The sequence below is a fragment of the Floridaenema evergladense BLCC-F167 genome, from assembly GCF_041929205.2.
Classification (GTDB): Bacteria; Cyanobacteriota; Cyanobacteriia; order Cyanobacteriales; family Aerosakkonemataceae; genus Floridanema; species Floridanema evergladense.
The window spans coordinates 4,873,756-4,931,426 of record NZ_CM171625.1 but is presented as its reverse complement, the minus strand read 5'-3'; the positions used below and the strand labels follow the sequence as shown (position 1 = coordinate 4,931,426).

Below are 57,671 nucleotides of genomic sequence, written 5' to 3'. Positions count from 1 at the left end.
TGTAGATAAACGAGAATTTTCTCTGTGCTATCTGTGGTTAATTGTTGAACTTTTTGTAGTTAGACGACATCTTTTTTGATTGTTGAATAATAATGATTCATTCTCGAAGCAAAACTATTATTATGCAAATTTTAAGGATTAAATCTACCAATTGGTAGATGTGTAATTAGCAGCAGAATTTTAGATTTTAAAAAGCGTTTTCAAAAAAATTGATTTTCACAGTAGAATATGAGTTAATTAACAAATAGGTGGTATTAGCCATACTATTGTCAAATTTCAGCTAAAATACTGAGGATGCCGGGATGAGCAGACGCACAGATTATAGCTTTCCAGATCGTGTATTGGTGGCAAGCTCGTCGGCTTCCCCTAGACCAGCATTAGCATTTACGGATGCGATCGCTCTTATTGTAGGTATTGTTATAGGTGCCGGAATCTTTGAAACTCCAGCAATAGTTGCGGCTAATGCCGGAAGTTCATCTTTCCTAATGTTGTTGTGGTTAATTGGCGGCGCAGTATCTTTTATTGGTGCTTTGTGCTGGGCGGAATTAGCCACAACTTATCCTCATGCTGGAGGCAATTACTATTACTTACGTCGAGCTTTTGGTAAGAATGTTGCTTTTCTATTTGCTTGGGCAAGAATGACGGTAGTTCAAACTGGTTCCATTACTTTGTTAGCATTTATTTTTGGTGATTATGCTACTCAGTTATGGAAATTAGGCGATTATTCGTCATCAATTTATGCTGGCATAGTCATTGTGGCTTTGACAGCTTTAAATGTAATCGGAGTTCAGCAGGGAAAATGGACGCAAAACTTGTTAACTTTGGCTAAAGTTTTGGGTTTGTTATTGGTAGTAATTTGCGGTTTGTTTCTGACTATTCGTACAGAAGAGGTAGCAACTTTGAGTCAAAAAACCTCTGGTTCTTGGGGGTTATCGATGATTTTCGTGCTGTTGACTTATGGCGGGTGGAATGAAGCAGCTTATATTTCAGCTGAATTGCGAAATGTACGGCAAAACATGGTGCGATCGCTATTAGTTAGCATTAGCATTATCACCGTAATTTATTTGTTAATTAATGTCGCCTATCTGCAAGGTTTAGGAATCGCTGGTATGGCGAATTCCCAAGCAGTAGCAGCTGAATTAATGGGACGGGCAATTGGTAAATCTGGGGCAATATTTCTCAGCTTTTTAATCGCTATTTCTTGCTTGGGGGCAATTAACGCCACGATTTTTACAGGTGCGAGAACTAACTATGCTTTAGGGCAAGATTTCTCTGTGTTTAGTTTTCTGGGCAAATGGCAAAGTAACAATAGTACTCCAGTCAATGCTTTAATTGTGCAAAGTGCGATCGCTCTCCTCCTAGTTTTGTTAGGCACAATCACACGCAAAGGCTTTCAAACTATGGTAGATTATACCGCCCCAGTCTTTTGGTTTTTCTTCCTCCTCACCACAGTTTCGCTATTTATTTTACGCTGGCGAGAACCAGAAACTCCCCGACCATTTAAAGTGCCTTTATATCCAATTACGCCCATACTTTTTTGCTTAGTTTGTGGTTATTTACTCTACTCTAGTCTGGCTTACACCGGAGTCGGAGCATTAGTAGGAGTAGCAATGGTAATAGTTGGCGCACCAATATTAATTTGGCATAATCGTCAACGAGTGTGAACGCAGTTTAGTTCATAAATTAGGAGAGAAAAATGAAGTGGCAACCAATTAAACTTTTACTGATTGGTAGTGTAAGTATTGGTAGTTTAGGATTCACCGGATGCACTCAACTGAGTCAAAAAAGTGACCAAGCAAAAGCAGAAGTTACTCAGCAAAAACCCGATGTTAATCCCCAATTAATCGCTTTGGAAAAAGATGTACCTTTTGTACCTACACCAGAAGTAGTTGTAGCAGAAATGCTCAAACAAGCAAAAGTTACTAAGCAAGATGTACTCTATGATTTGGGTAGTGGTGATGGCAGAATTGTGATTACAGCTGCTCAAAAATTCGGCGCGAGAGGTGTGGGAATAGATATCGATCCTGATTTGGTGAAAAAAAGTCAAGAAAATGCTCAAAAAGCTGGTGTATCTAACCGAGTAAAATTCTTGCAACAAGACTTGTTTAACACCGATCTCAGCGAAGCAACTGTAGTTACACTTTACTTGCTTCCTGATATAAATTTAAAACTTCGACCTAAGTTACTTTCAGAACTAAAACCTGGCACAAGAGTTGTTTCTCACAACTATGATATGGGTGATTGGAAACCCGTAAATGTGGTAAAAGTGAAAGGCCCAGCTTACGAACATACAGTCTATTCTTGGGTAGTTCCGAAAGAAATTCCCGCAAATTTGCGCCCCAGAACTGAAACTACTCCTTCAGCAGTTCCTACTACTAATTGACATACTCTCTGCACCAGAAATCCAACTTTAGTCGGGTGTCAATACTGCTCGGTTAAGCAAATTTGCTTAACCGAGCAGTATTGACTTGGACATTTATTGCTTCTGCTAGTGCTTAGATTCTCTCTCTAAGGTAGATGTAACAAAGTGTAACGATGTTTGAGAATCGTAGTTAATAAGATGAGAACAAGTAAGATTTATGAGTCCAAGTATTGAAGCTGAAACAACGAGTCAATTAGTATCTAGAGACTACGATCGCGCCGAGCAACAATTTATTCAACTGCTGGAAACAGAAGATTTAGACAAAAAACTGGCAGCAGAGTTAGTTAACGCCAGTGAATTTGAAAGCGTGTTGGAGCGAGCAATCAAAGCTGTTTACTCAGAAGCATCTGAGGATGATGTTGCACACCGCTTTTTGCAACGGATACTGTATCGGATTAATCGGTTAAAACTCTTTTGGTATGATGATTTGCGGCATTATACCAACGAACGATCGCTCTTTTTGCGAAAGGTACGCGATCGAATAGAGGAAGCTTGGCAACAATGGGAAGACGCAAAACTAGATGTGAAAGCATATCGAAGCATTGATGATATTAAGCAAGCATTGCGCGATCGCTTTGCGGCTGATATCGATCCGGCTCCCGCTGCTGATGGTTTATTTTATCGCGATCGCATCACTGAAAAAGGTTATCGTCGTTTAGTGGCGATCGCTTCCTTGGATGGATTAGTCGAAGCAAGTCAGCTTTCCCGCACGCTTGGTGGAGTTGGTAATGAAATCCATGCCGTACTAACGCGGTTGTTGATCGAAGAATATGGCGGAGGTCGCTTTCCCCGGAAACATTCTTCTCACTTTACCACCATGCTTGAGGAACTGGGAATGCAAACCGAACCAGAGGCGTATTTTGATTTAGTTCCTTGGCAACTTCTAGCAGTTATCAACTATAGCTTTCTGCTGACAGAACGCAAACGCTATTTCCTGCGCTACATTGGCGGATTGCTTTACGGCGAACTTTCCGTCCCTGCTACTTTCCGCAACTATCAAGCGGCTGGTGAGCGACTAGGATTATCAACCCAAGCCATGAGTTATTGGAGTTTGCACATTAAAGTAGACGAACTGCACGGACGTTGGATGTTGGATGATGTGGCGCTACCACTTGTAGCCCAATATCCTGCTGATGCTTGGGAGTTAGTTTTTGGTTACGATCGACAGCGGCTGTTGAGCGATCGGGCTGGTGCTGCTGTAGCCCAAGCTGTAAGAGAAGCCGAGCAATTGTAAATACGTAGGTTGTTCCGCTTCAGCACTCATTGACCTCGTGACCTCGACCTCGTTCCCAGGTTGAATCTGGGAACGAGCATCTGGGAGGTTGAACCTGGGAACGAGCATCTGGGAGGTTGAATCTGGGAACGAGCATCTGGGAGGTTGAATCTGGGAACGAGCATCTGGGAGGTTCCACCTCCAGAAGTGCAAGATCTCAGACTACAAACTAGTCATTAACTTGAGTAATTCAGTTGATAAATCACCTTTAGAAGCAGACTTTTTGCTAAACAAAACACCTGCTAAAAGGTAGATATTTTGTGAATAAAAAGCTCGATTTCCCCTGCGTAGTTCTTGAATTCTTTCTTTAACTTTTGGTTCCGAGCTATAGTAGCCAAATTGGATGGGTAAAATGGTGAAATCGGAAACAAAGTAATCATTTGCTAGTGCATAGTCAACTAACCCTTGTGGATTTGAGTAACTAGAAACTAGAACTAAGACATTTTCGTAATCTAATAACAAAAGCTTTTTAGTAACAGTAATTCCATCTATTCCTCCATGCAATAGAGGTTGATAAATTTTGTTATCTAATGCTGGAAGATAGGGCGGATTTGATACAAGATAAGTAGCATCAAGTCTAGCAGAATCAAATAAGCAACGATTGTGGATGATGTATCGATCGCCCAACCCATACTCTTTAATCTTTGACTTGGCAACTTGGCAAGCTAAACTATTTAATTCAAATCCATGTATGACACCATCAAATTCGGTTCTCAGCAATGATTTAATTACTGGAGTCCCATCTCCCGAACCAAATTCTAAAATACTTTCTGAATTAAAACAATTCTTGAGAACTAATGTTTCTAAGCAGTGTGAATAAAAATTGGATTCTTCGGGACAAAAGAATACATCTTTTAACGGCTGTGAAGAGGTTAGCATTAACTTATTACATAAACAAACTATACAAAACTTAATATATTATTAATCTTCCCAACATCTACCATTGGAATTAAAAGCATATATTCACCTTTAGTTAGATGATAAAAAATGTAATAATTGAGTTGCGATCGCCATCACAAATTTGTGTAAGAAATGGAATTTTAGCGCGATCGTTCTTGGGAATGTTTTAAACTATACCTTTTATTTCCTATTCCCAAAAACGAAAATCTGGACAAGAATTAATGTTCAAAAATGTCTTTATACTGTAATAAATCCAGTTGTACAATTACGGGTAAAGCTTGAAAACATTCTTGAGCTAATGAGTATCTTTCTTCTCTTTTTAGCATGGCGATTAGTTTGTCTTTTGCATTTAGCAAGTAACGCACGTCATTAGCGGCGTAACGTAGTTGTTCGTCAGTTAAATTAGCTGCATTTCCCCAATCGGAACTTTGGGCAGATTTGTCTAATTCTATTTGTTCTAATTCTTGGATTAAGTCTTTTAATCCGTGTTTTTGGGTGTAAGTTCTGGCTAGTTTGCTGGCTATTTTAGTACAAAAAATGGGAGTTACTTGAATTCCTAGATTATGCTGTAATTGCGTTACGTCAAATCGGGCAAAGTGAAATACTTTGGTGATGCTGGGTACTTCCATTAATTGTTTTAAGTTTGGTGCTTCTTGCTGTCCTTTGGCGATGCGAATTACGGTGATAAATCCCGGACAGAATAATTGTACTAAACATAAGCGATCGCGAAATGGCAGCAATCCCATTGTTTCCGTATCTACAGCTACGGCTTCTGCTTGCAGATATTGGGATAATAAATCGTCGGGCAAGTCGCGATCGCAAACTTGAAAGTCTTCCAATTCCATAAATTTTTAACGGCTGCGAATGAAAATCTGAGTGAAATAATATTCGCCTTTGCTATTTTGAGCAACCCCTATGCCCGTTAAATTAAAATTACTGCGAATATTCTTCAAGTGTCCGGGACTTTTTAACCAACCTTGAACTGCTTGGGTAGCCGGGTCTTTAAATCCTTGATTAAAGGCGACATTTTCCCCAGCACTACCATAAGAAAGTGATTTGGCGATCGCATTTACTCGCTGTTCAAATCCTTGGTGACTGAAGGGAACTTTTCCACTTGCCATTGCTTGACTATGCAATCTTGATTGTTGAGTAATTGCCGCATTCAAGGTCAAAGGTGGTAAATTTTGCGATTGACGATATTTATTTATTTGTTCGTGAATCGACCTCTCTATATTAGTAAGTGAATTCGGGTTTTGGGCAACAATTTCCGAATTATTTAGAGGAATTTCTGATTGCATAAAAGAGTCTACTTTGCTAATTACATCACAGCCACTCAGTCCTACAACCAGAAATAAACTTCCGAAGGCAATTTTGCTAATTTTTCTGAACATTATTATTGTGCTGATTCTGAAGAATTCAAGTATTTCGCCACAGTTTGCACGTCCTTATCACCACGTCCAGAACAGTTAATTACAATCCGGGGATTACCACTTAGCTGAGGACAGAGTTTATCTAAAAACGCGATCGCATGAGCAGTTTCTAACGCCGGAATTATTCCTTCCAAACGCGAAAGCCGCCCAAATGCTTCCAACGCTTCCTTATCTGTTACGCTGTAATACTCAGCCCGCCCGGAATCTTTTAAATAACTATGTTCTGGCCCTACTCCAGGGTAATCTAAACCAGCGCTGATTGAGTGGGGTTCAATTACTTGACCTTCCTCGTCTTGCAGCAAATAGCTCATTGCACCATGCAATACACCAACTTGTCCTTTTGTCAAGGTCGCCGCGTGTTTTCCTGTGTCCACACCTTCACCCGCTGCTTCTACCCCAATTAAACGCACACTTGTTTCTTTGACAAAATCGGCAAATAATCCCATTGCATTTGACCCACCACCGACGCAAGCGAGGAGAATATCCGGCAAAACTCCCCATTTTTCCAAAGCTTGGGCGCGAGTTTCCTTGCCAATAATCGCTTGAAAATCTCTGACTAACATCGGGTAAGGATGGGGTCCCGCTACCGAGCCTAAAATGTAATGAGTAGTTTCCACATTCGTCACCCAGTCGCGTATCGCTTCCGAAGTCGCATCTTTGAGCGTTCCCGTTCCTGCGGAGACAGGACGAACTTCCGCACCCATTAACCGCATCCGAAACACATTTAATGCTTGACGTTCCATGTCGTGAACGCCCATATAAATGATGCAGTTTAAGCCAAATCTAGCGCAAACGGTTGCTGTTGCTACACCATGTTGACCTGCGCCAGTTTCGGCAATGATTCTTTGTTTGCCCATGCGTTTTGCCAGCAACACTTGAGCTAGGGCATTATTAATTTTATGGGCTCCGGTGTGGTTCAAGTCTTCCCGTTTTAAATAAATTTGTGCGCCGCTGCCATCGGGTCGGGCATAATGGGTGGTGAGGCGATCGGCAAAATATAAAGGTGTAGGACGACCAACATAGTCTTTTAGTAGTTGCTGAAGCTCATTCTGGAAGTCTGCGTCAGCGCAATATTTCTGAAACGCCGCTTCTAACTCGCTTAAAGCAGGCATTAATGTTTCCGGCACATATTTGCCGCCAAAACGTCCAAAACGTCCTAATGCGTCAGGTACTTGTGTCGCGTCGTTACTTTGTTGGGGATTAATAGGGGTGAGTGTCACAGTGATTGTGTTGGAATTACGCCAGAAATTTCATTATAATTTTTTTTGAACCGCGAAGACGCGAAGGACACTAAGAAAGAGGAGAAGAAGTTTCTACACTTGATTTAGGATTGCTATATAACTCAAGTTGCTAGTTACAAGTCTGGCTCTTTCTTAGCCCCCCTTAATAAGGGGGGTTGGGGGGATCAAAACCTAGTAATCACAGCCTTAGATCCCCCCTAACCCCCCTTACTAAAGGGGGGAACTCCGAAAGAATTGATAACTAGCAACTTGCGTTATATAATTAATAAAATCTCTGGCAAAAGACCAATAATATCTAAAATTCATCTGCGTTTATCTGCGTTCATCTGCGGTTAAAAATTAAAGATTGCGCTATTTGCCAGAAATCTAATTCTTCATTATCTCTCAGGTAGTATTTTTATGTCAGCTGCTAAACGTAAAAATTCCGATTCTCAACCCACTGAAAATCGCGTTGTTTATTCTGAATTTGGCAACCAAACTAATTCTGCTGCTTTTGAAAGGGCAATTCAAGAATTACCACCAAATCAACAAGATTTACGAGTGCAAGCTTCCAGTAAAGGACGTAAAGGAAAAACTGTGACAGTAATTACTGGTTTTCAAGCGAAACCGGAAACTTTGGCAGATTTACTTAAAACATTAAAAACTCAATGTGGTGCAGGGGGAACGGTTAAGGAAAATTCGATCGAAATTCAAGGCGAACACAAACAAAAACTTCTGGAAATCCTCAAAAGCATGGGTTACAAAGTCAAAATTAGTGGTGGCTAAAATTGTTCGTCATTTTTGAATTTGTCAGCGTGACTTTGCGATCGATCTAAAGTATCTTTGGATAGTTTAATGAATTCCCTAGTAGCTTGAATGTGTTCTATTGTTGCTTGAATGTGTTCTGCGGTTGCTTTAACGTGCTCTTCGGTGGCATCATTTGAATGTGCTACTGATGATTTAGCATGATTGCTGGCTACCTTTCCGTGTTGATAAGCTACTTTGGCTTTTTGCTGAATTAACTTTCCTTTTTGTTCAATAAATTTACCCTGTTCTTGCTCTTCAATGGAACTAGCGTTTTCTTGAATTGATTTTCCTTGCGCTTCCACTGCTTCGCCGTGTTGGAAACTTTGCTCAGCGTGTTTTTCAATTAAATTAGCAATATATTGCTGTTCTTCAGACATAGTTTTAGTTTGGTAAGTAATTGTTTTCGCCCCTCCGACTAAAGTCGGAGCTATACAAACAAAACCTGCGAAGGCAGGTTTAAAGTCCGCGTAGGCGGACTTAGTTTGTGTAGTCGCGATTTTAATCGCCAGAGTCTTTTCAAATATCCTCTTAATTTTTTAATCTGCCTTACTTAATCCTGCCTTTCATCTATCAATAGAATGACTCCTTCAGGTCGATTTTCTACGATTAAAGATGTACAAATTACCCGACAACGGATATTTTTTCCACGACGGTTTACCGCATCGACAACAGTTGTTTGTTCTTCACTATTTCCAGTTTGACAGGCGCGAATTAATCCCCGCAATTGCTCAACTGGTAAACCAATATCTAAGTCAAAAAAGAAACGTTCTACAGTTTCTTCAGCACGTAAACCCCATAATTCTTCGGCTCTCCCGTTCCAAAGTTGTACGCTGAGTCTATTATCTAACACTATCATGCCAACGCGCAAACTAGTCAGTATTGATTCCATAAATATGGTGACTCGGTTGAGTTCTTCGGTACGTTGGCGGAGTTCGTCGTTGGTTGTTTGTAATTCTTCGTTTGCTGATTGGAGTTCTTCGTTCATTGTCTCCAATTCTTCATTAGTACTTTGCAGTTCTTCGTTGGTTGTTTCTAACTCTTCGTTGGTACTTTGTAATTCTTCGTTGGTTGTTTCTAATTCTTCATTTGTACTTTGTAATTCTTCGTAAGCGGTTTCTAATTCTTGGGTGGAACGCTGTAATTCTCGCTCTAATTCGTTGTAGCGAGTGATGTCTTGAAAAACGATCGTTACCCCTAGTGCATCAGCAGAGTTATCTAATAAAGGAACTACTTGAATTTCTAAATATATAACGCTGTCTTCGCTGCGAATTAATTCTACTTCTGGTATGGTAACTGAACGTCGTTCGGTGTATGCTTGTTGAATGCGCGATCGCAATTCCACCGGACGATATGATAACTCTAAATCCTGTAACGGACGACCAAAATCTTGCGTACTTAAATTAAATAATACTCTAGCTTGACGATTAGCTAATACTATATTACCCTGAATATCTACTACTATTTGAGCAATTGGTAAAAATTCAAAAGCTTCGTCTTTTAATCGCATACTTCCTACTAATTGATTGCTGGCTTCGGTGTTACCAGATTCTGCCATAATTAATAATCGATCGCGTAAACTAATCCTTGGTACTCTGGAAAAAATGCGATATTTCAAGTTCCCAGGTTGGAAAAGATTAGCGTGTGTTAATAACATCTCTGCTTTGCCAACAAACAAAAACCCAGTATCATTTAAAGCAAAGTGAAACCTTGCTAAAATTCTGGCTTGAATATCTGCATTAAAGTACATCAAAGTGTTGCGACATACCAATAAATCTAAGCGGGAAATTGGCGCATCATGAACTAAGTCATGGCGACCAAAAATTACACACCGTCTTAAGTCAGTGCGAAAAACATAGTTATTTCCCGAAACTTCAAAGTATTTTTTCCGCAGTTCTTGTGGTACAGCTTCTAAAGCTTTTGCAGTGTAACTTGCTTGACGACCTTGTACTAAAGCTTCTTCATCTAAATCTGTTGCATATATTTTTACCTGATTTCTAAAAGCTTCTGCTCCTAAAGCTTCTGTGAGTAAAATAGCAATGGTATAAGCTTCTTCTCCCGATGCACAACCAGCACTCCAAACTCGAATCGGTTCGTTGTTTGGTTTAGATTCCAGAATTCGGGGAATGATTTCTGTTGCTAAAACTTCCCAAGCACTTGCATCCCGGAAAAAGTTGGTAACGTTAAGCAGTAAGGTATCGAAAAGTATATTTAGTTCTCCTGGATGTACTTGTAAATAATCTAAATAATCATTGAAACTTTCCACCCCTACTCGTTGAATGCGCTTTCGTACTAAACGCATTAAACTAGGGCGTTTATATCCTGTGAAATCAAACCCCCGATTACGTTTTAAATACTGTAATAATGCTTCAAATTCTGGGTCTTGCTCTGGTGTGGTTTTGTTCATTCGATCGCTCCTTTATATACTAAGTTAACGATCGCCTCTGCTATTTTGTCAATTGGCAAAATAAAGTCAACACATCCTGTGGCAATTGCTGCTCTAGGCATCCCAAACACTCCTGATGTTGCTTCATCCTGAGCAATTACTATTCCCCCCATTTTCTTAATTGCTTTCACTCCTTCCGCTCCATCTGTATCTGCACCTGTTAATATTATCGCGATCGACTTTTCTTGATAATTTTCTGCTACTGATTTTAATAATACATCCGCTGAGGGACGCACAAAGTTTTCTTTTTCCGTTTGAGTTAAAGAAATCTCTCTTTCAGCATTAACTAATAAATGATAATTTGGCGGCGCAATATAAACTATAGCATTCTTAATTTTCTCTCCCATTTCTGCTTCTTTAACTGTTAATAAGCTCTGAAACCCAAAAATTACTGGAAAATAGCTTTTGTAGCCACTAGCTAGATGTTTTACTATTAAAATTGGAACGGGTAAATCCTTCGGTAAATTCTTCAAAATGTTGATTATAGCATTAGTCCCATCTGAAGATGCCGCTATTACTACAATTTCAAAAAATAGCGCTTGAGGTTGATTTTCTTGATTAATTTCCTTGATTATTTTCATTTAAGGAGTTAACTGTTACTTAGTTCTAAATTTTTTGTAACCGTAATTATGGATTTAACAAATTTTACTTTTCCTCAACCAGTAACCTACAATCTTTACAATCAATTTAGGTAGTAAATGCTACAAAAAGTTAAGTAACGAGGAAAAGAAAAGATACTTACAATTAAACCATAACTATAAAATTTTCAAAAAAAAAAAAAGAATTTATACATTAAAATATTAAGTGATAAAACAAATCAATTATGTAAAATTTTTATATGAATTTTTATAAAGTTTAATGTAAATACTAAATTATTTATCTTATCCTATTTGACATAATACAGGGTAAAAATCCCGATTAATTAAAATAAAAATAAATGCTAGGACATGACATTATAGTTATTGGAGCTTCGGCAGGTGGTGTAGAAGCAGCAACTCAATTAGTTCGCAGCTTACCAGCAGATATTCCAGCAGCAATTTTTGTAGTTATTCATATTGCGGCTCACAGTAAAAGCGTTTTGCCACAAATTCTCCAACGTCGCGGTCATCTACCTGCAATTCATCCCAAAGACGGAGAGAAAATTTTACATGGAAAAGTCTATGTTGCGCCTCCAGACTTACATTTATTAATTAAACCAGGATATATTAATTTAGCTCATGGGCCGAAAGAAAACCGACACCGCCCAGCCGTCGATCCGCTATTTCGTTCGGCAGCACAAGCATATACTAATAGAGTAGTAGGGGTAATATTGTCTGGTTCCTTGGATGATGGGACAGCAGGTTTGTTGGTAGTAAAAAAACTGGGTGGAATAGCGATCGCGCAAGATCCAGAAGAAGCGCTTTATGATGGAATGCCTGGAAGTGCGATCGAAAATGTCGAAGTAGATTATGTATTATCGATCGCTGAAATTAGCAAAAAATTAGTTGATTTAGCTGGCGAATCAGTAGAAATACAAAACCACTCAGTCGATCCTGACTTAGAAATAGAAACTGATATGGCAGAGTTAGATAAGGAAGCTGTACAAAGCCAAGAACGTCCCGGAAGGGAATCTCCTTATTCTTGTCCAGAATGCGGTGGCGTTTTGTGGGAAATCAATAACGGCAACTTTATGCGGTTTCGCTGTCGCACCGGACACGCTTTTTCCCCAGACAGTTTGTTCGCCGAACAATCAGACGCATTGGAACAAGCACTTTGGGTAGCATTGCGGGCACTAAAAGAGCAATCAGGTTTATCAAGAAAACTCGCACAACGAGCTAAAGAGCAAAACCATTCGATCGTAGCCAATCGTTTTGCAGAACGAGCACAGGAAGCAGACGCAAGAGCCGATGTCATCCGTCGAGTGCTCGTAGAAGGCGAAAATCAACTCCTGAATATTGATAATTTGGAAGCAACCGCCGAAAATAATGATTTAGAAACCGATATGGGTTAATTTCTTTTTAAACTGAGTTAATTAACTTTTTTAGCGTTGGCGATCGCTACGAAAAAAAGAAATTAAAATGTTTTAATCTATGCCTTAAGATAGAAGAAACCATGTCTAAATTAATGATAGGAAAACACTACCGAGAAATTTATAAATTAATTCCAATGATTCGGAAAATTACCGCATCATTTAATTAAGATAGTTTTGTGACCAATAATCCAGCAAGTTTTTTTCAGGCATTCTACTATCTCATTTAACAAAAGATTTAAAATAGATCATGGAAGATATCTTTGATACTCAGCTGGAAGCCGCAATTCAAAAACTAGAGGAACTTTGGCAAAAAACGGAACAGCTTCCTAGCAAAAGCAACCCAGCTTGGCAGGTATTTGCCGAAGAAACAAGTTTTCAAACCGAAAAGTTATTGCTGAAGGAAAGTTTGCATGAACTTGGTAATACTTTACAAGAATTGCAGTGTACATTGGAGGAAATGCACCTGAAAAATGACCAGTTAGCTGTCAACCAAATGTTGTTGGAAGGGGAACGCCAGAGATATCAAGATTTGTTTGATTTTACCCCTCATGCTTACTTAGTAACAGATGTTGCCGCAGTAATTACGGAAGCTAATCAAGCCGCAGCAAAGTTATTGGGGGTGAGGTGCGATCGATTAATCGGCAAACCGTTAATCGTATTCTTATCAGAAGTAGAACGGCGCAACTTTCACAATAAATTAATTAAGTTACAAAGCAACAAAACAACTCAAGAATGGGAATTAGAAATTCAACCGAGAAATAAACAACCATTACCAGCCGCTTGTATTGGTGTACCCATACTAAACTCTTACAGTCACGTAATTGGATTGCGTTGGCAACTTCAAGATATTTCCCAACGCAAACAAGCCGAAGAAATGGAAAAACAGTGGCGAATGCTCGATCGAATTCTCAGCGCTTCGCCCGCTAAAATTTGCTTAATTGACGAAACTGGAAAATACCTCTATGCCAGTCCAGCCGCTGCCAAAATTTTTGGTTTAGCAGCAACAGAAATAGTTGGGAAAACAATTCAAAATTTAGGGTTTTCTCCAGAAATAGTCGAAAAGTTTGACAGACAAATAGAAACAGTTGCATCAACAAAAGTCAGCATTACAGATGAATTCACTTTGTATGGAATTAACGGAGTAGCTGATTACGAATATACGATCGCTCCGTTAGCAGATGATTCCCTAATAGAAGGTAATGCAGTTGTAGTTACTTTCAGAGACATTAGTAAACATAAGCAAATAGCCTTAGAGATTAACAAAGCACTGACTAAACAAAAACAACTTCATGTAATGAAAGCGCGGTTAATCTCCATAGTTTCCCAAGAAATTCGCACACCTTTAGCGAACATTTACGCTTCCGCCGAAATTTTGACAAACTATTCGCAAAACTGGAGTCAAGAAAAAAGAAATAAACAACTGCAAAACTTACAAAAAAGCGTTAAGTATATTAACCAGTTGTTCGATGATTTGATGCTAATCAGTGAAGCAGAAGTGGGAAAATTACAAGTTAACCCATCCATACTAAATATAGAACAATTCTGCCAAAAACTGATCGCCCAAACGCCATTTTGTGAAGAGAAAACACCCACAATTAATTTCTCTGTCAACTGCGAGTATAGTAACGTCTGCTTGGACAAAAAGTTACTGCGGTATATTTTGGTAAATCTCCTCTCTAACGCTATTAACTATTCTCCTGACAGTAGCGAAATCCAATTTGATTTAATTACTGAAGGTAAAGGATTAATTCTCCGCATCAAAGATTCCGGTATTGGTATTCCCGCAGGCGATCGATCTCATATTTTCGAGTGGTTTTATCGAGGTAGCAATGTTGGTAATGTAGAAGGAATTGGACTAGGTTTATCCGTTGTTAAACAGTGTGTGGAATTACACAAAGGCAAAATAGCAGTAGAAAGTGAAGTAGGAATTGGAACAACTGTTACTGTAACTTTGCCAATGTATTATGCACGTTAAAGTATCTGTAGGGGAAATTCATGAATTTCCCCTACAGTAGTAATTCATAAATTTCCCCTACTTTCTGTCTGTAGAAAGAGCTAAAACTCTTTTATTTAGGGACTTAAGATAGATTTACCAAATCAAAATGATTGTTAAATATATAGGTATAGATGAATGAGTCAACTACAGTGAAAACAAGCAAAACATTGGGGTGCAAGCTACTCGTTAATCATAAGAACTTTCTTAAACGTCAAGGAGCGAGAGCTATAGCAATGATTAAATCAACTCCTGTTACTACTTATCACGCAATTCCCATTTATCTTAGGCCGTTTAAAAGAAAAAGCGAAATGTGGCTGCAATGGAAATATGAAGGGATTCAATATGGTGTTAGAGTGAGCAACATGGGACAATCACTTTATAATGCCAAACAAATGATTGATGCTATGTTGGAATTAGAAGCTAAAAGTTATAGAGCTATGGGTTTTTAGACTCAGCAATTCAAAATTTAAGATTCAAAATTTAAATGCTGTAAATCAAATCAAAAGCCCGGTGTTTACCGGGCTTAAAAGTTTTTTGATGTTTCCTAGAGAAATTATTGCTATTGGGAATTTTTATAGGTAGAAGCTGCCGGGAAAGGGAATGGCTTCGATCGGATATCCTACAGCTTTCCATGCGGGTAAGCCACCTCTAATTTGCGAGACGTTTACATATCCGGCTGCACGCAGTTTGCCTGCGGCGATCGCGCTTTCCTCGTCAGTCTCACCATATATATAGATGTCGCGGTTGAGTTCTAAGCTGGCGAGGGCGCGTTCTACTAGTTGGTGCAAAGGCATGGGAACAGCACCTAAAATGTGGCTGCTATTGAACTGGTTGCGATCGCGCACGTCAATAATCGTTAAAGCTGGTTCTCCCCAGTCAAGGCGAGCTTTTAAATCATATACCAAACATTGCTCCCGTAACGGTGTCGGATTGGGAATCAAATCCAAAATTCGGCTCATAGCGTATTACATCTTCATTGACAATACTTGCAATGTAACAACATATTTCTGATATTGCAAATTTTTATAGCAAAAGTATTTACATAAGTAAGATTTCGTGCTTTTGTATCTAACTTGGCAAAAAATGAAGTGAAGAGGGCTACCAACTATTAGCGGGACAAATCTGTTCCCTTCCCTCAGATCTTGCACTCTAGGAGGTAGAACCTCCTAGATCCTCGTTCCCAGGTTCAACCTGGGAACGAGGAACCCCTCCCCTTAATCCCCTCCCCGTTTACGGCAGGAGGGTAGACAAAGCGTAGCTTTGGCGGGGGTGGGGTTCTCACTAGTTTCTTAAAACTAAATAATTACTGGTTGGCTGACTCAGAGAGGCGGCTAATTACGTTGTAGTCACCTGCACTTGGAGGAGACATCGATTCAACCACGCCTTCGGTTGGGCCACCGATCGCTTTCCAAGCTTCTAAACCGCCTTTGAGTTCGGAGACGTTGGCAAAGCCAGAGTTGCGAAGTTGACTGGCAGCTTCAGAGGTTCGATCGTCGCTGTCAGCGTAAATGTAAATATCGCGGTTGAGTGCTAAAGAAGGAGAAGGTTCAATACCTTGGGACAATTGTTCCATCGGCATGGGCATAGCTCCCATGATATGACCGTTGTTGAAACTTTCGCGATCGCGCACGTCCAAAATAGTAAATGCTGGTTCGCCCCATTCTAAACGAGATTTCAGATCGTTAGCCGAAGACTGAGCTTTCATTCCAGCGGGAGTAGGAGTAATGTTAGGCATTTTTTCTTTAGCATTTAAAATTGCTTCAGAAACTTTGTCACCAGAGTATTTAATATCATCAGACAGCTTTTCTTTAACGGTTTCTTGCGCGTCGTGCATCTTGTCTGACAAATTTTCCAGGTTATTTTCCATGTTTATTTCCTCAACTACATCTGTTAAAAATTTAGCTAAGTGTCTTGCTGAATTAATCTTTCTTCAGGGAGATCGATACAACGATCGTTCTTTAGGTAGAGCTTGCAGATTTTCGATTTTAGATTTACTTTGCTTTTGAGAGCCTACTTTTAATTAGCCAATGCTTTTATACTTAATTAATTAACAACGCTTTTAATAAAACTCTATATTGCTTTTTGTTGTAAGATAGTCTACTCACCCTGATTATCACCGATTTACTCAGCAATAGATTAATCTTATTTTCGCTTAAATTTTATTTTATGGCATCTTCCCCTATTCAAAGTTTACCTAAAGAAGTTGTAAATTTAATTGCTGCTGGCGAAGTTATTGATTCTTTAGCCGCAGTTGTACGGGAATTAGTAGAAAATTCTTTAGATGCAGGTGCAACAAGAATTGTCATATCTGTTTGGGCAGAACTTTGGCGAGTCCGAGTAGCGGATAATGGTTGTGGGATGAATTTAGATAATTTGCGTTTAGCAGCAACCGCCCATAGCACTAGTAAAATTCATGATTATGATGATTTATGGAAGATTACTACTTTAGGTTTTCGGGGAGAAGCTTTACACAGTTTGGCGCAATTATCAGAATTAGAAATTGCTAGTCGATCGCTCAACAATCCTGAAGGATGGCGCATTTTATATGATAATTCAGGAGAACCTGTAATCGAAGAAGCGATCGCTATTGCGCCCGGAACCATAGTCACTGTTTCTAATTTATTCGGTAATTGGCCTGTGCGTCGTCAAGGTTTACCAACTCCTGCTCAACAAATGCGATCGCTACAAGCAACAATTCACCAAATTGCTATCTGTCATCCCCACATTACTTGGCAAGTCGAACAAAGCGATCGACCCTGGTTTACCATTAGTCCCGGAACCACTGCACAAGACATTTTACCCCAAATTATCCGCGATTTAAAATTAGGAGACTTGCAACATTTAAAAGTAGAATTATTAGCAGAATTGGAAAAATTGACACCAGGAGAAATTAGCCAAGCTGAATATTTAGAATTAGTTTTAGGTTTACCAGATAGATGTCACCGTCGCCGTCCAGATTGGGTGAAAGTGGCAACTAATGGCAGAATTATTAAATCCTCAGAATTAGAACAAACTATTTTCACAGCTTTTGCTCGAACTTTACCACGCGATCGCTTTCCTGTCTGTTTCTTACACTTAAAAATTGCCCCCCATCAAATAGATTGGAATCGTCACCCAGCAAAAGCAGAAATTTATTTGCATAGTATTAGTCATTTACAGAAACAGATATTAAGTGCGATCGAACAAGCATTAAATCTTAACCCTAACAATATTTCTGAAACTTCTCATAACCAAAGACTCGGAAAATTACTTACTGCTGCTGAGGAAAAAGCTAGTTATAAGATCGATCGAACCATCCAACCACAAACAACAAAAAAAAGTGAAATAAACTTAATGGAACTTCGGGCAGTTGCCCAAGTCAATAACACCTACATAGTAGCAGAACATCCCGCCGGATTATGGTTAGTAGAACAACATATTGCTCACGAACGAGTATTATACGAACAAATCTGCGAACATTGGCAAATCATACCCTTAGAACCTCCAGTAATTCTCAATCAACTTTCCCCGCAACAATTGGAACAAATACAACGCATCGGGTTAGAAATAGAGATATTTGGCGAACAAATCTGGGCAATTCGTAGCGCCCCAGCATTACTTTCCCAAAGAGAAGATTGTGCAGATGCCCTAAGAGAATTAAGCTTAGGAGGAGACTTACAAACAGCACAAGTTGCCGTAGCTTGTCGCAGCGCAATTCGCAACGGTACGCCCCTAACTTTACCAGAAATGCAAACATTAATAGAACAATGGCAGCGCACCCGCAATCCCCGCACCTGTCCTCACGGTCGTCCAATTTTTCTATCATTAGAAGAATCAGCTTTAGCGAAATTTTTCCGCCGACATTGGGTAATTGGCAAAAGTCATGGTATTTAATTATTATTCATTGAGTGGTACTTATGAAAAAACACATCGGGAATTTGGTAATTTCTTTAACCTCAATCTTCTTAGCAACTTCCGTACAAGCTGCTAACCCCAATCATGTTAAACAACTATTAACAACTAACAACTGTCCCAATTGCGATTTAACCAAAATAGACTTGCGGGGCGGAAATTTTCCAGGTGCAGATTTGAGTAATGCTAACTTAGCAGGTGCTATGTTAGAAGGAGCTAATTTAAAAAATGCGAACCTCCAAGAAGCACAATTGCAAAATACAGTTCTCAGAAGTGCCTATTTAGAATCAGCTAATTTAAAAAATGCCAAAATGCGTGGAGTAATGATGCGCGATGCTAAATTGCGAGGGGCTAATTTTCGAGGTGCGAGAATGCGCGATGCCAAACTGAGAGGAACCGATTTGCGAGATACTAACTTGATGAATACATTTTTAAAAGATGCGGTACTGCGAGAAGCTGATTTAACAAATGCTAATTTAGGAGCTGCCGATTTATCAGGTGCTAAACTCAATGATGCTGACTTAGAAAATACTAAATTGGAGAGTGCTAACTTAAGTAATGCCGATTTTAGTGCAGCATATTTAGGCGACGCTACTTTAAGAAATGCTAATTTATCCAATGCTAATTTTCAAAAAACAAATTTAGTAACAGCGACTTTAGTGGGAGCTAAACTGCTGCAAACTAACATGAGTAACACTAATTTACAAGGAGCTAATTTAAGTCAAGCAGATTTAACTGGGGCTAACTTTACCAATGCAGATTTAAGCAAAACTATGATGAATATGGTTAATTTAACCGGAGCTAATTTAACCGGAGCTAAATTAATAAATGCTTATATTTATAACGGTAATTTATCTGGAGCCAATTTAAGTAATTCTGATTTAACTAGTGCAAACTTAGAAGGTGCTAATTTGAAAAATGCGAATCTTCAAAATGCTAATTTGACTTTAGCTATTTTGCGTTGGGCTAATTTTGCTCAAGCAAATTTGTTTGGGGCAGTTCTCAATGATGCCGATTTACGCGATACTAATCTCAATGATGCTAAAATGGTTTCAGAGTTGTTAGGTCACTATTAAGCTATTACAAAATAAACTTTTTTGTTACTATTGTCCACTAGTCTAAAGGATGATTCAGAAGCGATCGCAACTTCTCACCCTAGACAGTTACTCCCCAAATAAACCATCAATTACCCTGAAATTATCAGAGGTTTATTTTGAGGAAGTTAGATTATGAATGAGCAAGATAAAACACCACACTTTACTACTGATACATCCGATCGCGTCCAGTCCAATAACTACGATCCCCATATAACTCCCGCAGAAACCGCAGCGCGGCAAGAAAGAGAAGGCGATACTTTCAAAACTACGCCCAGCAAAGGACGGGAAGCAGAAGCTGGAACTAACGACCAAACAGATTCCGGTAGCATTAATACTACCAGTGGATATACCGTCGATCAAGAAGGTTTGATTAATAATTATGCGATCGAACCAGAAATGTACATCAACGAACCCGGAGATTTAAGAGAGAAAGAAGCAGAACTAACCGCAGAACGCGCTCAAGAAATCCAAAACTTAAGCGAAGACGAACAAGGCAAATTAACAATGGAAGATGACCTGCGGCATCGTGGACAAGGTATTCTCTAAAATTTTTTCCACCAAAAAACATAAAAGCGTTGCCATTACTTTCTAATGTGCAACGCTTTTTTTACTTAATGGTATGTTCGCTTGTAGAAACAAGTTACTTTTAGGTTAGCCTAAATAGTTTTAGTTAATGCTTCTCAAGCTACATCAACTACTTAATAACCATAACCACAAGAGGAGCGGTAGTGCTTATAGTAGTAGGGTTTGTAGCAAACTGTTTTGCATTTTGGATAATGGTAGTAGTAGTGTCTGTAGTGTTTCTTGTAGTAGTACACTACTTTCTTGAAGATAATCTTCTTGAACACTACCTTCTTATAAAGCTTGTAGTGGGGATAGTAACCGTAGTGATGATGCGAGCCAGCTTGAGCAGCGGTGGGGTTAGCCATAACGCTGAAAGCAACAGAAAGAGGCAGAAGTCCCAACAGAGCTAAGCTAGAGAGTCTTTTAACGTTGATGAGGCCATCAAATAAATAGGCATCATCTTCTCCGAAAACTGGCTCAACGGGAGCAATCTCCTCACAAGTGGAAGCACAATGTAAATATGCAAGCGTTTCCATGAATATCTGTCTCCTTGTTTGTAGCTAATCTCTGAAGGGCTAATTCAGAGTTCTCAGCCGTAACGAGAGCATTCTATCCTAAAACTCTTTGTTTAAACTAGATATATCTTTGTAAAATTGATTTTTCGTAATAAAAGTTTATTATCTAATCATTCATGTTAAATAAGCTTAATTAAAGACTCATAATTCTTAGCTTATTTAGATTAACTTTTCAATTACTATCTAGCAATAAAACTACTTATTAATGAAAGTCCTCCTTGACTTTACCGTACTTATGGCGATCGGTAAACCTGTTAATTAAACACTGAAAAAATCAGGAATCCCAGTCCCCAATCCCCTTAAACCAGAGTTTTCCACCACAAGTACGAGAGCCATCTAGTCTTCGTGATCTTCAAACGGGTCACTCAGTTGCTTTGCCGGAGGCCCGAAAGCTGTATAGATAGACAAAGCGGTGATAGCAATAATCACCACACCAATAGAAATGCTAAGAACTGTTGCGGGTTCCATATCAAAAATAAATTATGAGTACTATTCCTTTATAATATTACAGAACGTTACGAAAGCGCCAAATTAGCTCATAGTTTAGACGATGGGCGAAAGTTGTCGTTTTTCTTGCCACAGTATAAGTATTTTAGATTCATACTAGGTGACACATGGCACAAAGAACTTGGTTGGGAGATGTACTTAGACCTTTAAACTCGGAGTATGGTAAAGTTGCTCCCGGTTGGGGAACGACCCCAGTAATGGCAGTTTTCATGGTACTGTTCTTCGTTTTTCTGTTGATTATTCTGCAAATCTATAACTCATCGCTGATTCTAGAAAGCTTTAATGTAGATTGGAGAAGTCTTGGTAGGTAATTTTTAGGATCGAGGTGAGATAAATTTTTCAGCTTTCCCGGCTTGACCGGGTTTTTTTGTTCAAGCGGGAACAAAATCAAAGTGTTATAAATTATTTGAGGCAGTTAGAGAGGGTAAAGGTTTGAATATATTTGGGGTTGGATTGCCGGAAATGGCAGTGATTCTAGTAGTGGCGTTATTGGTTTTTGGCCCGAAAAAGTTACCAGAAATCGGTCGCAGCTTTGGTAAAGCGATTCGCGGTTTTCAAGAAGCTTCTAAGGAGTTTGAAACGGAGTTTCAACGAGAAGCTCAACAGTTAGAAGCGGCGATGAAGTCAGCAGCACCAGCTAAGTCTGAGGAAGTGAGTAAGGCTAACTCGGAAACAACGCAAAAAAGTTAAGGTATTTTACATTTATGAGTTCGGCAGCCGATTCACCTACTCTCGTGATTCCACAACTAATTGTTGGTTTAGGAAATCCGGGTACGAAGTATGAACAAACGCGGCATAACATTGGCTTTATGGCGGTGGATGCTTTGGCGCAGCGTTGGCAAATTACTTTGTCGGAAAATCGCAAGTTTCAAGGGTTGTTTGGTGAGGGTTTGGCTGTCTCAACAGGAAAAATCCGGTTACTTAAGCCACTAACTTATATGAATCTTTCTGGACAGTCGATTCGGGCTGTGACGGATTGGTACAAACTGTCTCCAGAGTCGGTGTTGGTGATTTATGATGATATGGATTTACCTTTGGGGAAGATTAGGTTGCGGTTGTCTGGTTCGGCTGGTGGTCATAATGGGATGAAATCAGCGATCGCCCACCTAAACACAGATAAATTCCCCCGCTTGCGAGTCGGTATTGGTAAACCACCAACTCCCACAGAAGACAAAGACCCGATTTCTCACGTTTTAGGACGTTTTTCTAGTAGCGAAACTGGGTTAATGTCGGAAGTTATTCAACTAGTTGCCGACGCAGTAGAACTAAGTTTGAAACAGGGAGTAGAAAAGGCAATGAATCTCTACAATAACCGTCAAATTGTAGCAGAAACTTCCCACTCTTGAGGGAGTTCCAGGGGTTCTAGGGGCAAGAAAACTCTGTACGGGCAATTCATGAATTGCCCCTACTCAAAACTTTTCCTTTTAACGCATTCTTCTTTTCCGCCGTGCTGCGACTGCTTTGCGTTTGCGTTTTTCTAAAGGTGTTTCAAAATGGCGATGATTTTTGACATCAGCCAAGATCCCGGCGCGAGAAACTTGACGCTTAAATCGACGTAGCGCGGACTCTAATCCTTCATTTTCACCTAAGAGGACTTGGGTCATTTTTTCTTCTCCCTGTATTTACGATTGGTACTACTTGGTGCGATCGGTTTGGGTTTTTGCCGAAAATTTAATTAGGTTCACCTGGAGAACTGATAAATCGGCAGGGCAAGATCTCCTGATGCAATCAATTCAGGAACCTGGTTTCGGAGAAAAGCCCGCCAAAACAGAAGCTGATACTCTGCAACAAAGAACAAAGCCTACTACCAAACTTGATTCACGACTAGTACTTTAACATGATTTCTTTAGATATGAAGGAGAGCAGAGTTTACAGCCATGCTCATCTCAATCGACTTAGAAAAGAAAGGTCTACCCCCCCAAAGTGGATGCTCAAGGCAATATTCAAATTTTCTAAACATTGAATCAGCCACATTACTGCATCGCCAATACTTGATTCATAGTGATTAAATAAAATTGAAAACCGCTTTTCTAAGTAAGGTTTAACTTTCCGGCTGATTAATACAAGTTTTAGTAGTAGACCCACTGTTTTGGTAGTGCCTAAATTAGCAATCAAATCAATAAATAGAAAATGTTGGGGTTGTTTATGATTGTTAACTACCAAAAAGTTTAATAAGTTGCTACAGGTTCTAATGATTAAAAATTCACTGACTGGTTGGGAATCATTATGGGGCAGAGTATTTTGGAGATAAGTATATAATTGCTGATTAAACTGACGCTTGCCATAGCTTGGGTCTATAGAAGATGTTAGATAAGCATAGAGGTGTTTTTTAAAGTCTTTATAAGAAGTAGTTTTGTTAGTATGAGTGATGAAACTATGAGCTAAATCATGGTAGCTATAGGCACCTTCAACTTTGCCAACATATTGTTTGACTGCAAAAAATAGTTCTCGATCGTTAAGCAAAGTCGGGTTGTTAATTGTGCGAATAATTTGTTTGGGAGGTTGTTCCGGTCGCAGGCGTGCTATTTGAATTTGTCGCACTTGATGAGTGATGTATTGCGATAATTCAATTTCATAATTTCTTTGTGCTTCGCTTCGCATTCTCCCGATCGCTTGTTGGTCTTCATAAGTGCTATCCTCACTGAGTAAACAATGCTCGTATAAGTAAGGGTAGCGATTAATTAACTGGACTAAGGGTGTGTTTCTGATTTCGATTTTTTGCGCTACTGTTTTACTGACTGCTTGGGATAACCGTTGCAGGGTGGCGTATTGTTCCGTCTTGAGGAAGTTTTTAATTAGTTCCCGCAAGCGTCTAACTGCTTTGTAGCGTAAGGAGCGATCGAGATAAGAAGGCTGAATTTCAAAGCAGCCCATCAGTTGGGGAATTGCCGATCGCTGCTGTGGATGAATTTGCCAACGGTTTATTAAAATATGGCAACATCGATTCAGTACAAATTTAAATTGTGCCTCGGCGTATTTTGAACTGACAATCTCATCCAACGCCTGCATTATTTCTGCTTCAGGATAAGTTCCACCTTCAATGAACAAAAGTTTAAAGCGTTCAATGAGGCGGTTTGGTGGCTCGACTTGTACTAATTTCAGCCAATGTTGGTATAACTTTTGTTCCGCCGGAGAGGACTGGCGTGTATACGGTTCGTAAGTAGTCACTTTTTTTCCCTTTCTTTTCTGAGGGGGCATATCTTTCGAGCAACGACAGTTTTAGTTTCCTGATTACTACTTTTTCGTAAAGTATTAATCTCTCTTAATGAAGATTTTAAAAAGCATTGTGGAAGGGGATGACCTATCAACTAGTCATTTCCTGTTTTCCGAGTGGAAATCATCCGTGCGATCGTTTCACAGTGCCAAATTTTAGCACACTCGGAGTAAAGTAGATGCTTACTGTCATTGCTCCGTAAGTTTAAGTTCCCTTGATTTCCTTCCATAATTTGTTTCGATCCTAGCCAGACTCTATAAAGAGTCCCAGTGATGTAAATCACTCTAAGTTAGGCTGATTGTTCTGTACTGTTTCATAGAGTTCTACCCAGAAATTAATTTACGAATTCTTCACATTTAAAAGGTTTCCAAGTAAAGTCCACTCTGTCAAGGGGTCATTACCCTTTGTGTTTTTTATGACCCGAAAAATATTTCATTACTTAAGATGACATAAACAAAGCACTCTTACCCAGCTTTTTAGTAAAGACATTGAGAAAAAAGCTGGATTTTATTTAAAGATTCTGTTAATTTACGGGCTATGATTCACATTTTAGAGAGGTTTGATTTTTTACCATGCCCTTCTCAATTAGTATATCTCAATTATCTGAGGTTTTAATTACTACACCAAGAGGTTTTGCTGGTTCGGAGAATAGTTACTTAATAAATGGTGTTTCTACAGATACTCGTAGTATTCAGTATGGAGATTTGTTTGTTGCTTTGCGGGGTAGTAATTTTGATGGGCATGAATTTGTACAAACGGCTGTAGATAAGGGTGCTGTGGCGGTGGTGACAGAGAAATACCTGGGTACTCAGCTGGGAAAAGGGATACCACAATTAGTTGTTAAAGATACTTTAGAAGCTTATCAGGCGATCGCTAAATGGTGGCGCAATCAGTTGACTATTCCGGTAATTGCTGTTACAGGTTCATTCGGTAAAACTACTACTAAGGAATTGATCGGGGCGGTATTGGCAACTCAGGGAAAAGTACGAAAAACTCAGGCAAATTATAATAACGAAATTGGCGTACCAAAAACTTTATTGACAGTGAGTTTAGAAGATGATTTTGCGGTGATTGAAATGGCGATGCGGGGGCGGGGGGAGATTAGTTTATTGTCAAAAATAGCACAACCTAGCATCAGTGTAATTACTAATGTAGGAACGGCGCATATCGGAAGGTTGGGTTCTGAGGAAGCGATCGCAGAAGCTAAATGTGAATTATTGGTAGAAATGCCTAAAGATAGTGTGGCGATTTTGAATGCAGATAATCATTTATTAATGGCAACGGCGGAAAGATTGTGGCAAGGAAAAACGGTAACTTACGGTTTGGAAAAGGGGGATTTGCAAGGGAAGTTAATTGATTCGCAAACTATGATGGTGGAGGGAGTAAAATTACCTTTACCTTTATTAGGTCGTCATAATGCTCAAAATTATTTAGCTGCTTTGGCGGTGGCAAAAGTTTTGGGAATTGATTTGACTCAATTTAGTCAAGGTTTGGCGGTACAATTACCGGAAGGTAGGGCGAAACGTTACGATTTACCTAATGATTTAGTGATTTTAGATGAGACTTATAATGCAGGTTTAGAATCAATGGTGGCGGCGTTGGATTTATTAGCCCAAACACCGGGAAAAAGGCATATTGCTGTTTTGGGAACGATGAAGGAATTGGGAGATCGATCGGCACAATTACATTATCAAGTTGGCGAGAAAGTCAAGCAATTAAACTTAGATCGATTGTTGATTTTGGTGGATGAACCAGAAACAGCAGAAATTGCTCATGGTGCGGTGGGTATTCCTTCTGAGTGTTTTACTAATCACCAAGCAATTGTAGATCGATTAAAGGAATTAGTGCAATCGGGCGATCGAATTTTATTTAAAGCTTCCCATTCAGTTGCTTTAGATAAAGTTGTTAATCAGTTTCGAGAAGTAATTAGGTAGTGGGTAGCTGTTCCGCATTTAAATTGGATTGTTTGGAAACAGAAGAAAATTCGTCTAATTCTCTCCCCTGCCCCCCTGCCCCCCTGCTCCCCTGCAATCTTAATAAGTGATTTAAATGCGTAACAGCTTAGTGGGTAGTGGGTAGTGGGTAATTGTTAAAATCAGCTATTCACTACCTGATGAGAAACTGCGATTCTTTTAACTCCTTTAACTATTAGTTTATGTCGGACTTTATCAATTAATCCACTTCCTTTTTTTGTTTAAGGGCAATTTAGGTTCGGTGGCGACTTTGAGTGGAAATACTTAAAATATTTTGTTGGTTCTTTTTCCGAGATTAGTTATTTAGAATTTGCCCGTTCTCTCAAGTTGGGTAATAAGCAAGGTTATCGGTTATCTTTTGGTGAACATTTTCGCTTTGGTTTGCCTTTGACTTTGGTAATTGCTTATTTTTGGATTTATTAGGTTTTTCGTGTGGGGGCGAAGCAGTTTTTAACGCAATTTACCTTCAATTTTAAGAAAATGTACATTGTTTTGCTGCTCTATTAGCATTGGCGCTTCTTCTTAAATGACCATTAGCATCATACATATTATCTTTCATACATTTACTAACTTTTTGTACCATAATTGGGGTAGTCGCTTTTTGGCAAACTGAAGCAACAGCATTGGCATTCATTCTCTCTCTAATTACAGAATTTGATTTGTACATTAAGTCGTTCATACAGTTACTAATGTAGCTACTTTCTGGAGCAGTTGTCGCATTTTGACAAGCGTTACTTGCCGCAGTTTCGCTAATTTCAGAACGGCGAAGGTTTCCGTAATACATTACACGATTCATGCAATGAATTTTGAATTCTGCATTAGTTGCAGCATTGGCGGGTGCAACCACGAAAGTGGTGATGATTAGGGAAAGTACGATCGCTAATCCCACCACTTTCTTCACTAAGCTTTTATCGCCCATGCTTCCCCTAGCCTTTTTACTCATTTCTCGATCTCTACTATTCCTACAAATCTAAATAATTTTATCACGACCTCACACAGATGATTCACTGATATCTCTAGTTAGGATGCAAGTTCTTTTTTTTAACGCAGATAAACCGCAGATGAACGCAGATGAACGCAGATGTAGATAAATTTTTTTGATTTGTTTTCTAGATTTTACATTTCTTATTCCCTTCTACTTTTACGATCGCAAAACTGGCGATTTTCCAAGGGGAAATTTCCCAAGTTTCTCCATCAGCTAACTTCTCCGGGGAGTCAATCTGTCTTTCTAATAAATCTAGCGATCGCACTATCTCCACTAAGTCACTTTGCAATTTTAATTCTGCTGTTTCCCCGTGACATTCATAACAGCGCATTACCCATTGGTTCGAGTTTCCTTCCGCCTGTTTCACCGCCATCAAAATTAAGTTTTCACTGTTTAAATCTAACAATTGACCGATCGCAGGTAAAGTTGGATTCGGATTTTCTTTTATAGAGTTTAGCACCATTACTTGTAAAGGTAAATTTAATTCGTAACCGCGCCGAACTGTTTGCGCCCTTTTCCAATTTCCCCGATGCGGATAAAGGGCATAAGTAAATTCATGTTCGCCTTTGTCTGCTTCCGGGTCAGGCCAATTTGGACTTCTTAAAAGTGTTAATCGCAGTTGATTTGGTTGGCTATCATAGCCGTATTTACAATCATTCAATAAACTCACGCCGTAGTCATTTTCTGTTAAATCTGCCCAGCGTAAAGCCGGAACTTCCCATTTTGCTGTTTCTCTTGGTTCTTGGGGTTTGGTTCTTCTTTGAATCGCACCGCAAGCTATCTCGTAAGTCGCCATTTCTGCTGTTACATTCATGGGAAATGCTGCTTTAACTAAAACTTGCCTTTCTTGCCAGTCTACTTTGGTACTGATTTTTAAAATTGGCGATCGCACTTCCAACACATAATCCTGAACAAACTCCGATTTCCCAATTTTTCTGATTACCCGCAACCTTTTTCTAATCTCTCCCTTTTCTATCCATTCAATCGATCGCAATTGGGCTGACGGTAACGGATTTTTTCCATAGTTCGGATCGATATTCCAAGCATCCCAATATTGTCCGCTGTCTTGGAAAGCTTGCAGTTGATTTCCTTCTCCTTCTCGCAACACTTCCCTCTGATTAACTTTGTCAAAAACTCTCGTCAAATTTCCCGTTTCCTCACTCACTTCTACCCGGAGAAATTCATTTTCTAAAACCCTATCTTTTGCTCCCAAAATGTCTTTTTGACTAAGCTCCTCATTTTCTGATATATATATAGTATGATTGCACATTTTATTGCTTAATGCCGAATTTTCTCCCTCAACTAACGCAATATCAAGCGTTCCAGCTTGCTGAGGACATAACCAAAAGCCACGATAACCCACAGACGGCAGATCATGTGCGACAAAAATTAGCCTTTTTTGCTCATTTTCGGTGCCAATATTTTGGCTGGGAAGGGGCGTTCCCTCCAAGTCGCAAACCTGCCACAGCGTCTCAGAACTCGGTAAAGTAACGGTGACGACTTCCGAACGCTCCCAATTGAGCGAGTTAAATACGACGATCGGTAAAGCTCCAGGTTTTGGAGGTTCGGGGAATTTGATTTGAGATGCGATCGCTCCCCAAGCATTCTCCAAAATTCCCCCGGCTATTCGCTCCACTTCCTGCCAAGATTGATTCGCCTCTACAAACACTTGGTTAATCGAAGTTCCCGGTAAAATATCGTGAAATTGATTGAACAAAGCCTGCTTCCAAGCATTTTCTAATTCCGCTTTCGGATAAACCGCCCCAGTAATTAAACTTGCCAAACTTGCCCATAACTCAGCTTCGTACAACAACCCCTCGCATCGACGGTTCGATCGCTTTTGATCCGCGTGAGTTGTGTAGCAACCTCGGTGAAATTCCAAATACAATTCATCTTGCCAAACCGGGATTGATGAGTAAGGAATTGATTGGGATTCTTGTTGTAACTGTTCGCGCAAATTCTCTAAATAACTTTCGGATTTCTGGAACTCTAACTGCGGAAAAAACGGCGACTTTTGCCATCGCTTTGCTGTTTCCAACATATCACGAGTTGGCCCTCCTCCATGATCGCCTACGCCCGGTAGCCAAAGGGCATTTTTTACCCCAGTTTTAATCTCCCAATCAACCGCATAATTTGCCATTTTAATCGGTTCAATTCCCTCGCCAATTAAAGCAGACATAAAACTAAAAACTCTTGTACCATCAGGAGATTGCCACCAAAAAGCACCATAAGGAAAGTTAGTTGTATCGTTCCAAGTCAATTTTTGCGTGACAAAATATTCAATTCCTCCAAGTTTTAAAAATTGGGGTAAAGTCGCGCAGAAACCAAAACTATCTGGTACCCAAGCGACTTTGCTCAATTGCCCAAACTTCTGTTGAAAATAAAGCTGTCCGTAAAGGATTTGCCGCACAATTGATTCCCCGGAAATCAAATTTAAATCCGGTTCAATCCACATCCCGCCCATTACTTCCCAAACCCCTGCTTCTATCTGCTTTTTAATGTCAGCAAATAAGTCAGGATGATTGATTTCTATCCAAGCGTATAAAGCTGGCGAAGTGTGACAGAAAATTAAATCGGGAAAGTCTTTTTGTAAATTTATAACTGAGGTAAAAGTTCTTTGCGCCGCTAACCAAGTTTCACTTACAGGCCATAACCATGCCATATCTAAATGAGCATGACCTAATAGGGAAATTTTAGTTTGCCGATCGGGAATTTGTGACTTTAAACTTTCTCGCAAAAATGCCAGGGAATCATCAAACTTTTCTTTGTTTGGCAGTGCCGACCAATCAATCTGGGAAATCGTATTTGCTAAAACTTTTATCTTATCTCTGGCAAAAGTTTCGCAATTTTTCAGGACGATCGCCAACTCATCAGCAATAAAACCTGGCTCTAAATTTTGGGTTTGGGTCGATTCATAAACGCAAGCAGCACGCATTAATGCTCCTCGGTCATGTCCGGGACTGACTAACCGCAAAGCTACAATAATTTCTTCACCTGGATTGACTGAATTACTCAACAAAACTCTAGTAAAGTAATCCAATAAATCTCCCGACTGCACCAAATTTTGGTTGACAAAAATTTGCACATCTTCCGCCCACCAAGTTAATGCTAATCGTAATGATAATCCTGCTAAAGGATAGCCAGCTAAACTTTCAGGAATCACCAATTTTTGCGCCAGCCACAAAACCTTTTGTCCCGCTTCCCAAATTACATAACCTTTAGAATTTAATTCAACGGTAGGCGCATTTTCCCAAAAATTAGAGTTTTCTAAATCAGATAAATTAATTTCTGTAGGCGAATACCGCCAATTAGATATAATATCTACCTGTGATAGTTGCCGTAACTTTTCTATTGCTACTAATATCTGTTCGCTTTGAGATTGAGAATCAGAAATATTGGCAAAATTAGTTTGCTGATTAACCATCTTATCTTCCATCCCAATCATCCTTTGAGTAAAATTTAACTTAAAATTTCTAGGTAAAAGCAAAAAGTTAGCGATATCAATCCCCAAAACCTGTATACTTTAGATTAAACAGGAAATAGTTCAACAGTAAACCTCTTCTTTGAAGTTTCTCATCCCGCAATTCTAGTGATCGTACTATGCCATCTTCCGCTGGTCGCTATCGTAGTAGGTTATTTAATTTTGTATCACGACAAACCCGCCGTTGGATAGATCGTGCGGAACGTGCTACTAGACAGGTAACAGTAGCAACTGTCTGGGGGGTGCAGATTCTCGTTTATCCAATTTACCTTTTATTTCAATCTGCTAGATTAGCTGGCAAGCAATTACAACATTTTTGGCAAGGCTTAACTACTCCGCAACTAAATTTACAATCTCTCCCCGCTGATACACCAATTCAAAAAGTATTGGAGACTGTTCAATCTTTCGCTTTACCTGGGAATCTCTCTGATGCTGAATTGGTAGTAAGTAATGAGAAAAGTGAGGTTTTAACGGTTGAAAATCCTAGCTTGAATGGTCAGGAAATTCAGGGAATAGCTACTTTACCAGAAAATCGGCATTTAGTATTAATCGATCGGCAAAATCAAATTTTAGATATTCTCGATCGACAACAGCAACAACAGCTGAAAAAACAGATTAGTTTAGAATTAGCTCAATATTGGCATCATCAACGTTTAGTGCAGAATGCTTTGCGTCCGACAATGTATTTACCCCCGCCGGGAAGGGGTGAAAATGCTTTACCGCCAATTCGCCTTTTTCAAAATTTGATGGCTTGGATGCAAAGGGGAAAAGTCGCTGGTGCAATTAATCTGTTTCAAGAAGAGACTTTACAATTGCATCAAGAGGTAAAAAATCGGGAGTTACAATACAGAACGCAGCAGTTAAAACAAAAAACTCAAGAGTTAAAAGAACGTCAGCAAGAGTTAAATTTTAGAACTCAAAATCAATTGGGTATAGAATCCGTAGAAGTACCCGAAGTTAATGATACATCTTTGTTGGTAAAAGTCGATCGCGCGATCGCCGTCATAGAAACAAGCAGTTTAGCTGTCGCTAACGTCCCCAATTTTTTAGCACGTCGTTCTCAAGAGTTCAATCAATTATTTAAAGCTCGGTTGCAAGATTCACTCACAGAAGAAACGAACTACTCGCCCGATCTAAAATTAAAAATAGAAGTTTTAATTAAAGCTGCCTTTGAATACTTTTTCGGTGCTAGAACAACAGAAAATACCCTCGTTAATACTAATAATCTTAATTTAGAACCGGGCGATACTGATTTTTGGTTGACAGAGGAAGACTTATTTTCCGAATCTTTACCCCTGGAAACAAAACTGGAACAATGGGAACTTCGATCGCCAACTTCCAAAGTAATTATTCAAAAGAAAACTACTGCTAATAACTTAACTGAAACAATTATCTTTAGTCCTGATTTTCCAAGTGAATCTGTTGCTTCAACTCCTGAAAGTTCCTTAACAACTACTAGAAATAACCTACAAAAACAGCAGGATTATGAATATAATAACTCAGATTGTATAGAAATTCAAGCTACTTCCACAAGTTATATTAAACATCCTTTAGAACAAGCTTTAGAGATAGTCGATCGCACCATGTTCTTCATTGAAGAAATATTCCTTTTAATTTGGCGAGAAATTCAACAATTATTTAGGTAGGTTTTTATTCAATTTGAATTGAAAAAATAGTCAGCCTACTTTCCTCGATCGCCATTTCTACGAAACTTTGTCTCATCCCAAGCATTACCAATTCCTTGAAGAATACCCCTAGCAATCAAACCGATACCTCTGCCAACTACTTGGGTTAAAATATAAATTGTACCTCTACCAACTAAAGAAACAACCGATTGCACGCGGGGGGCGATCGCATCTCTAGCTTCTAATGTTAAAGTCACCGCATAAGGTATTCCCGCAAGTTCCTGCAACTCATAATTACGAGGCGCATAAATAAAAACTTTAATGATGCCATAACCATCCAAAACTAACAGATTATAGCGACTTTCAAAAATTGCCTTTGGCTCACTTATATATTTTTCCACTCGATATTTCCAAGACAATTCATTTCTAAACTTTTCAATTTGCCTCGTCGAAACTAATCGGTAGTCATAAAAACTTTGCTTGACTTCTTCCACATCAGCTAAATGATTTAACAGAGGTTGGATAACTGCATTTGCTACTTGAATTATTGTATTTTGCAATAACAATTCGGCTCTTACCATTGCTTCTACTGTTCCCACTGCATAGGGAATACCATCAATTATTAAAGGGATATCAAAGAGCAAATGGGCTAATAACTCACCTACCTGGGGAATTTTTGACAAAATTTCTAACTCTACTACTTCCGCATCTTGCAAAATTACTTGTACAACTTCTAAATCTTGATTTCTCAGTTGTAGCGTGTAGTATTTCCCAAAAAACTCTGTCACCGACAAGCGCCACAAATCCAGCAAAATTACTAAACGTTTCTCTGGTAATTGACTAAGTTGAACTTGGGAAAACCTTAATTCATCAACAATATCTTCCAATTGGTGCAAGATAACATTAAGTAATTCCCGCCGTTTTTCTTCGCGAAAAATGTCAAGTTCCAAAGGAGAACCAGAGAGATTTTTTAACCCATATTGGATTTTGGCAAAAGCGTTTTCAAAAATTTGCGATCGCCCCACCGACAAACCGATCTCTCGCCGCACTATTGCCGAATTTGGTTCCCGCCGTTCCCGACTAGGCTGTGACGCTACCCCCTGACTTCTCATTGGCTGCGTTGCTGGGGTAGCTGGTAGTTTAGGCGCTAACAACCGATTTACTAACCGCCTTGCTGCCAATAACTCTCGTCGCCTCCCCGCCAAAATTGCCCGATCCAAAACCGACAAGCGAGAATCTTTTAACTCTTCGTTGACTTCAGCCAAAGCCGCTTCAATTTGTCGGGTTCCAGACAGGCGCATCCTCTCAAACCAACTAGTGACTAAACCCAGTTTTGAGCTAATTTTCGTCTCAGAAGCCTGGACGCTAGGTTCTTGCCCGATAGTAGGAGACAAATAACCATAACTTCCACCCCTGGCTACCAAGCGAATCGCATTGACTAACTCAGAAACATCTACTCCCTTGAAACAAAAACCTTTCACGCCCACTTGTCGGGCGGCTTCCAATAACAAAGGTTCTGGAAACGAACTGAGTAACAAAATTGGTAACTGAGGGTACAAAGTTTTTAATCGTTGACAAAGTTCTAGTCCAGATTGTCCAGGGGGTAGCGATCGACCCAACTCCAGATCTAAAATGACTAAATCAACTGAAGTGTCCCCACTCGCCAAAACTTCCCGTAAATCAGTTTCCGACTGAGCTTCTGCAACTACTTGTAAATCGGGAAACCGTTCTACAACTACGCGCAGTCCGGCCCGAAAGACTGGCTCATCATCTACCAAAATTAATTTAATTGGACGATCGGGTGATGTCGGGTCAGGATTTGCCAGTTCGCTCATAATGATAATGCTTTAATTGTCATTTTCCCAAGGCTAAAGGCTAAACTGGATAGGGCGATGGATTGAGAGAATTTAGAGACATTGCATCTCATATTGGCACTTCTCCCATTCTTCGTTTCAGAGTTCTGTCTGGATTCTGTTTGAGACTCCAGGCTTCTAACATCTTAAATGGTTCTATGGTTAGCTTTTATCTTGGAAAAAGATACCTCATCTATAAAGTTAACCATAGCCAACAGTTTCTGAGTAGGCGTAGGAGTTGGATGAGCTTTAGCATTCGTTACTGGCTGACAGAACATAATATTGAACTTTCTCAACTGCAAACTCCAGAAGCGCAAACCGCAGGTATTGCTTTTCGCATGGTGCAGGATATGGAGGTAAAAAGCCTCGCGCCTTTTGATATTAGTCCTTTAACAGAACTTCTGGAACAACCCTTAACTATTGTTTGGCAACAGATTGAGCCAATTTCTGCGTTGAGCGTTCAATTACTGCGAATTTGGAGCCGCAAACGCGCACTCAAGCGTAATGAGGGCACATGGCTGGCTTTCCAAATTGCTTATATTAACTCTTTTCAGAAAATTTTAGAGCAAGAAAATATCTTCAAAAGACCTTGGTTAGACAGAGCCAGCGTTCCCATTACCGCAGCGGGAGACAATACCAGATTATCTACTTTATCCGATCCTCAGTTACAAGCTTTAATTAAAACTCTGCGTCCGGGAAGATTGACGGATACCCAAGCGGAACAAGCACTTTCCTTAATTGGAGAGTCTTTTTTGGTACAGCAAATGAATAATTTAGCGATCGCTTGGTTTGTCAGCAATGGATTAGAAGAAACACCCGCTAAACTCCTCACTCAACGTTTAATTCACGCACTTCCCGGACATTTGCTCACAGTAATTGCCGAAAACCCTTTACCTTTGGCGCAATTACAAAGATTTGTCCGTTTAGGTAATTTATCGAATACCTTTGAAAGCAGTATTATTGCTGACAGCGAAGAATTAGAACTCCTCGCCCCAGATAATACATTTTCGGCAATTCCTCCTGTCAGTCCAGTTGTTCCCGCCCCGATCGATCTCCAGCGAGAAAACTACCGAGCCAGTCTGCTAAAAATTTTATCAGAACCTTTATTAGGAGAACTCTTTGCCCTAAAAGATATTTTTGTTAATCCTAAAGCAACACCAGTAGACGCAGAATTAGAAACTAAGTTGCACTACGCCATAGGAAGAAATAATTTTAATCCTTCCGCTCATTCTGGCGCAACTGTTGATTTAATGGATTGGGCAATGAATCAGCTGTCTAATTTAGATAGCGTTGCCATTATTGAAGGTGAAAGTGGGACGGGGAAAACAAGTTTCTGTCAAATTTGGGCGGCAAAAATTGCTCAAGAAATTTATCCTTCTTGGATGCCAATTTTAATTCGATTGCGCGATGCTACTTTAGGAAAAAATTTAGCGCAAACTTTGGATAGCGCTTTTCCTTTAGCTAAGTTTACTAATGCTGATGGTTGGCTTTCGCCACAAAATCCCCCTTGTTTATTAATTTTAGATGGCTTGGATGAGTTACCAACTTCCCCTGCTATCGAACGGCAATTTTCAGCATTTTTTGACCAAGTGCAGGATTTTCAAAAACAATTTGCGAGTGCTTCTGGACGCTCTCGCCACAAAATTTTTATTACTTGTCACTCTTCAATTCTCAGCAACTTAGCTCATAGTTTGCCTGTTTCTTTTGAACGGGTGGCAATTAGTCCTTTAGAACAAGAACAGCTGAAAGAATGGTTTAAGCGTTGGTCTAAATTGCAATCTAAATCATTAGCTCAATCTTTCTTTAGTTTCTTAAAGCAAAATGGAGTATTTCAGTTTCGCCCGGAGAGCAAAGTTTTTGCGACATTAGTACATCAACGTTTAAATTTGTTTTTAGTAGCAATTCTCTATCGCAGTAGCAGGATTGATGAAAGTTTGTTGCCAATGGGTAGGCTTTCTCAATTACGGTTTGAAATTTACGATCGCCTTTGTCGTTGGTTATTAGGTGAATCTCCCGATGGAATGTCCCCAGGAGAGCGAGTACTCCACGCTGGAGATAGTTTGTTTAGTAGTTATCGTTCTCCAGAAGCGATCGCTAATTTACTTCAAGGTCGCACGCCTGAAGAACTGCGTCAACTAATGCAAACAGGTGCTTTAACTTTGCTCCAAACTGGTCGTTCCTCTCATCCAGTAACCGGGGAATTAAAAACCAAAATTGCTGAAAATCTAGAAGGAGAAAATAATTCTAATTTCTCGAATTATTTACTACCTAATTATCGATTACCGCCCTTTTATTTTCGCTATTTTAATTCGCAATTAGCGATAAATTCAGATTCCGAATCAGAAGAAATTTCGGTGGAATTTTCCCATCCTAGATTAGGTGAATATCTTTGTGGAGAAGCGATCGCTCAACAGTTAAAATTGTTGACCCAAAAAGTTGCCGATGCTTATGGAGAAACTATTTATGCTATTAATTCACCCGTTAGCGTCGCTCAACATCTTTACAAACTATTAGGTTTCGGTATTCTCAGCACCGAAATAGAAGAATTGATTGGGGAACGTTTACGCCGAGAAGAAGCTCGTAATCCCGAAGCTTTCTCTTTTCAAGTACTTACAGAACGTCTTTATAATTTCTACCGTTCCTATAGTCGCGGTCGCTGGTTAGATGAAGGTATCGCTCACAATGCTCGCGCTTATTTTCAATCTTTAGGTAATACTTTAAATGTCCTACAAATTGATGCGGCTGTGGGTCTGAATGTATTTCTTTTATTATCTGTCTGTCAAAGAGAAGGACAAGTCCCATTTTGGCCTTGTGGAGATCCCCAAATTCCTGAAGAGTTCGATCCCGATCAATTACTCGCTTTAATTGGTAGGACTTCGGTATTATCTCCGATCGCATTTTGGGAGCGATCGCGCCATAACTTAATGTTACTTAATCTATCTGGAGCTTGCCTGCAAAAAGCCATGCTCTCCGAAACAAACTTTTGGAAAGCTAACTTTTTTGCTGCCGAATTAGTCGGCGCAGACTTATCCGAAGCTAACTTACAAGAAGCTAATTTATCTTGGGCAAATCTTACAGGTGCAAATCTCAGTGGCGCAAATCTTTCGGCAGCAAATCTCACAGGCGCAAATCTCACAGGCGCAAATTTGTTAGGTGCAAATCTGAATTTGGCAAGTTTAACTAATGCTTGCGTCTTTGATGCCAAAATGGAGCTAGAAACTCAAGATTTAGCGGAAAAAAGTGGTGCTTTGTTCTCTATTGAACAATATCGTGCCTGTCAACTAGCTTTAGCTAACTTAGATACAGGAGTGCGACGCAACATCACTACTAATGCTAATGTGAATTTTGAACCAGCACAGCCTGACTCAACTTTACTAGTAATTGACGATTCCGGCGATCGCACCATGATTCCCCAAGATATGGATTTAGAAAACGATGAAACAATGTATTTAGAATAAAAACCCATCCCCAGTTAACTTAGTTCCCGATTAATCTGAAGACTCAACCTCACGATAACCAAAAAAGTTAATCGTATAATCAATGATTTTTACGCCTGTTTGTGCTTCTACCAATTTAATAATCTCTTCTGGTAGTTCAATATGAACATCCAAAATCTGATTAGTATCTACACAATTAACATGACTGTGAGAATCGCTGATGTTACCATATAAACGACCGTCCGATCGCTCAATACACTCGATAATTCCTTGGGCAGATAAAGCTTCTAAATTTTGATAAACTGAAGTATGACCTATGTCTTTGCCCTGTTGGTTCAACCGATTGTAAATCTCACGGGCTGACAAATGCTCTTGCTCTTGCCAAAGCAATTCTAAAATAAAGCGACGCTGACGACTCAAGCGCATTCCCATTGCTTGACACTTGTCTAGAGCATCTTCTAAAGACCGAACTGGTTTTACTGTCGCTTGATTTTGCATATTTACCGATCTTACCTCATTGGGTAAATCACTCATATCTACTCTATGTCTTCTACTTTACTTATGCTAATATAACGAGCCAATTGCCAACTCTGCTTGCTTGTCTTGGCTTGGTTAGGTCGTTTCCCAACTAAAACAAACTCATTTCCACTTTAGCTTAATTGTCATCTAGATGTCCACCAAGATAGAAAAACTACTACCAAAAGGCTGACGAAAAGCTGTTTCTACTGGTTTTGCAGTGGCTAATTTTAGATAGATGTAGAAATACCAAAAATACTTAATTAACTGAGAAATTTATAATGAAAGACCATCAAACAGCAACGGATAAAGGATATATTTTACTCGTTGACGATCAACCGGACAATTTACGGCTGTTATCCACTTTGTTAAGCGAACGTGGATATGAACCTCGCGGAGTAATTAGCGGACAAATGGCAATTAAAGCCGCTAGATCCAGCCAACCAGATTTAATTTTGTTAGATATTTTGATGCCAGAAATGGATGGTTATGAAACTTGCGAAAAACTAAAAAGTGATGAAAAAACTAGAGAAATTCCGGTAATCTTTATTAGTGCTAAAGATGAAACAATAGATAAAGTTAGAGCTTTTGGTTTAGGAGCGTTAGATTACATTACTAAGCCATTTCATGTTGATGAAGTGTTGGCTAGAATTGAAAATCATTTAAGTTTACGTAAATTACAAAAACAGCTAAAAGAGCAAAATAGCTTACTACAACAAGAGATTATCATTCGTCAACAAGCAGAGCAAGCCTTGCAAAAAGCTAATCAAGAATTGGCGCAATCTAATGCTGATTTGGAACAATTTGCTTATGTTACTTCTCACGATCTGCAAGCACCTTTAGCTACTGTTACTACTTACGCACAACTTTTAGAACAACACTGCAAAAATCAACTCGACAATCAAGCTAATCAATTTATTGAATATATAATCACTGGTTGTTTAAGAATGCAAAAGTTAATTGAAGATTTATTAGAGTATGCCCAAGTCGATCGCACTCAAAAGTCTTTTCGTTCAGTAGATTTGAATAATATATTAACTATTGTTTGCAGCAATTTAGAATCAACCATCGACAAAAATCAAGCAACAATTGTTTATGATAATTTACCAACGATAGTAGCTGATAGTTCTCAATTAGTGCAACTATTTCAAAATTTGCTTGATAATGCAATTAAGTACTGTCGAGAAGAACCACCGAAAATTGAAATTAGTGTGGAATTGAGGGGAAATGAGTACTTATTTGCTGTGAAGGATAATGGAATTGGGATCGATCGCCAATCTTTTGAACGAATTTTCCAGATTTTTCAACGGTTGCACGATTCTGAAGAGTATTCTGGAACTGGGATTGGTCTAGCAATTTGTCAAAAAATTGTCGAACTTCATGGTGGTAGAATTTGGGTTGAGTCGCAGTTAGGTGCAGGAACGACTTTTTATTTTACGATTAATTCTCAGAGTTCTTGATTTTGGGGACTGGGGACTGGGGACTGGGGACTGGGGACTGGGGGTAGGTTTTAGGGAAGAAACCCCAACCCCTAACCCCCAGAGATGACAAGTTTTAGAAAGGTTATAATTGAGCATCGTAAATGGTAGATAATAAATTTTAGAGTCATATTTCTGGTGAATTATTGTTATGTCGATCGCTATTACCATCAACACCGATCAGATAAATAAATTAGACTTGTCACCCGCTAAAATGGCGATCGAAGAGATAGTGCGAACAGGCGCGATCGCTGCATCCGAACAACAACTTACCTTTCAAATTAATTACGATCGTCCAGAGGAAGACCCTAGAGAACTTTCCGAAATTGACGAAGTAAGATTGTGGTTTATTCGCTTAGATACCCTTTACCCTTGGCTACCTTTTTTATTAAACTGGAAAAATGGAGAACTAGCACGTTACACTGCTATGCTAGTTCCTCATGAATTCCATCCCCGCAGCCATGAAATTCAATTTAATCCCCAAGCTTTAGAACTTTTTATTGTCCAAAAAATCTTTGTTTTAACAGATTGGTTAAACAATCAAGGTATAGCTAGTAAATCCAAATTAAAAGCAATGGCATTAACATTTGGAATCGAAATGGATGATGCCTTTTTTGATTTAATTTCAACAAATCCGATATAAACTTTCTGTACCTAAAGTAGTAGATTCACGCATTGCCCAGTTACCAGTAGCTCGATCGCCTTCAATTTGGTAGTGTAACCCAAAAACAGTACCTTCACCCCAAGCTACAATTAATTGGTCATTCACTTGCAAACCTACACCTTTATACTCATGTCCCACCAACCAAGAAACCTGATAAATTTCCCCTAATGAAGTAACTTGAAGAACACCTTCGTAAATACTAGTATTTTTGAAAGTACCCTGAACATTATAAGTACCTGCAACTTGATTAGGCGTACCACCAACAGCCTTTTCTGTTTCCACAATTCCAGTACAATAACCAGTAGCCCATTTCCCATCTAAAGTGCCATCAGAATTGATCTGATAAAGGCTAACTCCGTATGCTGCATCGGCACTACAAGCTGCGTAAAGATTGCCATTTTCAAAAAATGCAATACCTGGATAATCACCTAAAGTAGTTAACCAAGACATACTATAAATTTCCCCCATCTGATGTATTTGGACTGTACCGAAATAGGGGGTTTCATCTGTCGTTTTTGCTGCTGTAATTGTCCAAGTACCAACAGGGCTAGTTTTATGAGGATTGGTGGCAGTGGTAGTATTCATGGAAATATTGCTTAATTAGGACTTATATTTATAACTTACCCAATTGTTCGCAGATCCATGCAACAGCAGCAGCTAAATCTGTAGCAATGTAATCCGGTTGAGTGTGGTGTTGGTAAGCGCCACTTAAGACGCTGCGACCAAAACCAGTTTGAACTAGTATTCCACAACAACCAGCGTTATGCGCCATATCCACATCGGTTGCTTTGTCGCCTACCATAAAGCTTTGACTCAGGTCTAAGTTGTGTTCCCAAGCTGCTGCTACTAACATTCCAGTGTTAGGTTTGCGCCAGGTACTCCAAAGGCTAAATTCTGGATTGGTTCCGCCTTCTGGTGGACTTAGGTAGGGACAATAATATAAAGCGTTTAAATGAGCACCTGCTTCGGCTTGCAATAGTTGGCACAATCTTTGATGTAATGCTTCTACGTGACTAACTGGATAATAATCTCTAGCAGGGCCAGATTGATTAGAAACTAAACAAGAGAAAATTTCTAAATCGTTTAAGCGACGGACTGCGTTAGCGACACCGGGAATTAAATGTAAATCGTTAACGTGGTGAATGTAACCTGCTTCGATATTTAGTACGCCATCGCGATCGATAAAAACAGCTGGTTGAGAGGAGGGGAAATTTTGGTTCATGGGGATGTGAGAAAATTTTGGCGGTTAAAAGCGCGACTACACAAACAAAGTCCGCCTACGCGGACTTCTAACCTGGGGAAAGCAGGTTTTGTCTGTATAGCGTGCGACCGAACCTTCGCTACGCGAGTTATGAGTTTTGAATTTTAAGTTTTAAGTTATTAATTAATTCAAAACTCAAAATTAAAAACTTAAAACTTTACGGAAAATCCCCGATCGCAAATTAGTTTATCCTGCCCAAACTTTTTCCAAAATAGTATTTGGTGAAATGTCGGCTATTTTGCTAGTTGGGGATTGAATGACGAGAATGCGATCGCTAGTTGGTAACACTTTTTTGGCATCAGCAGCACCAAATAGAGCGATGATGTAAGTTTGTACTGCTACTCCTAATTGCATTGCTGCACTGTCAGTACAAAGCAACAAACTCGACCCAGCAATCATGGCTGCCAGTTTACCCAAATCTTCTGGGGCACTCACCTTCAAATCTGGGAAAGATTGTAACAGTTGACCGATCGCAGCTTGGCTATTGGCATCTAAAATTAATACCACTGGCAAAGAAGGCTGACGCTGTTGAAAATCTTGAATAATTTGCCGCCAGTTTTCCAAGGGGTAAGAATTTTCACCCTGATCGACTTGAATTAAAACATAACCGCTATCAGAAATTCCCAAGCGTTTCTGTTCTGCTTCTGCCCATTGAATGTCTTGTTTTGGTACATTAATTTCTACTGGTGGACAAGCAGAAGAAATGCTTAATCCTTGTAGCAAATCGTGGTACATTACCGCCGCATATTGTTCTGATTTTTTCGGAACAGAAGTAGTGAAAAAGAGTTGACCTTGACCACGAAAGCCAATTCGTTCAGAAATACCAGTCAACCAGAGTAACAGACCTGTTAACCAAGTTTGACTTAGAGAAATGGCGATATCATATTCGCGATCGCGGATCGTACCTAAGATATTGCCCCAATCTGCCAAACTATTGCGGTCTGTAAAATCGTAGGCAAACACATCTTTTACCGACTTACAAACTCGATAGGCACCCACTGACTTAGGTTGGACGACCACATCAATTTCAGCTTTGGGGTAATTTTGTTTGAGGTCGTCAAGAGTGGGGAAAAACAGTATTTGATCGCTAATCCCGCCAGGGACAAGGGCTACTATTCGCATATTTATTTAGATAGGCTTATCCGCACCTCATTTTAGTGGAAGATAGTAAGAAGTAAAGCAAAAATCGAGAAAACCGTGCATTTATTGATTCCAGCAGCCGGAATGGGTCGTCGGATGGGGAGTAGTCGAAACAAACTCCTCTTGACGTTGTTAGGCAAACCGTTAATTTTTTGGACTCTGCAAGCTGCCGCTGCCTCGCGCTACATTAACTGGATTGGGATAATTTGCCAATTGGAGGATTTGCCGGATTTAAAGGCAATAGTCGAAGAAATGACTTTGACTAAGCCAGTGCAATTCATCCAAGGGGGAAAAACTCGCCAAGAGTCAGTTTACAACGGTTTGCAAGCGTTACCCGACAATGCTCATCATGTTTTAATTCATGATGGGGCGAGATGTTTGGCAACGCCTGATTTGTTGGACAGATGTGCGGAAGCTTTACAAAAATGTCAGGGTTTGATTGCGGCTGTGCCCGTGAAGGATACGATTAAAGTTGTCGATCGCACTGGTTTAATTAAAGATACTCCCGATCGCAGCCATCTCTGGGCTGCCCAAACACCCCAAGGTTTTGAGGTTCAACTGTTAAAACAATGCCACGAAACTGGACTGAAATCAGGTTGGGTAGTTACCGATGATGCGGCTTTATTTGAAAAGTGCCGCTTACCTGTAAGAATTGTCCAGGGAGAAGAGACGAATTTGAAGGTGACGACACCTGTAGATTTAGCGATCGCACAATACATTTTGCATCAAAGGCAAGGGACTGGGGACAAGGGACAAGGTGACAAGGGGACAAGGTGATAATTTTATTCTCCCCTGCCCCCCTGCCCCCCCCCCCCTCTCCCCTGCTCCCCTGCTCCCCTGCCCCCCTGCTCCCCTGCTCCCCTGCCCCTCTACTTCTCAAGGCTGTAACTGCCTAATCACAGCTTCAACTAGTTGTACTTTTTCTTTCCTGCCTTGGTTTAAATAAAGACTGCGGGCTTGTTTAAAAAATGTTAGCGCTTCTTTAATCTTTCTTTGTCTAGTGAAAGCCACCCCCAAATGGTAATAAGCATTGGCATTTTGTTTGTCTAAACTTATGATGCGACGATAAACAGTAATAGCTTCGGGAAGGTTCTTTTGTTGTAAGTAAATTCCGCCAACTCCAGAAAGTGCTTCTACCGATCTAGGTTGAATTGTTAACACTCGCTGATAAGCAGCTAAAGCTGGCATCAATTGATGATTGTTGCGGAAAACATTGGCTATTTCTAAATGAAGATTAGGGTCACGTTTTGCTAGTTGAGTTGCTCTTTGTAATGCAGCTAATCCTTCTCTTTGATTGCCTTGTTGCAATAACACAGAACCTAATTTCAATTGCAAATTTGGATTATTGGGGGTATAAGCAATACCTCGCCGCAAAATTTCTACGGCTTCTGGTAAACGATTTTGCTCTGTTAGAATTACTCCGATCGATCTATAAGCTTGCCAATTTCTGGGATCGAGAGCAATAACTTGTTGATAGGCTGATGTTGCTCCTGAAAAATCTTTTTTACGAAATAGTATAGTTGCTAATCCTATAAAAGCATTGACATTATTTTTGTCTAATTCAGTAGCGCGTCGGTAAGCTTCGGCTGCACCGTTATTATCTCCTAAATTCCCCAGACAAAATCCGAGTGCTGAATATAATCGTGGGTTTTTCTTATCTAATTTTATTGCTCGACGATAGTATTCGCTCGCTTCGTAAAAATTTCGCTTTTGAGCAAAAATAAAAGCTATTGCTGCATAAATTTTCGGATTTGTATCATCTAATGTGGCGGCTTGTTGGTATGTGGTTAAGGCGCGATCGATCAGTCCTGTCCGTTGGAACAATTGGGCTTCACGCAACAGCCGTTCAACTTCATTTTTTACATAATTTTGATTATCTAGAACTGGGGGGTTTTCAGTTGCTTGTCCTAATTGCGGTGTTGTTACCGCTAACCCTCCCAATAGCAAGAGACTGACTATCACATAGTTCTGCTTTTGCATAGTAGATTTTTTCTGCGATTCTGCCATTGTGAGAGTATTGACATCACCTGAAAATATTGAATCAGAAATTGAGTAATTTTGATACCCTGGAGAAGGAATCAATTTTTATTTTGGCAACTACCATAAATGCTAATTATATCATTTTTCTCTTGAGAGGTAAAGCAATGATTATTACTACAACTGATGTAATTCAAGGTGTTCAGATTGATGCTTACTTAGGGATAGTAACGGCTGAAGTAGTTTATGGCACTAATGCTTTACGTGATTTTTTTGCGGGAATTCGCGATATTGTTGGTGGGCGTACTGGCAGTTACGAGCAGATTTTTGAGAAAGGTCAGCGGGAAGCGATCGCAGAACTGCAAAGACGCGCTCAAAGTATGGGTGCTAATGGGGTGATTGGTGTAGAAGTGGATACGGGTACAATTAATGTGGATCAAAAAGGGTCTTTGCTGTTGATTACTGCGATCGGTACAGCCGTTAAACTGCGATAAATTCTACTTGCTGAAAGTTAATTTTTCTTAATTAACTTTGTTAATTATCAAGAGTTTACTAACTTGTATTTACAATTACTATTAAGTAAACTCTTGTAAATATAAACTTATCTTTCCTACTTCTTTGGATAGAGTAATCAATTCCTACCCTTGATAGATATTCTTTAGCATGGATCAGCTTAATGTGTAACTAAATTAGTTCATACTGTTTGGCTTAAAAGTCTATCACAAAGAAAAGAAGGGAGGAATAAATTATGGCTTATGGAAATCGACCACCCGATGTTGTGGAACCAGTAGTAACAAATCGAGTAATGGATTATCACGATCGCGTTAGATGGGGTCCAATCATTTCTGGTTTGTTAATAGCTTTAGCAACTCAATTAGTCTTAAGCTCTTTAGGCGCTGCTATTGGTTTAACTAGTTTAGCTAACTCAGGAGCTCCCAGATCTAACGCAGGAGATGTAGGAGTTGGCGTTGGTATTTGGTCAATCATTAGTTTATTAATTGGCTTATTTGTAGGGGGTTGGATGACAGCCCGTGCTAGCGGACCAATGAATCGCAATACAGCCCTTTTAAACGGCGCAATTCTTTGGGCAGCAACCCTAGCGATCGGTTCTTGGTTAATAGCAAATGGAGTAGCAGGTACATTTGGAATTGCTGCTTCTAACGCTGGAGAAGTAATTAATCAAGCGCGTACCACTGGTAATGTTCCTAATCAAGTTCCCGGAGTCAGCGCTCAACAAACTCGTGAAATTGCAGGTAATGCAGCTAAAGCTGGTTGGTCATTTTTATTTGGTTCTTTGTTAGGTTTACTAGCAGCAATGGGTGGAGCAGCTGTAGGCACTCGCAGTCCTCGTAATTACAATGCTAATTACAATCCCTAATAAATTTATCTAGCAAAGTTTGCCAAGTCAATCAAACCTTTTTGCCATTAAATCACCGTTTTCAGGTGATTTTTTTGTCATAACCCAACTTTTTAAAAAGTCTGGGTTCTAGGCTCACGCCATGTACGACATGATTCTTTGCTCCCAACCTTTTCCCAGCATTGATTGATACAATCAATCATTCCCAATTTCTGAATCGTAAATGCTAGGAACTGAAGTCTATTATTGATATACCAGAACAAAATATATTGAGGCTAATGATAATAAGCTGGAAGACTTATGCAATGTGTGAGAGTATCTTTCTTAGATTTAGCTCAACAAGATCGCCTGCACAGGCACAATAAAAACTAAAAGCTTGCTGCACCTCCACCGTTTATAGTCGGACCCCTCTCTCACCAGTCCCTCCAATTTCCTGCTAGACAGACACCCTTATTTGACAACCCACCCTCTTAACCTACTTGATAGACTTTCCAAACGTAACTAAACAAGTGCTTAAACTCCATGAAGCCGCCGACTGTGCTAGCCACAAGTAGTTGTCTGTTATTGCTAACAGAATTGCATAACGTTGCCATAAGTTTTGTTGTTTAGTCATAATCTCAACAGAAAAATGCCTGCGACTAAACAGAGGGCCTATGACTATCAAATAGCAATTAGTAACAAGCCTGCTTATTGGCAGGATTTCATGTGTTGAATCGGCTCGTAAGGACATTATTGCTCAGTTATTTTGCGCGCAACTTTGTGAATCACGGCATAGTAATTACAGCTTTTTTTAGTACATTGTCGAACCGTTTTGGATATGCAGTCTATGTTCGCGCTTTCCCCACTTTTCTCAAATCCTTTTTAAAAGTATCCAGCGTAGTTCCATTGGTGGGTTTTTACTAATAGGAAATAAATCGCGTCCCATTGCCCAGTTAACATACCAAGTGGTGGGAGGCCATGCTTCTGGAGGTAAGTGTTTTTGTTCGTATTCGATTACTGATTCATCGGAAATTAGCTCTAATGGTAAGTCTTCCATTGCTGCTTGTAGTTCTTTTCTGGTAATAATATAAGACCAGGAGACTTCGGACATTTCTTTAACAAAGTTATCTGGTTCATAATCATCAATTGCGAAAAAGGCGCTGAATAAAAGTAATCCACCACTTCGCAAAGTATCGCACATTTTAGCAAGGAATAAGCGGACTTGCTCGGTGTAACGAAAGTGGGATAATACTTCTGAGGCGATCGCTAATTTATAACGTGCTACTTTCATTCTTAAAAGCGGGTCTAAAATATCTCCTTGAATTACTTTTACTGGTAAATTTTGGTTATTTATTTCTGTATTTAATTTTTCGATAAATGCGGGTGTAAGTTCGATCGCATCTACTGGATAACCTAACTTCGCTAAAGGAATAGTATTGCGACCTGTTCCCGCACCAATATCTAAAATTGTTGTAGTTTTTGGCTCACCAATTTCGGCAGCAATTTTCATTACTTTAGCATCAGGATGGCTACCAAATAAAGGTTCTTGGCGAATTTGGGGCCATTGTTGATACTTATCGGCAACTGATTCTACTAAAACTTTTGTGTTAATTGTCACTCCACTTGCCAAACCTTTGGCTTCTTCCGCAGGTAAAAAGCTGACTAATAAACGTGCGTGGGGTGAGAGTTTATATCCTTCGGTTAAACCTTTAGTGATTAATTCTTTTAAATTATTGAAATTTTCTTCGTTTAAGTTTTGCCCTAATGTTTTGAGCAAATTTTGTACTAATTGTAAGTATTCATCTAACATTGCTGGAACGCAGGGTAAAGCAATTTCCCCGCGAACATTCATCAGACTTTTGACTTTTTCTAATAATGCTTGCTTTAAAATATTTGGATCTTTTATGATTAATTCGGTTTCTGTTTTTGACTCACTTACTGAAGGTGCTGGTAAAGATTCTTGCAAAGATATGTTATCGTTAGCCATGATTAATTAGAAGTTTCAAACCTAGTTTATAAGATTTCCACAGTTCCGAGTTGACCGTCAATTCGCACTAGCTGACCATCTTTCAACAGACGAGTTGCGTCTTGAATATCCATGATAGCTGGGATACCATATTCACGAGCGACGATCGCACCATGAGATAAACGTCCTCCGACTTCAGCAATTAGTCCACCTGCTCTAGCTAAAAGTGGTGCCCAACCAGAGTCAGTATAGGGCACAACGAGGATAGTTTCACGATTAATTTCCGGTACTGATTGCAAATTTCGTAATACTTTAACTCTTCCTTCTGCTTGTCCTGCACTTGCACCTATTCCTTGTAAAAGTTCTGTTGGTTGCAAGGAAGCTGTTTTGAAAATAGTGATAGCTGGTTCATTTCCATATACTACAAATGGTGTTGTTTCTAGTTGTTGATGTTGGGAGAGTTGCGATCGTCTTTTCTCGATAATTTGAGTTAATTGATTGAGTAATTCTCGGTCTTTATCGTTAATAATTTGGCGAATTTCTGCCAATTCTAAGAAAAATATATCACCTGGTTCTTTCAGTAAACCCAATGCAAGCCAGATTTTTTCTAAATCCAAGAAACTCCATCTTAATTCGGCTAAAAGTTGACTGTATACTTCTGTAACTCTGCCTTTTAAATTTAACCGATTTTGGACTAATTTTGTTTGCCAAGTTTGATGTTTGCGATATTTTGGTAAAAGTGATGACGGTGGATTAATAATAAATTGGGTAAAAATTTCTCTTACATGATCGGGTTCTTCTTTCCAAGTTGGAACCGCAATATCTGTGGCGACATCGCTTAAATAACCGTAAGCTTCTAAGATTTGTTCGAGTCTTTGTAAAATTTTTTGTCCTGCTTCATCTTTGATTAAATTCACAAATATTTGGGATGTTTCTTCTGGGATAACGCCTCTATTAATTAATACATTTTTCGCATCAATAGCGAGTGCAGTTAAACTGCGTAATGAAGCAACTTCTGGTGTTTTTTCAGCATTTAATTTGGCATCTTGTACTCGAAGAATTGCTTTTCTAAGAGCGAAACTCAGAGGAGCAAGGATACTATAATAAGTTGCTTTGCGTTGTAATGCCAGAATAAAATCTATGCGGTTTAATAAAGATTCAGGATCGGTAGAAGTTTCGGGATTTTTTAGCTTAGTTAAACCAGGAGTAAAGTGTTTGCGATCGTCCCTTGCAAAATCCGCCTCTAAAGCTCTTTCCCTTTGCCATAATTTCAGTAAACCAGGCACATTTCGCAGAGTGGAAATTAAAGGCGGTTTACTAAATTTTGCCCCTCTAGTCAGAAACTCCAAACTTTCAGGAGGTAAACCCATTCTGAGAAAAATTTGCCCCAAAAGTGAAGCGTTGAAATAAGCGCGAGAATAGTGCAGAGTAGCAGTTTCGTTAAAATCTAAACCTTTAGCTCTATTACCCAAAACTATGGTAAAAATTTCTCCCCAAACGCCACAAGTTAGGGGACGATTAATCGACCAAGTTAACGGACGAATCAATCCGGGAATCACTTCTGCGGCAATTTTTCTTGTCCAAATTGGGGATAAAGTAGTAATTGGACGAGATTGCAAAAGCCATAAGCGATCGCCATCATAACTCCATTCAATATCTTGGGGAATTCCGTGATAACGATTCTCTAATTCTCTAGCTAAAATTGCCACTTGGCGAATTAATCCTAATGGTACATCTCCCTCTCCTTGGACGGAAATCGATGATAAATCTGAGTTTTGTGCAGTTGCTAAATCGCTAATTGTCACTCGATATTGTTCTGGCGTAATTTGTCCTGAAACTACTTGAGAAGCACTACCAGGCAAAGCTTCGACGATAATATCATTACCCGATCGCGCGATCGGATCGCGACTAAAAGCCACACCGGAAAAAGCACCACGTATTTGTTTTTGAATTAACACTGCCATTGCTGCTTCCGGCAAATTTCTGTCTGAACGATATTGTATTGCACTTGGTCGATCGTAAGAGGTTTGACAACTAATAATTGCTTGTCTTAGAGTAGTGCGATCGCTAACATTTAAAATCGTCTCATATTGTCCTGCTGCTGAAGCAGTTTCCGAATCTTCACCAATAGCAGAAGACCGCACAACTAAAGGTTTTTCTAAACTAGGTTGCAGCGAATCAACTATTACTTCAGGATCGTCTCCAGGTAGCAACACCCAACCATCAGGAACCGCATAACCCCAGCGTTTTAATTGGGATAAAGTGGCGGCTTTTTGTCCAACTTTTGCTGCATTCAGTTTTTGATTTAAAGAAATCATCGATCGGTCGCCTCGAAAAAAGCGAAACATTTTTTGAGATTCCGGTTTTCCCTCAGAAGTAGGAAGGTCTAAATCATCAGGGAGTTTCTGATAGATCCAACCGATAATTATAGCTAGTGCGATCGTTGCCATAATTCGCGGTTTATCCTGGGGATATAACAAAATTACCAGCAAAGGCAGTAAAACTAAAACAGCCAGTTTCCCCGCTTTCCTTTCCCGGATAATTGTAAAGCTAATTCCCCCAATAACAAACACTAAAAAAGACACCAACCAATCATGAACCACAAAACCCCAAACAACATTAGTAGTTCCTGCACCTTTGCCAATCCAATAACGCCCTAATACTAAAGCAATTAAAGCAATTACCTCCCATTCTGATGGGTATACCTGAAAAAATTTCTGCCAAAAACCAAAAAATCCTGTTGATGTTTGCGAAAAAATCTCCGGTGCAAAAAAAGCCCGTGCTAACAAAACCGCAACAATTCCCTTAAAAGCTTCCGAAAGGACTGCTAAAACTCCAACAACAGTTCCCCCGTGATAAAAAGCTGCTTGTACCCCAATATTTCCTGTACCCAGTCTCGCCAAATTCTGTCCAGTGAGTGCGTAAGTAATCCAAGCAATTAAAGGTAGTCCCCCCAACAAGGGACAAACGACGAAAATTAATAGTACACCCCAAACTTGTGTCAGTGTCATTCCCAGAAATCCTTAAATTGCCAAAGCAGCAAGGTACAACAGTTCAAGAAAGCTAAGACATATTTAACATACTCTACTCTTGGCATTTCTGACTTTAAGCTGAAATGGTCAGTCATTTGCGGGTGGATTAGCCAAGATGTCCTTAGAGTAGCAAAACGTTACATTAACCTAAACAAAATTGTATCTTTATATACGAATTGTTGGACAAACCAGCAAGAATATATTAGGGGGCTGGGGATTGGGGACTGGGAAGGAGAAGACGCAAAGATGCTGAGACAGTTAAAAATTAACAAGCAAGTACTGAATAGATTATGAATTTTGAGCATTACGAACCAGGGGATTTTTACGATGAATTGTTTATTACCAAAAATCAACCACGCCCGGAGGTGATTCCGTTAATAGAAAGGATAAATTCTTTGCCACCAGATGAGATTTTACAACGACAAGAAGTAGCCCAACAAGCTTTGTTGAAATTGGGAGCGACATTTAATGTTTATAGCGATAATCAAGGTACGGAAAGAATTTTTCCTTTTGATGTAATTCCTCGGATTGTTTCTGCTAAGGAATGGCAAGTTTTAGAAGCGGGATTGAAGCAACGCATTTATGCGCTTAATTGCTTTATTGCTGATATTTACGACGCGCAAAAAATTGTTAATGATGGAGTGATTCCTGCTGAAGTAATTGCTACTTCCAAAGGATTTTTAAAACCTTGTTTTGGATTAAAACCACCGCAAGGAATTTGGTGTCATATTACTGGCACGGATTTGGTGAGAGATAAAGATGGACAATGGTATGTTTTAGAAGATAATTTGCGCTGTCCTTCGGGAATTTCTTATGTTTTGGAAAATCGACGGGTAATGAAATCTGCTTTTCCCAAAGTTTTCGAGAAAATGGGAATTAGACCTGTTGATGATTACCCCAGTCATTTGTTAGATACTTTGTTGAATTTAGCACCGGAAAGTTTACCAAATCCGATGGTAGTAGTGTTAACTCCGGGGACTTACAATTCCGCCTATTTTGAGCATTCTTTTTTAGCGCAACAAATGGGTGTAGAATTGGTGGAAGGAAGGGATTTAGTAGTTGTCGATGGTTATTTACAAATGCGAACTACTAAGGGTTTAAAAAGAGTTGATGTGGTGTATCGGCGCATCGATGATGATTTTATCGATCCCTTAGCTTTTCGACGAGATTCTAGTTTAGGTGTACCGGGATTAATGGAAGTTTATCGTGCGGGGAGAGTGGCGATCGCAAATGCACTAGGAACTGGAGTAGCTGATGATAAAGTCATCTACGCTTACGTACCGGAAATGATTCATTATTATCTCCACGAAGACCCCATTTTACAAAACGTTCCCACCTATCTTTGTTGGCGCGAAAAAGACCTCAGTCATGTATTAGCAAATCTAGAGACTTTAGTCGTCAAAGCTGCTAACGAATCAGGCGGTTATGGAATGTTAATCGGAACTCAATCCACTCTAGAACAAAGGCAAGAATTCGCCGAAAAAATCAAAGCAAATCCCCGAAATTACATCGCCCAACCCACAATTTGCTTATCAAGAGTTCCCACAATTGTAGACAAAGAATTTACCGGATGTCACGTAGATTTACGCCCCTACATTTTATATGGAAAAGACATCTACGTTCATCCCGGTGGTTTAACTAGAGTCGCTTTGAAAAAAGGCTCTTTAGTAGTAAATTCTTCCCAAGGTGGCGGAAGTAAAGACACTTGGGTACTCTGTTAATCCCTTTTGAGTTTTGAGTTAGGGAGAGAGTTTTGAGTGAATTAAATTCCCCCAGTCCCTAGTCCCCAGTCCCCAGTCCCCCCCAACTACCAATTACCAAACTATGTTAAGTCGCGTTGCTGATGCTATTTACTGGTTAAATCGTTATGTAGAAAGGGCAGAAAATATTGCCCGTTTCATTGATGTAAACTTAAAATTAATTTTGGATTCTCCCGCAGGTATTGCCCAACAGTGGGAACCGTTAATTACAATTACTGGAGATTTGCCAACATTTAAGGAAAAATATGGCACAGCTACCGAAGAAAGTGTAATTCAATTTTTGACATTTGATAGCGAATATCCTAATTCTATTCTTTCTTGTTTACGAGCAGCTAGAGAAAATGCTCGTTCAATTCGGGAGATTATCTCTTCAGAAATGTGGGAACAAGTCAACTCTTTTTACTTCATGGTGCAAGAAGCTTATCAACAGCAAAAAACCTTTAACCCTGAGAAGTTTTTTTCGGAAGTAAAAATGGCGAGTCATTTATTTGCTGGAGTGACTGATGCGACGATGAGCCATAATGAAGGATGGCATTTTGGTAGAATTGGCAGATTGTTAGAACGTGCAGATAAGACGGCGCGAATTTTGGATGTAAAATATTTTGTGTTACTACCTTCGGTAAGAGATGTAGGTGGTACTTTGGATGAATTGCAGTGGATAGCTTTACTAAGATCTGTGAGTGCTTATGAGATGTATCGGAAACGGGATCAACATCGAATTACGCCGTTTGGAATTGCAGATTTTTTAATTTTAGACCGAGAGTTTCCCCGATCGATCCGTTTTTGTATAATTCATGCAGAGCGATCGCTTCATGCCATCACTGGAATTGCTTCAGGTAATTGGACAAATGCTGCCGAACGTTCTTTAGGTCGCCTACGTTCTGAATTAGATTATCTCACTATTGAAGATATAATTCAAAGCGGATTACATGAATATCTCAGTCACCTATTGCAACAAATTTATGGCGTAGGCAACGATATTTTTGAAAACTTCTTTGCCCTCAAACCAATTAATGAAAGGAGTTCCGAAATTCCCAAATTCCGCACTGCGGAATTACAACAACAGTTTTAAAAATAACCAAATGCTTTACTACATTGTCCATACTACCACTTACAATTATCAGCAAGCTGTCACTTTAAGACCACACATAATTAGATTAATTCCCCGCAGTGATGCCGAGCAAAAAATACATGAATTTTCTTTAGAAACGGAGCCAAAATGCACAGGGATTTGCTACAATTCCGACTTAGAAGGCAATGTGGTATCGCAAATTTGGTTTACTGAACCCACAGAATATTTGAAAATTCAAGTTAGTTCGCAAGTTGAGACTTTCCGAGAAAATCCCTTTGATTACCTTTTAGAACCCTTCGCATTAAAGTTACCCATTGATTATTCAGCATCGCTTTTAACGCAACTTTCTCCTTACTTGCAAAGACAATATTTGGGAAATATCGACCCAATAGCAACCCAATTAGCACAAGAGATTTTAGTTGCTAGTTCCCATCAAACAACGATGTTTTTATCTAAATTGAATCAACAAATTTACGAAACTTGTCAATATGTAATTCGAGAAACAGGTGATCCTTTACCAGCAGGAATTACTTGGCAACAAAAATCTGGTTCTTGTCGAGACTTTGCGGTTTTATTTATGGAAGTTTGTCGTGCTGTTGGTTTAGCTGCAAGGTTCGTGAGTGGTTATCAGGAAGGAGACTTAGATCAAATAGAAAGAGATTTACACGCTTGGGTAGAAGTTTACTTGCCGGGAGCAGGTTGGCGAGGTTACGATCCGACACTTGGGTTGGCAGTTAGCGATCGCCACATCCCCCTAGTTTCCAGCGCCTTTCCTAGCTACACAGCACCCATTTCCGGCAGTTTTTCCCCACCCGGAACACCCTTTTCCATGACATCCAAAATCTCCATTCAATTCAACCACAATTAAGTTTGTTGCACCCACTGAATTGAGTACAACAAACTTACTTTGGCCTAAAATTTAATCTCAATTATTCCCATTTCTAGCAATTCTTCTATCATTCTTTCTTGCATAGACCGATTGAGTTCCTCTAGGCAACTTGGCCCTTTAAGAAACTCTTTAATTGTGATTTTCTTATCCCGAAACTCCATTACAAAATTCTTAATTTCTTCCATAATTTCTACCTTTTCTTCCATTCCCTCCATCAGCAATTCTATAGGATCGATTCCCATTTTAGTTGCCTGTCGGTATTCAGAAATTAATGAACCCTCTGGCGTATTTTTAGCTAATCTTAATTCCCGTTTTAGATTGTCATATTGTTTTTTTAACAAGGAATTTTGCTGAGTTAAAATTTGGAATTTCCTTGTTAAATCATCTTCCGAGAAATTAGCGATATCCTCGCCAGCTAAATGTTGTTGTTCAATCTCTAGCAGTTTAGCTAAATCTCCTTCTTGATACGCTTTATTCAGTTCTTTCATAATTTCCGTGTGACGCATTTGCGTTTCGCTATCTGTCACTTTATCAGGATGAAAGATTTCTGCTAATTTCAAAAAGGTTTGTCTGATTTTCTTAGAATCTTCTGTCTTAACAGCTACTTCAGGAGTGGAAATTTGTTCTTCTTGCCTTTCGTCACCTGCAAAAAAATCAGAAAAATTAGAAGAATCATCATTTCCTTTTTCTTTTCTGGCTGCGGCAAACAGTTCATCTAATTCAGGTATATCCTGAAATTCTGATGATTTGGGACTGATTAATCCTTGCCTTTGAAGTGTTTGATAAACTCCTTCAATATCTTGCTGACTTTGTTTGCCAAACTTCCGCTGAAAAATTTCATCGAATAGTTTATGAATTTCTCGATCGATATCGTTTAGCTTTTTCATAATCGGAACTGTTCGATGAAACATTTGCGTAGCTACCGATCGCATTTGGTCAACAAAATTATTCAATTCCGTGCGTTTTTTCTTAATCTGTTTGATCAACTTCTGATTATCTTGCTCTAAAGCATCAACCTGTAAATGGAGTTCCGATAACGCCAATGTCGCTGGTGCTGAAGCAGAGATCGAGGTTTTTTTGCTTTTGGGTGATGATTTTTTGCGTGGCATTGGGGAAGGATGCTCCCAAGTATAACTGAGTTGATTTTAGCTCTTTTGATTAATTTTTCAAGAGCGATCGGCACATTAATCCATCTCTACATTTTCTAGAGATTCTGGCAAATAATGCTCCCATTCAATACTCGGCATTTGATCGAAAGCATTTCTTAAAGACTCTTCCCACCATTGACGCATTTTCACCAAGTAAGGATCTCCTAAACGTAGCAGTAATTTCTTCTCCACTACCAAACTATCCTTTTCATACATAATCATATTAATTGGCGGGCCAACAGAAATATTTGATTTCATCGTCGAATCAATCGAAAGCAACGCACATTTCGCGCAAGCTTCCAAAGGAGTATCAAAATGTAAAGTCCGGTCTAAAATAGGTTTACCGTACTTAGTTTCTCCTATTTGTAAAAATGGCGTTTCGGCTGTAGCTTGAATAAAATTACCCTGACTATAGATATGATAAAGTTCTGTATCTTCGCCTCTAATTTGACCACCCAAAAGAAAGCTACATTTGTAATCAATATTATCTTTTTGTAGCCAATCGCGGTCTATTTCTTGAATTTGCCGAATTTTGTTGCCAATGTAGCGAGCAACTTCATACATAGTTGGCAAAGAATGAATATTTAATTCTTCCTTAGCTTTTAAATCTTTACGAATCAAAGTAATTACACCTTGAGTAATTGACAGATTACCAGAGTTACATAATAGAATTGTCCGTTCCCCAGGCTGAGAAAAATCAAAAATCTTTTGGTAAGTAGAAATGTAATCAACTCCTGCATTAGTACGGGAGTCAGCTGCCATAACTAACCCGTATTTAGTGATGATGCCAAGGCAATAAGTCATGGGAGTAAAGATAAATTCAGCAATTTAAAAGTGAGAGGAAGCGTACCGAAATTCAGCTTAGTAATTATCCGAATTTGATTCTATATTACTATTAGCTGAAACTACATCAGGCAAATTACGTTTAACCAAGTAAAGCCAAGCCAAACCAGCTAAACCGAGAGTAATTCCGACTAAGCTAACTACTTGCGCGATTCGCAACGGCCCTAACATTAGACTATCAGTTCGTAATCCCTCAATCCAAAACCTACCGATACTATAAAATATCAGATAAGTTAAAAATACAGTACCCACTTTTAACCGAGGTTTTCCTTGTAAATCTCGAAAAAACAGAAAGATTAAAATGCTAAAAACCATCAAATTCCAAACAGATTCATAGAGAAAAGTAGGGTGAAAGTAGTCAAAATTGGCGTATTGTGGTGGACGTTGTGCTGGGGGAATATATAACTTTAAAGGTAAATTGGTTGGCGCACCAAAAGCTTCAGAATTAAAAAAGTTTCCCCATCTGCCAATAGCTTGACCGAGAATTAAAGAAGGTGCGACAATATCTGCTAATTGCCAAAAGGGAACTTGGCGAATTTTAGCAAAAATTAAAGCGGCGATTAACCCTCCTAAAATTGCGCCGTGAATGGCAATTCCACCTTTCCAAATCGCCAAAATATCTGCTGGATTTTGAGCGTATTGTTGCCATTCAAACAATACATAATAAAGTCTGGCGCAGGGAATTGCTCCAATCACTAACCAAATTGCTAAATCACCGACAATTTCTGAGTTGAGGTGACGACGTTTGGCTAGGTAACTGGAAAGTGCGACTCCAATCAAAACGGCTGAAGCAATTAATAAACCGTACCAGCGTAAAGTCAATGGCCCTATTTTAATCATTATTGGCCCTGGAGAAGCAAATTCAAATGCTAAGGGCAATAGGGG

50 protein-coding genes (1 of these 50 running past the window's edge) are annotated in these 57,671 nt (G+C 39.4%); 24 read left to right on the top strand and 26 right to left on the bottom strand.

Features of this window, described 5'->3' with window-relative positions; all coding sequences use genetic code 11:
* The first annotated feature begins 302 nt into the window (after positions 1-302).
* The 3 genes from ACE1CA_RS24095 (at position 303) to ACE1CA_RS24085 (ending at position 3,656) form a co-directional block, all read left to right on the top strand.
* The gene (locus tag ACE1CA_RS24095) at positions 303-1,664 is read left to right on the top strand and encodes an APC family permease (RefSeq protein ID WP_413280852.1); all 1,362 of its coding nucleotides are present in this window, start codon (positions 303-305) and stop codon (positions 1,662-1,664) included.
* A 32-nt stretch (positions 1,665-1,696) separates the two neighbouring features.
* Positions 1,697-2,383 carry a class I SAM-dependent methyltransferase gene (locus ACE1CA_RS24090; protein WP_413280853.1) on the top strand — a complete coding sequence of 229 codons (687 nt, stop codon included), beginning with the start codon at positions 1,697-1,699 and terminating at the stop codon, positions 2,381-2,383.
* 196 nt (positions 2,384-2,579) lie between these two features.
* Entirely contained in the window at positions 2,580-3,656 is a 1,077-nt protein-coding gene (locus ACE1CA_RS24085) for an iron-containing redox enzyme family protein (protein ID WP_413280854.1), read from the top strand.
* 201 nt (positions 3,657-3,857) lie between these two features.
* On the opposite strand, the gene ACE1CA_RS24080 is transcribed toward ACE1CA_RS24085, so the two are convergent.
* The 4 genes from ACE1CA_RS24080 to trpB form a co-directional block, all read right to left on the bottom strand.
* Complete coding sequence (locus tag ACE1CA_RS24080) at positions 3,858-4,574, bottom strand: class I SAM-dependent methyltransferase (RefSeq protein ID WP_413280855.1); 717 nt, start codon at positions 4,572-4,574, stop codon at positions 3,858-3,860.
* A 239-nt stretch (positions 4,575-4,813) separates the two neighbouring features.
* Positions 4,814-5,440 (bottom strand): ribonuclease D, encoded by a 627-nt coding sequence (locus ACE1CA_RS24075; RefSeq protein WP_459563702.1) that lies wholly within the window; start codon positions 5,438-5,440, stop codon positions 4,814-4,816.
* Between the two features lie 6 nt (positions 5,441-5,446).
* The gene (locus tag ACE1CA_RS24070; protein WP_413280856.1) at positions 5,447-5,986 is read right to left on the bottom strand and encodes a CAP domain-containing protein; all 540 of its coding nucleotides are present in this window, start codon (positions 5,984-5,986) and stop codon (positions 5,447-5,449) included.
* Between the two features lie 2 nt (positions 5,987-5,988).
* Positions 5,989-7,245 (bottom strand): tryptophan synthase subunit beta, encoded by a 1,257-nt coding sequence (gene trpB, locus ACE1CA_RS24065; RefSeq protein ID WP_413280857.1) that lies wholly within the window; start codon positions 7,243-7,245, stop codon positions 5,989-5,991.
* A 420-nt stretch (positions 7,246-7,665) separates the two neighbouring features.
* Between trpB and ACE1CA_RS24060 the strand changes: the two genes are divergently transcribed.
* Positions 7,666-8,031: a translation initiation factor gene (locus ACE1CA_RS24060; protein WP_413280858.1), complete on the top strand. Its 366-nt coding sequence runs from the start codon at positions 7,666-7,668 to the stop codon at positions 8,029-8,031.
* On the opposite strand, the gene ACE1CA_RS24055 is transcribed toward ACE1CA_RS24060, so the two are convergent.
* From ACE1CA_RS24055 to ACE1CA_RS24045, 3 genes are all read right to left on the bottom strand, one after another.
* Positions 8,028-8,429 carry a hypothetical protein gene (locus ACE1CA_RS24055; RefSeq protein WP_413280859.1) on the bottom strand — a complete coding sequence of 134 codons (402 nt, stop codon included), beginning with the start codon at positions 8,427-8,429 and terminating at the stop codon, positions 8,028-8,030. The genes ACE1CA_RS24060 and ACE1CA_RS24055 overlap by 4 nt on opposite strands.
* Positions 8,430-8,602: 173 nt before the next feature.
* A complete protein-coding gene (locus ACE1CA_RS24050; protein WP_413280860.1) occupies positions 8,603-10,456 on the bottom strand; it encodes a CheR family methyltransferase in 1,854 nt (617 codons plus the stop codon).
* Positions 10,453-11,076: a chemotaxis protein CheB gene (locus tag ACE1CA_RS24045; protein ID WP_413280861.1), complete on the bottom strand. Its 624-nt coding sequence runs from the start codon at positions 11,074-11,076 to the stop codon at positions 10,453-10,455. The genes ACE1CA_RS24050 and ACE1CA_RS24045 overlap by 4 nt, the downstream gene beginning before the upstream one ends.
* A 356-nt stretch (positions 11,077-11,432) precedes the next feature.
* Between ACE1CA_RS24045 and ACE1CA_RS24040 the strand changes: the two genes are divergently transcribed.
* From ACE1CA_RS24040 to ACE1CA_RS24030, 3 genes are all read left to right on the top strand, one after another.
* Complete coding sequence (locus tag ACE1CA_RS24040; protein ID WP_486517507.1) at positions 11,433-12,485, top strand: chemotaxis protein CheB; 1,053 nt, start codon at positions 11,433-11,435, stop codon at positions 12,483-12,485.
* Between the two features lie 268 nt (positions 12,486-12,753).
* Positions 12,754-14,481, top strand: a complete 1,728-nt coding sequence (locus ACE1CA_RS24035) for a sensor histidine kinase (RefSeq protein WP_413280863.1) — start codon at positions 12,754-12,756, stop codon at positions 14,479-14,481.
* Positions 14,482-14,633: 152 nt separating this feature from the next.
* Complete coding sequence (locus tag ACE1CA_RS24030) at positions 14,634-14,951, top strand: hypothetical protein (protein ID WP_413280864.1); 318 nt, start codon at positions 14,634-14,636, stop codon at positions 14,949-14,951.
* A 123-nt stretch (positions 14,952-15,074) separates the two neighbouring features.
* On the opposite strand, the gene ACE1CA_RS24025 is transcribed toward ACE1CA_RS24030, so the two are convergent.
* Both ACE1CA_RS24025 and ACE1CA_RS24020 read right to left on the bottom strand, forming a co-directional pair.
* Complete coding sequence (locus ACE1CA_RS24025; protein WP_413280865.1) at positions 15,075-15,461, bottom strand: rhodanese-like domain-containing protein; 387 nt, start codon at positions 15,459-15,461, stop codon at positions 15,075-15,077.
* A 344-nt stretch (positions 15,462-15,805) separates the two neighbouring features.
* Positions 15,806-16,237, bottom strand: coding sequence for a rhodanese-like domain-containing protein (locus ACE1CA_RS24020; RefSeq protein WP_459563703.1), 432 nt, complete (start codon positions 16,235-16,237; stop codon positions 15,806-15,808).
* A 431-nt stretch (positions 16,238-16,668) separates the two neighbouring features.
* On the opposite strand from ACE1CA_RS24020, the gene mutL reads away from it, so the two are divergent.
* The 3 genes from mutL to ACE1CA_RS24005 all read left to right on the top strand — a co-directional run bounded on the left by mutL (position 16,669) and on the right by ACE1CA_RS24005 (position 20,036).
* Positions 16,669-18,375: a DNA mismatch repair endonuclease MutL gene (mutL, locus tag ACE1CA_RS24015; RefSeq protein ID WP_413280867.1), complete on the top strand. Its 1,707-nt coding sequence runs from the start codon at positions 16,669-16,671 to the stop codon at positions 18,373-18,375.
* A 23-nt stretch (positions 18,376-18,398) separates the two neighbouring features.
* Entirely contained in the window at positions 18,399-19,469 is a 1,071-nt protein-coding gene (locus ACE1CA_RS24010; protein ID WP_413280868.1) for a pentapeptide repeat-containing protein, read from the top strand.
* A 153-nt stretch (positions 19,470-19,622) separates the two neighbouring features.
* Positions 19,623-20,036, top strand: coding sequence for a hypothetical protein (locus ACE1CA_RS24005; RefSeq protein ID WP_413280869.1), 414 nt, complete (start codon positions 19,623-19,625; stop codon positions 20,034-20,036).
* 152 nt (positions 20,037-20,188) lie between these two features.
* Here ACE1CA_RS24005 and ACE1CA_RS24000 read toward each other — a convergent pair whose 3' ends face one another.
* Together ACE1CA_RS24000 and psbN are read right to left on the bottom strand one after the other, a co-directional pair.
* Positions 20,189-20,590 (bottom strand): hypothetical protein, encoded by a 402-nt coding sequence (locus ACE1CA_RS24000; protein ID WP_413280870.1) that lies wholly within the window; start codon positions 20,588-20,590, stop codon positions 20,189-20,191.
* A gap of 375 nt (positions 20,591-20,965) precedes the next feature.
* Complete coding sequence (gene psbN / locus ACE1CA_RS23995) at positions 20,966-21,097, bottom strand: photosystem II reaction center protein PsbN (RefSeq protein WP_193983017.1); 132 nt, start codon at positions 21,095-21,097, stop codon at positions 20,966-20,968.
* Positions 21,098-21,243: 146 nt separating this feature from the next.
* Here psbN and psbH point away from each other — a divergent pair, with 146 nt between their 5' ends.
* The 3 genes from psbH (at position 21,244) to pth (ending at position 22,482) form a co-directional block, all read left to right on the top strand.
* Positions 21,244-21,447 carry a photosystem II reaction center phosphoprotein PsbH gene (gene psbH / locus ACE1CA_RS23990; RefSeq protein ID WP_413280871.1) on the top strand — a complete coding sequence of 68 codons (204 nt, stop codon included), beginning with the start codon at positions 21,244-21,246 and terminating at the stop codon, positions 21,445-21,447.
* 121 nt (positions 21,448-21,568) lie between these two features.
* On the top strand, positions 21,569-21,826 hold the full coding sequence (locus tag ACE1CA_RS23985) for a TatA/E family twin arginine-targeting protein translocase (RefSeq protein ID WP_413280872.1): 258 nt from the start codon (positions 21,569-21,571) through the stop codon (positions 21,824-21,826).
* Positions 21,827-21,840: 14 nt separating this feature from the next.
* Positions 21,841-22,482, top strand: a complete 642-nt coding sequence (gene pth, locus ACE1CA_RS23980) for an aminoacyl-tRNA hydrolase (protein ID WP_413280873.1) — start codon at positions 21,841-21,843, stop codon at positions 22,480-22,482.
* A 78-nt stretch (positions 22,483-22,560) separates the two neighbouring features.
* On the opposite strand, the gene rpsU is transcribed toward pth, so the two are convergent.
* Positions 22,561-22,740, bottom strand: a complete 180-nt coding sequence (gene rpsU, locus ACE1CA_RS23975) for a 30S ribosomal protein S21 (RefSeq protein ID WP_073592868.1) — start codon at positions 22,738-22,740, stop codon at positions 22,561-22,563.
* Positions 22,741-23,017: 277 nt separating this feature from the next.
* Complete coding sequence (locus ACE1CA_RS23970) at positions 23,018-24,304, bottom strand: hypothetical protein (RefSeq protein WP_413280874.1); 1,287 nt, start codon at positions 24,302-24,304, stop codon at positions 23,018-23,020.
* A gap of 618 nt (positions 24,305-24,922) precedes the next feature.
* Here ACE1CA_RS23970 and ACE1CA_RS23965 point away from each other — a divergent pair.
* Positions 24,923-26,284, top strand: a complete 1,362-nt coding sequence (locus ACE1CA_RS23965) for a UDP-N-acetylmuramoyl-tripeptide--D-alanyl-D-alanine ligase (protein WP_413280875.1) — start codon at positions 24,923-24,925, stop codon at positions 26,282-26,284.
* A 511-nt stretch (positions 26,285-26,795) separates the two neighbouring features.
* Here the strand turns inward: ACE1CA_RS23965 and ACE1CA_RS23960 are convergent.
* Positions 26,796-27,266 (bottom strand): hypothetical protein, encoded by a 471-nt coding sequence (locus ACE1CA_RS23960; RefSeq protein ID WP_486517506.1) that lies wholly within the window; start codon positions 27,264-27,266, stop codon positions 26,796-26,798.
* Positions 27,267-27,432: 166 nt separating this feature from the next.
* Entirely contained in the window at positions 27,433-30,744 is a 3,312-nt protein-coding gene (locus tag ACE1CA_RS23955; RefSeq protein WP_413280878.1) for an alpha-mannosidase, read from the bottom strand.
* A gap of 164 nt (positions 30,745-30,908) precedes the next feature.
* Here ACE1CA_RS23955 and ACE1CA_RS23950 point away from each other — a divergent pair, with 164 nt between their 5' ends.
* The gene (locus ACE1CA_RS23950) at positions 30,909-32,435 is read left to right on the top strand and encodes a hypothetical protein (RefSeq protein ID WP_413280879.1); all 1,527 of its coding nucleotides are present in this window, start codon (positions 30,909-30,911) and stop codon (positions 32,433-32,435) included.
* A 35-nt stretch (positions 32,436-32,470) separates the two neighbouring features.
* Here ACE1CA_RS23950 and ACE1CA_RS23945 read toward each other — a convergent pair whose 3' ends face one another.
* Positions 32,471-34,249: a DUF3685 domain-containing protein gene (locus tag ACE1CA_RS23945; RefSeq protein ID WP_413280880.1), complete on the bottom strand. Its 1,779-nt coding sequence runs from the start codon at positions 34,247-34,249 to the stop codon at positions 32,471-32,473.
* 260 nt (positions 34,250-34,509) lie between these two features.
* Here ACE1CA_RS23945 and ACE1CA_RS23940 point away from each other — a divergent pair, with 260 nt between their 5' ends.
* Positions 34,510-37,725: a pentapeptide repeat-containing protein gene (locus ACE1CA_RS23940; RefSeq protein WP_413280881.1), complete on the top strand. Its 3,216-nt coding sequence runs from the start codon at positions 34,510-34,512 to the stop codon at positions 37,723-37,725.
* Positions 37,726-37,755: 30 nt separating this feature from the next.
* Here ACE1CA_RS23940 and ACE1CA_RS23935 read toward each other — a convergent pair whose 3' ends face one another.
* Positions 37,756-38,202: a Fur family transcriptional regulator gene (locus tag ACE1CA_RS23935; RefSeq protein ID WP_459563704.1), complete on the bottom strand. Its 447-nt coding sequence runs from the start codon at positions 38,200-38,202 to the stop codon at positions 37,756-37,758.
* Positions 38,203-38,501: 299 nt separating this feature from the next.
* Here ACE1CA_RS23935 and ACE1CA_RS23930 point away from each other — a divergent pair, with 299 nt between their 5' ends.
* Both ACE1CA_RS23930 and ACE1CA_RS23925 read left to right on the top strand, forming a co-directional pair.
* Positions 38,502-39,680, top strand: coding sequence for an ATP-binding protein (locus tag ACE1CA_RS23930; RefSeq protein WP_413280883.1), 1,179 nt, complete (start codon positions 38,502-38,504; stop codon positions 39,678-39,680).
* 169 nt (positions 39,681-39,849) lie between these two features.
* The gene (locus ACE1CA_RS23925; protein WP_413280884.1) at positions 39,850-40,341 is read left to right on the top strand and encodes a CRR6 family NdhI maturation factor; all 492 of its coding nucleotides are present in this window, start codon (positions 39,850-39,852) and stop codon (positions 40,339-40,341) included.
* Here ACE1CA_RS23925 and ACE1CA_RS23920 read toward each other — a convergent pair.
* The 3 genes from ACE1CA_RS23920 to ACE1CA_RS23910 all read right to left on the bottom strand — a co-directional run bounded on the left by ACE1CA_RS23920 (position 40,324) and on the right by ACE1CA_RS23910 (position 42,745).
* Positions 40,324-40,947 carry a hypothetical protein gene (locus tag ACE1CA_RS23920; protein ID WP_413280885.1) on the bottom strand — a complete coding sequence of 208 codons (624 nt, stop codon included), beginning with the start codon at positions 40,945-40,947 and terminating at the stop codon, positions 40,324-40,326. The genes ACE1CA_RS23925 and ACE1CA_RS23920 overlap by 18 nt on opposite strands.
* A 28-nt stretch (positions 40,948-40,975) precedes the next feature.
* Positions 40,976-41,584 (bottom strand): D-glycero-alpha-D-manno-heptose-1,7-bisphosphate 7-phosphatase, encoded by a 609-nt coding sequence (locus ACE1CA_RS23915; protein ID WP_413280886.1) that lies wholly within the window; start codon positions 41,582-41,584, stop codon positions 40,976-40,978.
* A gap of 225 nt (positions 41,585-41,809) precedes the next feature.
* Positions 41,810-42,745: a glycosyltransferase family 9 protein gene (locus ACE1CA_RS23910; RefSeq protein WP_413280887.1), complete on the bottom strand. Its 936-nt coding sequence runs from the start codon at positions 42,743-42,745 to the stop codon at positions 41,810-41,812.
* Positions 42,746-42,820: 75 nt separating this feature from the next.
* Between ACE1CA_RS23910 and ispD the strand changes: the two genes are divergently transcribed.
* Positions 42,821-43,540 (top strand): 2-C-methyl-D-erythritol 4-phosphate cytidylyltransferase, encoded by a 720-nt coding sequence (gene ispD / locus ACE1CA_RS23905; protein ID WP_413280888.1) that lies wholly within the window; start codon positions 42,821-42,823, stop codon positions 43,538-43,540.
* A 99-nt stretch (positions 43,541-43,639) separates the two neighbouring features.
* On the opposite strand, the gene ACE1CA_RS23900 is transcribed toward ispD, so the two are convergent.
* Positions 43,640-44,743 (bottom strand): tetratricopeptide repeat protein, encoded by a 1,104-nt coding sequence (locus ACE1CA_RS23900; RefSeq protein WP_413276750.1) that lies wholly within the window; start codon positions 44,741-44,743, stop codon positions 43,640-43,642.
* A 164-nt stretch (positions 44,744-44,907) separates the two neighbouring features.
* On the opposite strand from ACE1CA_RS23900, the gene ACE1CA_RS23895 reads away from it, so the two are divergent.
* Together ACE1CA_RS23895 and ACE1CA_RS23890 are read left to right on the top strand one after the other, a co-directional pair.
* Positions 44,908-45,234, top strand: coding sequence for a YbjQ family protein (locus ACE1CA_RS23895; RefSeq protein WP_413276749.1), 327 nt, complete (start codon positions 44,908-44,910; stop codon positions 45,232-45,234).
* A 254-nt stretch (positions 45,235-45,488) separates the two neighbouring features.
* Positions 45,489-46,118: a hypothetical protein gene (locus ACE1CA_RS23890; protein ID WP_413276748.1), complete on the top strand. Its 630-nt coding sequence runs from the start codon at positions 45,489-45,491 to the stop codon at positions 46,116-46,118.
* Between the two features lie 829 nt (positions 46,119-46,947).
* Here ACE1CA_RS23890 and ACE1CA_RS23885 read toward each other — a convergent pair.
* Positions 46,948-48,063: a class I SAM-dependent methyltransferase gene (locus ACE1CA_RS23885; protein ID WP_413276746.1), complete on the bottom strand. Its 1,116-nt coding sequence runs from the start codon at positions 48,061-48,063 to the stop codon at positions 46,948-46,950.
* 26 nt (positions 48,064-48,089) lie between these two features.
* Positions 48,090-51,053 carry a glycerol-3-phosphate acyltransferase gene (locus tag ACE1CA_RS23880; protein WP_413276745.1) on the bottom strand — a complete coding sequence of 988 codons (2,964 nt, stop codon included), beginning with the start codon at positions 51,051-51,053 and terminating at the stop codon, positions 48,090-48,092.
* 311 nt (positions 51,054-51,364) lie between these two features.
* Here ACE1CA_RS23880 and ACE1CA_RS23875 point away from each other — a divergent pair, with 311 nt between their 5' ends.
* From ACE1CA_RS23875 to ACE1CA_RS23865, 3 genes are all read left to right on the top strand, one after another.
* Positions 51,365-52,795 carry a circularly permuted type 2 ATP-grasp protein gene (locus tag ACE1CA_RS23875; RefSeq protein ID WP_413276744.1) on the top strand — a complete coding sequence of 477 codons (1,431 nt, stop codon included), beginning with the start codon at positions 51,365-51,367 and terminating at the stop codon, positions 52,793-52,795.
* A gap of 103 nt (positions 52,796-52,898) precedes the next feature.
* Complete coding sequence (locus ACE1CA_RS23870; RefSeq protein ID WP_413276743.1) at positions 52,899-53,906, top strand: alpha-E domain-containing protein; 1,008 nt, start codon at positions 52,899-52,901, stop codon at positions 53,904-53,906.
* Positions 53,907-53,916: 10 nt separating this feature from the next.
* The gene (locus ACE1CA_RS23865; RefSeq protein ID WP_413276742.1) at positions 53,917-54,774 is read left to right on the top strand and encodes a transglutaminase family protein; all 858 of its coding nucleotides are present in this window, start codon (positions 53,917-53,919) and stop codon (positions 54,772-54,774) included.
* A 44-nt stretch (positions 54,775-54,818) separates the two neighbouring features.
* Here ACE1CA_RS23865 and ACE1CA_RS23860 read toward each other — a convergent pair whose 3' ends face one another.
* The 3 genes from ACE1CA_RS23860 to lgt form a co-directional block, all read right to left on the bottom strand.
* Positions 54,819-55,904, bottom strand: coding sequence for a J domain-containing protein (locus ACE1CA_RS23860; protein WP_413276741.1), 1,086 nt, complete (start codon positions 55,902-55,904; stop codon positions 54,819-54,821).
* A 75-nt stretch (positions 55,905-55,979) separates the two neighbouring features.
* A complete protein-coding gene (locus tag ACE1CA_RS23855; RefSeq protein WP_413276740.1) occupies positions 55,980-56,747 on the bottom strand; it encodes a proteasome-type protease in 768 nt (255 codons plus the stop codon).
* A 57-nt stretch (positions 56,748-56,804) separates the two neighbouring features.
* Positions 56,805-57,671, bottom strand: the 3' portion of a protein-coding gene (gene lgt, locus ACE1CA_RS23850) for a prolipoprotein diacylglyceryl transferase (protein WP_413276739.1). The gene runs 30 nt beyond the window's last position; only the last 867 of its 897 coding nucleotides appear in the window; the start codon falls outside the window, past its right edge; the stop codon is at positions 56,805-56,807.

Coding starts and splice junctions, on each gene's coding strand:
- ACE1CA_RS24095 (WP_413280852.1), top strand. CDS start 303: ATGAGCAGACGCACAGATTATAGCTTTCCAGATCGTGTATTGGTGGCA.
- ACE1CA_RS24090 (WP_413280853.1), top strand. CDS start 1,697: ATGAAGTGGCAACCAATTAAACTTTTACTGATTGGTAGTGTAAGTATT.
- ACE1CA_RS24085 (WP_413280854.1), top strand. CDS start 2,580: ATGAGTCCAAGTATTGAAGCTGAAACAACGAGTCAATTAGTATCTAGA.
- ACE1CA_RS24080 (WP_413280855.1), bottom strand. CDS start 4,574: ATGCTAACCTCTTCACAGCCGTTAAAAGATGTATTCTTTTGTCCCGAA.
- ACE1CA_RS24075 (WP_459563702.1), bottom strand. CDS start 5,440: ATGGAATTGGAAGACTTTCAAGTTTGCGATCGCGACTTGCCCGACGAT.
- ACE1CA_RS24070 (WP_413280856.1), bottom strand. CDS start 5,986: ATGTTCAGAAAAATTAGCAAAATTGCCTTCGGAAGTTTATTTCTGGTT.
- ACE1CA_RS24060 (WP_413280858.1), top strand. CDS start 7,666: ATGTCAGCTGCTAAACGTAAAAATTCCGATTCTCAACCCACTGAAAAT.
- ACE1CA_RS24055 (WP_413280859.1), bottom strand. CDS start 8,429: ATGTCTGAAGAACAGCAATATATTGCTAATTTAATTGAAAAACACGCT.
- ACE1CA_RS24050 (WP_413280860.1), bottom strand. CDS start 10,456: ATGAACAAAACCACACCAGAGCAAGACCCAGAATTTGAAGCATTATTA.
- ACE1CA_RS24045 (WP_413280861.1), bottom strand. CDS start 11,076: ATGAAAATAATCAAGGAAATTAATCAAGAAAATCAACCTCAAGCGCTA.
- ACE1CA_RS24040 (WP_486517507.1), top strand. CDS start 11,433: ATGCTAGGACATGACATTATAGTTATTGGAGCTTCGGCAGGTGGTGTA.
- ACE1CA_RS24035 (WP_413280863.1), top strand. CDS start 12,754: ATGGAAGATATCTTTGATACTCAGCTGGAAGCCGCAATTCAAAAACTA.
- ACE1CA_RS24030 (WP_413280864.1), top strand. CDS start 14,634: ATGAATGAGTCAACTACAGTGAAAACAAGCAAAACATTGGGGTGCAAG.
- ACE1CA_RS24025 (WP_413280865.1), bottom strand. CDS start 15,461: ATGAGCCGAATTTTGGATTTGATTCCCAATCCGACACCGTTACGGGAG.
- ACE1CA_RS24020 (WP_459563703.1), bottom strand. CDS start 16,237: ATGCCTAACATTACTCCTACTCCCGCTGGAATGAAAGCTCAGTCTTCG.
- mutL (WP_413280867.1), top strand. CDS start 16,669: ATGGCATCTTCCCCTATTCAAAGTTTACCTAAAGAAGTTGTAAATTTA.
- ACE1CA_RS24010 (WP_413280868.1), top strand. CDS start 18,399: ATGAAAAAACACATCGGGAATTTGGTAATTTCTTTAACCTCAATCTTC.
- ACE1CA_RS24005 (WP_413280869.1), top strand. CDS start 19,623: ATGAATGAGCAAGATAAAACACCACACTTTACTACTGATACATCCGAT.
- ACE1CA_RS24000 (WP_413280870.1), bottom strand. CDS start 20,590: ATGGAAACGCTTGCATATTTACATTGTGCTTCCACTTGTGAGGAGATT.
- psbN (WP_193983017.1), bottom strand. CDS start 21,097: ATGGAACCCGCAACAGTTCTTAGCATTTCTATTGGTGTGGTGATTATT.
- psbH (WP_413280871.1), top strand. CDS start 21,244: ATGGCACAAAGAACTTGGTTGGGAGATGTACTTAGACCTTTAAACTCG.
- pth (WP_413280873.1), top strand. CDS start 21,841: ATGAGTTCGGCAGCCGATTCACCTACTCTCGTGATTCCACAACTAATT.
- rpsU (WP_073592868.1), bottom strand. CDS start 22,740: ATGACCCAAGTCCTCTTAGGTGAAAATGAAGGATTAGAGTCCGCGCTA.
- ACE1CA_RS23965 (WP_413280875.1), top strand. CDS start 24,923: ATGCCCTTCTCAATTAGTATATCTCAATTATCTGAGGTTTTAATTACT.
- ACE1CA_RS23960 (WP_486517506.1), bottom strand. CDS start 27,266: ATGAGTAAAAAGGCTAGGGGAAGCATGGGCGATAAAAGCTTAGTGAAG.
- ACE1CA_RS23955 (WP_413280878.1), bottom strand. CDS start 30,744: ATGGAAGATAAGATGGTTAATCAGCAAACTAATTTTGCCAATATTTCT.
- ACE1CA_RS23950 (WP_413280879.1), top strand. CDS start 30,909: ATGCCATCTTCCGCTGGTCGCTATCGTAGTAGGTTATTTAATTTTGTA.
- ACE1CA_RS23945 (WP_413280880.1), bottom strand. CDS start 34,249: ATGAGCGAACTGGCAAATCCTGACCCGACATCACCCGATCGTCCAATT.
- ACE1CA_RS23940 (WP_413280881.1), top strand. CDS start 34,510: ATGAGCTTTAGCATTCGTTACTGGCTGACAGAACATAATATTGAACTT.
- ACE1CA_RS23935 (WP_459563704.1), bottom strand. CDS start 38,202: ATGCAAAATCAAGCGACAGTAAAACCAGTTCGGTCTTTAGAAGATGCT.
- ACE1CA_RS23930 (WP_413280883.1), top strand. CDS start 38,502: ATGAAAGACCATCAAACAGCAACGGATAAAGGATATATTTTACTCGTT.
- ACE1CA_RS23925 (WP_413280884.1), top strand. CDS start 39,850: ATGTCGATCGCTATTACCATCAACACCGATCAGATAAATAAATTAGAC.
- ACE1CA_RS23920 (WP_413280885.1), bottom strand. CDS start 40,947: ATGAATACTACCACTGCCACCAATCCTCATAAAACTAGCCCTGTTGGT.
- ACE1CA_RS23915 (WP_413280886.1), bottom strand. CDS start 41,584: ATGAACCAAAATTTCCCCTCCTCTCAACCAGCTGTTTTTATCGATCGC.
- ACE1CA_RS23910 (WP_413280887.1), bottom strand. CDS start 42,745: ATGCGAATAGTAGCCCTTGTCCCTGGCGGGATTAGCGATCAAATACTG.
- ACE1CA_RS23900 (WP_413276750.1), bottom strand. CDS start 44,743: ATGCAAAAGCAGAACTATGTGATAGTCAGTCTCTTGCTATTGGGAGGG.
- ACE1CA_RS23895 (WP_413276749.1), top strand. CDS start 44,908: ATGATTATTACTACAACTGATGTAATTCAAGGTGTTCAGATTGATGCT.
- ACE1CA_RS23890 (WP_413276748.1), top strand. CDS start 45,489: ATGGCTTATGGAAATCGACCACCCGATGTTGTGGAACCAGTAGTAACA.
- ACE1CA_RS23885 (WP_413276746.1), bottom strand. CDS start 48,063: ATGGCTAACGATAACATATCTTTGCAAGAATCTTTACCAGCACCTTCA.
- ACE1CA_RS23880 (WP_413276745.1), bottom strand. CDS start 51,053: ATGACACTGACACAAGTTTGGGGTGTACTATTAATTTTCGTCGTTTGT.
- ACE1CA_RS23875 (WP_413276744.1), top strand. CDS start 51,365: ATGAATTTTGAGCATTACGAACCAGGGGATTTTTACGATGAATTGTTT.
- ACE1CA_RS23870 (WP_413276743.1), top strand. CDS start 52,899: ATGTTAAGTCGCGTTGCTGATGCTATTTACTGGTTAAATCGTTATGTA.
- ACE1CA_RS23865 (WP_413276742.1), top strand. CDS start 53,917: ATGCTTTACTACATTGTCCATACTACCACTTACAATTATCAGCAAGCT.
- ACE1CA_RS23860 (WP_413276741.1), bottom strand. CDS start 55,904: ATGCCACGCAAAAAATCATCACCCAAAAGCAAAAAAACCTCGATCTCT.
- ACE1CA_RS23855 (WP_413276740.1), bottom strand. CDS start 56,747: ATGACTTATTGCCTTGGCATCATCACTAAATACGGGTTAGTTATGGCA.